We start from the raw sequence: 57671 nt of genomic DNA on the forward strand, positions 1-57671 counted from the left end.
AGTGGGACACAGAACCCGCCCCCATGGCCCGCCCGAAAACGCAATAAACGAAAGGATTGTTAGAATGATTGGGATTATCGACTACGGGATGGGGAATTTATACAGCGTCTCCAAAGCGCTTGAACGAATGAACTATCAATATATTGTAACTGACGATAAAAATAAACTGCATGAATGCAAAGGCTTGATTCTACCCGGTGTTGGTGCCTTTCGTGATGCAATGACAATTTTAAATGAAACGGAATTAACTACTTTTATAAAAAATGAAGTTGCAGTGGGTAAACCGCTTTTAGGCATTTGCCTTGGAATGCAGCTCCTATTTGATGAAAGTGAAGAAAATGGACAAACAACAGGCTTACAATTTTTAAAAGGAAAAATTGTGAAGTTCCCAGGCGTAACAGCCTCAGGTGAAAAATATAAAGTGCCGCATATGGGCTGGAATAAGCTGAATTTCCACCAACCCGAATCAGCGTTGCTCCAAAATGTTGAACAAGGCCATGTTTATTTTGTTCATTCTTATTATGCTGTGCCTGAGGAGCAAGATGTGGTACTAGCTAGCAGCAGCTATGATGTTGAGGTCCCGGCGGTTGTTGGTCAAGGCAATGTGTACGGAACCCAGTTTCATCCGGAAAAGAGCAGTGAGATTGGCTTATCAATTCTCATGAATTTTGCGGGAGTTGTGGAAACAAGGTAGTTTTGATTTTAAAAAAATGCACTGACATTCGTTTTTCGTTAGGCATTACAAGAGGGGAGATGGAATAAAAATGACATTTACGATTTATCCTGCAATTGACATGCGCGGCGGAAAATGCGTGCGTCTATTACAAGGTGATTATAATAAAGAAACGGTTTACGGCGATTCTCCATACGAGATGGCAAAGGTTTTTGCTGACGAAGGTGCAGAGTGGATTCATATGGTTGATCTTGACGGAGCAAAAGCGGGACAGCGTGTTAACCACGAGCACGTGCTTGAAGTTGCCAAAAAACTGAATGTAAAAGTGCAAATTGGCGGAGGGATCCGTTCGGAAGACGATGTTGCTTTTTACCTTGAACATGGGGTAAGCCGCGTCATCCTTGGTAGTGCAGCAATTTCTGACCCTGATTTTGTAAAAGCGATGCTTGCTAAATATGGTGAAAAAATTGCGATCGGCATTGATGCAAAGGATGGCTATGTGGCAACTGAGGGTTGGTTAAATACATCGAATGTAAAAGCAACTGAGCTTGGCAAAACACTGGCAGATGCTGGGGCGGAAGTGTTTATTTTTACTGATATTGCAACGGACGGGATGCTTTCAGGTCCTAATATAAAAGCGATCGTTGAAATGGCAGAGGCAACTGGCAAACAGGTAATTGCTTCTGGTGGTGTGAGCCAATTAAAAGATTTGGTAAATCTCAAAGAATATGAAGCTAGTGGTGTTGCTGGTGCAATTGTCGGCAAGGCTTTATATACAAAGCAATTTACTGTAAAAGAAGCATTAAGTGAGGTGAACGGCCGATGATTACTAAACGGATCATTCCTTGCTTGGATGTAAAAGAAGGACGAGTTGTAAAAGGCGTTCAATTTGTCGAGCTTCGAGATGCCGGTGACCCGGTTGAATTAGCCGAATTTTATGACCAGGAAGGTGCCGATGAGCTAGTTTTCCTTGATATCTCTGCCTCCCATGAAGGTCGCGAAACGATGGTTGATGTTGTGGAACGTGTAGCGGCAAAGCTTGCGATTCCGTTTACGGTTGGCGGTGGTATTAACACGTTAGAGGACATGAAGCGCATTTTACGTGCCGGCGCAGATAAGGTTTCCTTAAATACCGCAGCGGTAAAACGTCCAGATTTAATAACTGAAGGTGCTGAATTTTTTGGCTCCCAATGTATCGTTGTGGCAATTGATGCAAAATATGATGAAGAGTTAGGCTCATGGCGTGTCTACACCCATGGTGGCCGCAATGCGACAGACTATGAAGTGATCGCGTGGGCACAAGAGGTTGTCGAACGTGGAGCAGGAGAAATTCTGTTAACAAGTATGGATAAAGATGGAGAAAAGTCAGGCTTTGACCTTGCTTTAACAAAAGCGGTAAGCGAAGCTGTTTCCGTACCGGTGATTGCATCCGGTGGCGCGGGCAATGCGGACCACTTTGTTGACGCTTTTGTGGAAGGAAAAGCAGACGCAGCTTTGGCGGCTTCTATTTTTCATTATAAAGAAACATCAGTGAAAGAAGTTAAAGACTATCTCCGCAAAAAAGGAGTGAATGTTCGATGAACGTTTTACAAGTAAAATTTGATGAAAAAGGGTTAATTCCAGCAATCGTACAAGACGCGATAAGTAAAGAGGTACTAACCCTAGCTTATATGAATGAAGAATCTTTGAAAAAATCATTGGAAACAAAAGAAACATGGTTTTGGAGCCGTTCCCGCGGGGAGCTTTGGCACAAAGGTGAAACATCAGGCAACACACAAAAAATAATCGACATCAAATATGATTGCGATCAGGATGCTTTAGTTGTGCTTGTAGTACCCGCAGGTCCAGCCTGTCACACTGGTTCATATAGCTGCTTTAGCGGCTCCTTATTAGCTGACAGTCAGAGCGGCGAACCAGATGGCGGCCGAAAGTCCGCTGTTTCAAACTTTGACCGCTTTGCGATCATTAACGAGCTTGAAAGTGTGATCGCCCAGCGTGAAGCCGAAATGCCAGAAGGTGCCTATACAACCTATTTATTTGATAAAGGCGTCGATAAAATTCTGAAAAAAGTCGGCGAAGAGGCAACTGAAGTGGTAATTGCTGCAAAAAACCGCGACCCTGAGGAATTAAAATGGGAAGTGGCTGACTTAATTTATCACGTATTAGTATTATTACGTGAGCAAAAGCTTCCATTAGATGAAGTATTAAACGTACTTGTTGAAAGACATAGCCAGAAATCAAAATAATAGCTCAAAGAAATGAAAAAAGTATGGTGCATCCTCGGAAAAACGACGATGCACCATACTTTTTTGCTTTTTACACAGTGACATAAACCGTATTTGGCCCTGCATATTATCTGGATTAGACCATATATTATCCAAAAACTTCAATATATTATCCACTCACCATAATTGTCGTTAATTCCATAAAGCGCCCAAGTGTGAAGTGTGTTATACTATGGTCGGTAAACTTTTTTACTTAATGGAGGTTTTATGGAAACTCGTAAATACAATACGAACCAGCCGATTGGCCAGCTTGTGCAGTTTTCGCAGGATGGGGAGTATTTTTTTAAAAAAGGAATTAAATATTATCGCAGACGTGATTTATATAAAGCAAAAAAATATTTTGAAAGAGCTGTCCAATTTGATCCGAAGGAACCGGTATTTTTGTGTCAGCTTGCTGTTGTCTTATCTGAATTGGGTGAGTTTGAAAAATCAAATGACATCCTTATTGAAATTGTTGAAAAGCTTGAACCAGAAATGTATGAATGTTATTCATTTCTTGCCAATAATTATGCCTATTTAGGTTTTTTTCAAGAAGCAAAAAAGTATGCCAAAAAGTATCTAGAATTCGCTCCAGATGGCGAATTCTATGAGGATACAGAGGATTTGCTGGATTTATTAAGCATTGAAACGAATGAGCTTGATGGCTTCCATGATGAGGAAGAAGAGCTTATTAATAGACAGGAAGCGGCACGGGAACTACTTGAAAATGGGAAACTGGAAGAAGCAAGCATGATGCTTCAAAAGATTGTTAAGGAGTATCCTGAGTTTTGGTCTGCCCATAACAATCTTTCGCTTGCCCAATTTTATCTTGGAAATGTAAGTAAAGCAATTAAAATTGCCCAGGACGTGCTTAAGAAAAGTGAAGGCAATCTGCATGCTCTATGCAATTTAGCCGTTTATTACCATTATCTTGGACGTGAAAAAGAGGTTGCCCATATCGTAAGACAGCTCCGCGTTGTACACCCGATCGATATGGATCATCGCTCTAAGCTTGGCGTTACGTTCGCCTTATTAGGCCAATACGAAATTGCATTCAAATGGCTGCGCTGGCTGCAAAAGTTTGGCTATGAGGGAGACGGGGCTTTTTACTACTGGCTTGCAGTTTCAGCTTACCATACAAACAAAAAGCAATTAGCGGATGAAATGTGGCAAAAGGTTATTAAGCTTAATCCGGAAAAAAAGGGTGCAGAGCCTTGGTTAAAGGTTCAAGCCCCGCAGCCTAAAGGAAAAGCTATCAATCACTCCTTAATCCAACAATTTAAGGAAACAGACAGCGGTGAGAAAAAGCTGTTGATTTTGCTTTTACTAAAAAGATCAGGAAATGTCAGATCGTTAGAGGAAATAAACTCCTATTTATTGACAAATAATGAATCTGACGTTGTTAAAGAATTTACGCATTTAATGTTGAACAAACTAACAAACAAACAACAACTGAAAACTTCTTCACGCCTAGTCGATGGACTGGAGGTCATTGATGCTCTTTCCGATCAATGTACATGGCCTCAAAGCTTGGAGCAGAAATTTTATATGCTATGGTTTAGAATACTGCTGAATGCCTTGCATTCGCCGATCAGCTTTAAAAATAGCCATGCATGGGCAGCTGCGATTGAATATTGCTGCTTACGAGCTGAAGACCAGCAAGTTACACAAAAGCAAATCGCTGAAAAATATTTGATCTCAACATCTACTTTAAGAAAATATATGAATTATGTAACAGATCTAGTGTGAAAAAAGCAAAAAAACTCCGAACCCCCTTGTTGGGTGAGCATATTAATAGACGACAATCAAAAATTTGTATACTATAGATATATAACGATTATAGGGTGTAGGGTATCTGGATAAAGGAGTGTAAGAAAAATGAGTGAAGAAAAAATTTGGGATGTTATCATTGCTGGTGCAGGTCCTGCAGGAATGACAGCAGCAGTATATACATCGAGAGCAAATCTATCAACATTAATGCTTGAGCGCGGCATGCCTGGAGGCCAAATGGCGAACACAGAAGATGTCGAAAATTATCCGGGCTATGAATCAATCCTTGGTCCTGACTTATCTACCAAAATGTTTGAACATGCGAAAAAATTCGGCGCAGAATATGCCTATGGTGAAATTAAACAAGTCATTGTCGAAGATCCATATAAAATCGTAGACTGCGGCAACAAGCAATATAAAGCAAAAACAGTTATTATTACAACAGGTGCCCAACATCGTAACCTTAACATTCCTGGTGAAAAAGAATTAAGCGGACGCGGTGTTTCCTATTGTGCTGTTTGTGACGGTGCCTTTTTCAAAGGAAAAGAATTAGTTGTTATTGGCGGCGGTGACTCCGCTGTTGAGGAAGGTGTTTATTTAACACGCTTTGCTTCAAAGGTTACATTAATCCACCGTCGTGATGAATTGCGTGCCCAAAAGATTCTTCAAAAGCGTGCATTTGATAATGAAAAAATGGAATTCATTTGGAATAGCGTTCCGAAAGAAATCAAAGGTACAGATGGAAAAGTATCTAGCATTCTAATTGAAGATGTGAACACAGGGGAACAGCGTGACTATAAAACAGACGGCGTATTTATTTATGTCGGTCTAGTTCCACTAAGTGAGCCATTCAAGAGCCTTGGAATCACAAACGAAAATGGCTATATTGAAACCAATGATTTGATGGAAACAAAAGTGCCGGGCATCTATGCTGCTGGGGATATTCGAGAAAAAATGCTTCGCCAAATCGTTACGGCAACAGGTGACGGAAGTATCGCTGCCCAAAGTGCACAACATTACATCGAAGAGCTAGAAGAAAAATTAAAAGGCTAATAAAAGGAAAACATTACAAAAATTTAACAACTAATTAACGTTGCTGTAATAGGATTGAAATATTTTTGGGGTATGATGATTGTAAATAAAGCCCCCCTTTATTTAATAATACATTTTTGATTGAAAAGGGACTGTCTTCATAAAGACAGCCTCTCTTTTTTTTGTAAAAACATATTAACACTGGAAAAAAGAAGAAAATTGTTACCTTTACATAATAATAGTATAATGACTTCATGGGAGACCATTAGGGGAATTTTACCTGAAATTTACCTCTAGTGGAGGTTTGAACGGAAAAAGAGGTGATGGTATTGCAGCGGATTACGAATTGTGTATTAAAGAAGGGTGACAAAATTCTTCTTCTTCAGAAACCGAGGCGAGGCTGGTGGGTAGCACCAGGGGGCAAGATGGAATTAGGTGAATCTGTAAAGGAATCGGTCATCCGTGAATATCATGAAGAAACAGGGGTCAAGTTAAAAGATCCAACTGTCAAAGGGATTTTTACAATCAATATTAAAGAAAACGATCAGGTCATTTCAGAGTGGATGATGTTTACATTTTTCGCCGAGGACTATGATGGGGTTAACCTTGATGAATCTAGCGAAGGTATCATTAAGTGGCATTTGGCCGAAGACGTGCTGCAGTTACCAATGGCACCTGGTGATTATCATATTTTGGACCATTGTATGAATGGAAATGGAATGGTGTATGGCACATTCACGTATACACCAGACTTTCAACTTATTTCATATCGCTTGGATCCATCTTAATATATAAGTGTATGCGATAAAAATGATCAAATTAGTGTTGGGGAATTTTGTAAAGGAAGGGAAAGTAAAAAATGGCTACACCAAATCAGGATGTGCAAATGGTTATAATAACCGGGATGAGTGGTGCAGGTAAAACTGTCGCTGTTCAAAGTTTTGAGGACCTTGGTTTTTTCTGCGTTGACAATTTACCTCCAACACTACTTCCGAAATTAATGGAGTTAGTAAAAGAGTCCGGAAACAAGATGAATAAAATTGCTTTAGTCATGGATATGCGCGGACGAGAATTTTTTGATACATTAATAGACGCGATTGATGGTATGAGTGAAGTAAGCTGGATTACTCCACAAATTCTGTTTTTAGATGCAAGTGATCAAGTTTTAGTGAGCCGCTATAAGGAAACGAGACGGTCACATCCATTAGCAAAAAGCGGTCTGCCGTTAGAAGGAATTAGGCTTGAAAGAGAAATACTTGATGAATTAAAAGGCAGAGCCCAACATATTATTGATACTTCCGAGTTGACCCCAAGAATGCTGCGGGAAAAAATCATCAACGGATTTTCGCAGGATAAACAACCTGTTTTTACAGTGAATGTGATTTCGTTTGGCTTTAAATATGGCATTCCAATTGATGCGGATCTCGTTTTCGATGTGCGCTTTTTACCGAATCCACATTATATTGATTCACTGCGTCCGAAAACTGGTCTTGATGAAGAAGTTTCTTCATACGTATTAAAACAGCCGGAAACACAAAAGTTTCTTGAAAAGCTAATTGATCTCCTGACTTTCATGCTCCCGCAATATAAGCGTGAAGGGAAAAGTCAGTTGGTGATTGCAATCGGCTGTACAGGTGGACAGCATCGTTCGGTGACGCTTGCAGAATATATCGGGAAGCATTTCGAAAATGGCTATTTTGTAGGTCGAGGGCATCGCGATATTGAAAAAAGGAAGGGAAAAAGGTAACGATACATGGAATGGAGAAAACTGCCTAGAATTGTAGTGATTGGCGGGGGAACCGGATTGCCGGTGCTTCTTCGCGGCTTAAAGCAGTATCCAATTGATATCACTGCGATTGTGACGGTAGCGGATGATGGAGGGAGTTCCGGAAGACTGCGGAGTGAACTCCAGATCCCGCCCCCTGGAGATATTCGCAATTGTTTAGCAGCCTTATCAGAGGTTGAACCTCTAATCGAAAGCTTATTTCAGCACCGCTTTCGAAATGGCAATGAACTGTCAGGTCATGCATTAGGCAATTTATTGCTTGCTGCGATGACGAGCATTACCGGAGATTTTGTGAGTGGCATTCGTGAAATGAGCAAGGTTCTTAATGTAAAAGGCAAGGTATTGCCTGCAGCCAATCGGGCTATTATTCTTCATGCCGAATTGGAAGATGGGACCGTGGTGACAGGCGAATCGAAAATACCAAATGCGAATAAGAAAATAAAGCGTGTTTTCCTTACGCCATCTGATGTGGAACCACTCCCTGAAACATTGGAAGAAATTAATAACGCTGATTTAGTTGTTATTGGCCCAGGAAGTTTATATACTAGTATTTTACCGAATTTGCTTGTATCGAAAATCGGGCAGCAGCTTTGTCACTCAAAAGCAAAAAAAGTGTATGTATGCAATGTCATGACGCAAGCAGGAGAAACAATGGGCTACACAGCAAGTGACCATGTCAAAGCATTGTACGATCATTTAAAATGTGCCTTTTTAAATAGTATCATTGTAAATGATGCCGAACTGCCGAAAGCGGTTTTACAACGATATAAACTTGAAAATGCCCAGCCGGTGAAATATGACAAGGAAAAACTCGAAAACTATGGGCTCGAAATTATCAATAAAGATTTGGTGCAGATCAAAAATGGTGTCATCCGCCATGATACTGAGAAAATCGCAAAGGTGATCTATTCTTTATTGTAAAAGTGAGGGGGTGGAGACTTGTCTTTTGCTTCTGAGACAAAAAAAGAATTAACAAATACTGAAATGAAAAATTGTTGTGCAAAAGCAGAGCTTTCCGCTCTTATTCGTATGAATGGTTCGATGTCTTTTATGAATCGGAAAATCATGGTTGATGTCCAAACCGAAAATGCAGCGATTGCAAGAAGAATATACACTTTGTTAAAAAGAGAGTATAATATCTCTGTTGAACTGCTAGTAAGAAAAAAAATGAGATTGAAAAAAAATAATGTATATATAGTTAGGATGGTTCAGCAAGCAAAAGAGATTCTCGAGGATCTTGGGATTATGGGAGAAGGGTTCACCTTTATTCGAACAATCTCTGATGTATTTTTAAAGAAAAAGTGTTGCAAACGTTCTTATTTAAGAGGCGCTTTTCTTGCTGGAGGGTCGGTTAATAACCCGGAAACATCATCCTACCATTTGGAGATTTTTTCATTATACGAGGAACATAATAATTCCTTATGCGAGTTAATGAATTCATTTGGATTAAATGCCAAAACGCTGGAACGTAAGAAAGGCTATATTACGTATTTAAAAGAAGGAGAAAAAATAAGCGAACTCCTTAATATTATCGGCGCCCATCAAGCGTTGCTTCACTTCGAGGATGTCCGAATTGTTCGCGATATGCGGAACTCGGTTAATCGCCTTGTAAATTGTGAAACAGCGAACTTAAACAAAACGATTGGAGCTGCCATCCGCCAAGTGGAAAATATTCGTTATATTCAAGATACCGTTGGCCTTGAGACACTTCCGGATAAGCTTAGGGAAATCGCTGAGCTAAGAATTACATACCAGGATGTTACTCTTAAGGAGCTGGGGGAAATGGTATCTGGCGGACAAATAAGTAAATCAGGGATTAATCACCGTTTACGTAAGATTGATGAAATTGCAGAAAAATTACGATTGGGTGAAACCATTTCCAATTCTTAAACGTATGATTATAGGTAAACTTTTGTCAGATGGGGCTAGGCTGGCGTTTTACTGATGTTTAAATTTTGGAAAAGATATAGATAATAATTTGTAACAATGATGAAACATTTTTACTGGCTCACTCTGTTACAATAGGATAAAATGGGGTTGTGTATGACAAGGAGGAGAACACTTTGATAGAAAAGACGGTTACTGTTAAGCTGAAAACTGGCCTTCAAGCCCGTCCGGCAGCATTATTTGTTCAAGAAGCCAATCGCTTTTCTTCTGACATTTTTTTAGAAAAAGAAGGAAAAAAAGTGAATGCAAAAAGTATAATGGGCCTTATGAGCTTAGCAGTGGAATCTGGTGCAGATGTTAAGCTGTTAGCAGAAGGACATGATGAGCAAGACGCTGTAGCTAAGCTTACCGAATTTATAGAAAACGAACAACATCATTAATGTTGTAGTAAAAAAACACGACATCACCTTCGAAAGGCTAATGTCGTGTTTTTTACTTCTTTATTTTTTCTCGTCAGTGCTCTTTGTAATAACCTTATCGATTAAACCATACTCACGAGCTTGTTCAGCATCCATGAAGTTATCTCTTTCCGTATCACGGTTGATCACTTCAATTGGCTGGCCGGATCTTTCAGCCATGATTGCATTTAATTTTTCACGCATTCTAATAATACGTCTTGCATGAATTTCGATATCGGTTGCTTGACCTTGCGTTCCGCCTAGTGGCTGGTGAATCATAATCTCACTATTAGGCAATGCAAAACGTTTGCCAGGAGCACCTGCAGTCAATAGGAAAGCGCCCATGGAAGCAGCCATACCAATACAAATTGTTGAAACATCAGGCTTAATAAATTGCATAGTATCATAAATAGCCATACCCGCTGTGATAGAACCACCAGGACTATTTATGTATAGTGAAATATCTTTATCAGGATCTTCAGCGGCTAAGAATAAAAGCTGTGCCACGATTGAGTTCGCAACTGTATCATCAATCGCTGTTCCTAACATAATAATTCTGTCTTTTAAAAGTCTTGAATAAATATCATAAGCTCTTTCACCACGATTTGTTTGCTCAATAACTGTTGGGATTAAATGCATATCCATCGAAATTCCTCCTCATCTGTAATTAACATTAACTTCTAATTTAAATATACATGCATGGTCAATGAAGGTCAAACGTGACGTTATGTAATCTTGCGCTTTTTTCATGATTGCCCATTTTCCTTGTACTTAAACCATATGCGGAAAATGTTTAATTTATTCATAGTGTGGACCATGGACCATGGGGTCGGGAACTATGTCCCGGTCCCACTGCGTTGTGCCACAGTTCCCGACCCTGCGTCCCACCCCGAGGTCACCAAAACTGAGCCAGAGAACCCAACCCTCTGACCCAAGGTCCAAAATAACCACTTGCAAAAAATCGAAATCTTTCTTATAATAAACTTCGTTGTGTGTATCAACTTAAGTGCTTGCCCTCGTGGTGTAATGGATAACACAGAAGATTCCGGTTCTTCCGCTGGGGGTTCGATTCCCTCCGAGGGCGTTAATTTAAATGAGGAAGATCTGTACCCGCAGATTTTCCTCATTTTTTTATACTATAAGCAAGTATGATCTTTTATGGAATATAGTATAAGAAAAGACATCGATATTTGCCATTGTGGGCAAATATCGTGTTTTTCTAATAAGTTTTTATCAAAAAAGTAAGCGTTTCCATATAATAATAACTGTAGTACAATGTTTGTAAGGGGGATTTGAAATGAAACAAGGTCTTGTACAACAACAAACTACAAAACTAGTGATGACAAACGAACTTAGGCAAGCTATTTCGTTGCTTCAATATTCATCTGCAGAGCTTGATCAATTTCTTCAGGAGCAGGCAACTGAAAATCCGCTATTAAGTGTTGAATCATTTCGCGTAGAATCAACCCGGAAAAAGAAAAAGAACTCCCCTTCAAGCGGACAGCCTTCTGCAAAAATGGAGCAACAAGAGTCCCGTATGACCATCCATGACCATTTGCAAAAGCAAATTGGTTTATTAAAAATAGGATCAGAAGAAAAACAAATCATAAATTATTTGATTTTATCGATAGATAAATCAGGCTATTTTACAGGCAACATCGAAGAGATCAGCAATCGCTTTACTGTTCCCGCCTCAGTGATCGAAAGTCTTTTAGGTAAAATTCAGGAGTGTGAGCCGATCGGTGTTGGTGCTCGTAATCTCCAAGAATGCTTATTAATTCAACTAAAAAACCTGCCTGAACGGAATTTGCTCGCAGAAGAGGTCGTTGCCAATCATTTGCAAATGTTAGCGGACCGTAAATGGAAAGATATCGGAGCCAAACTCAATGTAGCGATTGAGCAGATTCAAGATGTGTTTGATTTTATCCAAATGTTGGATCCGCGACCGGCCAGTGCCTTTAATGAAGGCGTTTCCAACTATATTGTGCCGGACATGATTATAAAAAAAGAACAGGAAGATTTAGCGGTCAGCTTTAATGAGCGGCTTATGCCTTCGATAAAGGTGGATAGTTCGTACGAGCCAATTATTGGACAAAAGGATAATGAGGCCTACAAGTATTTGCGTGAAAAAATGGACCAGGTCCACTTTCTAAAACGAGCCTTCGAGCAGCGCTTAGAAACGATGCAAAAGGTAATGAAAGCGATTATTGATCGGCAACGGGATTTTTTCCTAAAAGATGATGCAAAATTAAAACCGCTGACGATGAGGGATATTGCACAGATGATCGATGTCCATGAATCAACAGTCAGCCGAGCCGTTAATGGAAAATATGTTCAAACATCAAAGGGTGTCTTTGAATTAAAATACTTTTTCACATCAACGATCCAAACAGAAGATTTTGAGGATGCGTCTTCGAAGGAAGTAAAGGAAGCGATGAAGACGATAGTAGACGGAGAAAATAAAAAGAAACCATTGTCAGATCAGCAAATTGCAGCCATACTTAAGGAAAAACACGGCTATAATATTTCAAGAAGAACAGTTGCGAAATATCGGGACCAGCTTGGTATTTTAGCCTCATCCAAACGAAAGAGATATTAACAATTATTCGCAAGGGGTCATACACTAATATGAAGCAGCCAATACAGGTAAATTTTTATACGAGACCGGTTTGTCCGCTCTGTGATAAGGCAAAAACAAAATTGCTGGAGCTGGCCAATGAATTTCCTCTCGTAATCCATGAAATTGACATCTATCAGGATGATAAATTACTAGAAAAATATCAACTTATGATTCCAGTAGTTGAAGTTGATGGTGAAGAAGTGGATTATGGAATGGTTAGTGAAGACGCCGTTCGATATTTTCTTCAGTCAAAATATGAAATATAAGCATATTTGTTGAACGTCGAAATTATTCCTGCTACAATAAACAATATAGCAGGAGTGATTTTTTTTACCGCACGCGGGACATAATTTGTCTAAATGGGACATAATAGGTCCGGATTATTGGTAAAAAAATCTTGTAAGGGGAAGTAAAGATGAATACTGTTTTAAAAATTCAACAAAAATTATTACCGGATTTGCTCGAGGTTATGCAGCATCGCTATCAAATTTTGAAATACATTCGTTTGATGGAACCGATTGGTAGACGGATATTAGCTACTCATTTGGGTATGACAGAGCGGGTGCTCCGGGCCGAAATTCTTTTTTTAAAAGAGCAGGGTTTGGTTAATGTCTCTTCCGCTGGAATGAGCTTAACATCAGAGGGCAGACAGTTAATTAGGTCGCTTGAGTCCGTAATGAAAGAAGTTTCCGGATTAGAAGAATTAGAGTTGCAATTAAGAGCAATATTAAACATTGAGGAAGTCATCATTGTTGCCGGTGACAGTGACGAAAATGAACTTGTCAAAAAGGAAATGGGAAGAGCTTGTGCCAGTCGGATGAAAAAAGCATTTTCCACGGATAATATTATTGCCATTACAGGAGGCAGCACTGTTGCTGCTGTTGCGGAGATGCTGACACCGACTGTAGATGAGCGTAATATTATGTTTTTTCCTGCCAGGGGTGGTTTAGGTGAAAATGTTCAAAGCCAGGCAAACACGATCGTCGCTAAAATGGCTGAAAAAACAATGGGACAATATAAATTGCTCCATGTACCTGACCAAGTAAGTGATGATGTGTATTCGTCTTTGGTTGAAGAGCCTGCTATAAAAGAAACGCTAGAAATGATTCAACAATGCAGCATGGTTGTTCACGGTATTGGGGATGCTATAACAATGGCAAAACGACGAAAAACTGATGCCGAGACCATTCAAAAAATTTCTGACGGACAGGCGGTCGGGGAAGCGTTCGGCTACTACTTTGATGCCGATGGGAATGTGGTCCATAAAGTAAGGACAATCGGCCTGCAGCTAGAAAATTTGGAGAATGTGCCATGTATTATTGCTGTGGCCGGAGGTGCTTCCAAGGCAAAGGCAATAGCCGCTGTCGTGAAGCAGCGTCAAGGTCGAAAAACGATTCTCGTAACAGATGAAGGGGCCGCAAATGAGTTAGTTCGTCTGAAATAAAAACAAGAAATAGGGAGAAATCCCTTAAACTTATAAATTAAAAACGAAGAATAGAGAATATAAGGAGGAAAAACAATGGCAGTGAAAGTTGGTATTAATGGATTTGGTAGAATTGGACGAAATGTGTTACGGGCAGCGATTAATAACCCGAATGTAGAAATTGTAGCAATTAATGATTTAACTGATGCAAAAATGCTTGCCCATCTGCTTCAATATGATTCAGTTCATGGAACGTTTGAAAAGAAGGTTGAAGTAAACGGCAACAACATTATCGTAGATGGACACGAAATCGTTGTAAAAGCAGAGCGCGACCCTGCAAACCTTGGTTGGGGCGACCTTGGTGTCGAGGTAGTTGTTGAATCTACAGGCCGCTTTACGAAGCGTGTTGATGCAGCCAAACATTTAGAGGCTGGCGCAAAGAAGGTTATTATTTCAGCACCGGCAACTGATGAGGATATTACGATTGTAATGGGTGTTAATGATGACAAATATGATCCAGCTAATCATCATGTTATTTCAAATGCATCTTGTACAACAAACTGCTTAGCACCATTTGCAAAAGTTTTAAATGATAAATTCGGTGTAAAACGCGGAATGATGACGACAGTACACTCTTATACAAATGATCAGCAAATTTTAGATTTGCCGCACAAGGATTATCGTCGTGCTCGTGCAGCGGCGGAATCCATCATTCCAACAACAACAGGTGCCGCAAAAGCAGTAGCATTAGTTCTTCCAGAGCTAAAAGGAAAGCTAAACGGTATGGCCATGCGCGTGCCTACCCCAAACGTATCATTAGTGGACCTTGTATGTGAATTAGAAAAAGATACAACAAAAGAAGAAATCAATGCAGCATTACAAGAAGCAGCAGAAGGACCATTAAAAGGCATTCTATATTATAGTGAGTTGCCATTAGTATCTAGAGACTACAACGGCTCACCAGCATCATCTACAATCGATGCCTTATCAACAATGGTGATCGATGGAAACATGGCCAAAGTTGTTTCATGGTATGACAACGAAACAGGCTATTCCCACCGCGTAGTGGACCTAATCGATTTCATCGCAAAAAAAGGACTGTAAAGAGACAGGGGGTCGGGTTCTGTGTCCCACTCTGAGACAGAGGACCCGACCCTAGTCCCCATTTTTCTAAAAAATTGTTAAGAACAATAGTGAACTGTTCTCAAGGAAAGTTTATAATATCAAATGTAGGAATAGAGGGAGAAAAAAGGTAACAAACCCAAATGTTGGTCCAGGGTGTTAACTTTTCTACGGATGAATTTTTTCAAAAATTGGTCTGTGGTCCCTCTTTTTCGGTATTTCTAACAATTTTATAAATGGCTATAAGACAAAATAGTTGGTCATTTTGTCTCGGATAGCCCTTTAAGGAAAAGGAGGCCGCAAAACGATATGAACAAAAAATCGATACGGGATATCGATGTAAAAGGGAAAAAGGTATTTTGCCGCGTTGACTTTAACGTTCCAATGAGTGATGGGCAGGTTACAGACGATACTCGGATACGGGCTGCTATACCGACCATCCAACATTTAAGTGAGCAAGGGGCGAAGGTCATTCTCGCAAGCCACTTAGGTCGTCCGAAAGGGAAAGTGGTGGAAGAAATGCGCTTAAGTGCGGTCGCCACAAGATTAAGTGAATTAATCGGAAAGGCTGTAAAAAAGACCGATGAAGCGTTCGGGCCAGCTGTGGAGCAGGAAATTGGCCAAATGCAAGATGGCGATCTTCTTCTACTAGAGAATGTTCGCTTTTATCCTGGCGAGGAGAAAAACGACCCGGAACTAGCGCGAGTCTTTGCAGCATTAGCCGACATTTATGTGAATGATGCCTTCGGTGCTGCCCACCGTGCTCATGCCTCAACAGAGGGAATTGCTCACCATCTACCAGCAGTTGCCGGCTTTTTAATGGAAAAGGAGCTTGAGGTTCTTGGCAAAGCCTTATCCAATCCTGAACGTCCATTTACGGCCATTATTGGTGGTGCAAAAGTAAAGGATAAGATCGGCGTTATCGATAATCTTCTAGAAAAAGTAGATAACCTCATTATCGGTGGTGGACTAGCCTATACATTTGTAAAAGCACAAGGCTATGAAATCGGAAAGTCCCTTTTAGAAGAAGAAAGAATCGAACTTGCAAAATCATTTATTGAAAAAGCAAAAGAAAAAGGCGTTAAGTTCTTAATGCCAATTGATTCTGTCGTAGCCAATGAATTTTCACCAGATGCGGAAGCAAAGGTAGTCGACATTGATCAAATTCCGGCTGATTGGCAAGGTCTAGATATTGGTCCGAAAACCATTGAACAATATCGTGATGTTATTCAAAGCTCAAAGCTTGTTATTTGGAACGGTCCTATGGGTGTGTTCGAATACGAAAAGTTTGCTGATGGCACAAAAGGTGTGGCGGATGCTTTAGCTGAAGCTGAAAATACATACACAGTCATCGGTGGTGGAGACTCTGCAGCAGCTGTTGAAAAATTCAATGTGGCTGACAAGATGGATCACATCTCCACGGGTGGCGGTGCATCATTAGAGTTCATGGAAGGTAAAGAATTACCAGGCGTAGCAGCGCTAAATGATAAATAAGTATTGTAAATTAAATAGGTCAGTAGAATCTGACATTTTTAATGGGAATTCGCGACCTTTTGCGTTACAATAAGGTATGGAAATATTTCCCGGCGCAACCGTCCGTAAGACCAAAAGAGTTAACGGTCGCTAGCACCCCGATTAGTTTCACTTTATACTATCAGAATTTATGTTCTGTGGTAGATAGTATTAAGAAAGGACATCAACTTCCGCTATTATTGGCGACAAGTCGTGTCTTTCTAATGGAGGAGGCTCACAACATGAGAAAACCTATCATTGCAGGCAACTGGAAAATGCATAAGATTCTAACAGAAGCAACAAGCTTTGTAGAGCAAGTTAAAGGTTCCATTCCTTCACCACAAAAGATAGATTCGGTTGTTTGTGCACCATTTCTGTTTTTAGAGCGTTTAGTAAGTGAAGTAAAAGAAAGTGACTTAAAAATCGGTGCGCAAAATATGCATTTCGAAGAAAAGGGCGCTTTTACAGGAGAAGTAAGTCCTGTTGCCCTTAAAGACATCGGTGTCGATTATGTCATTATCGGACATTCCGAGCGCCGTGAAATGTTTGCAGAAACCGATGAAACGGTTAATAAAAAAGTACATGCAGCTTTTAAGAATGAGCTTGCACCAATTGTTTGTGTTGGCGAAACCTTGGACCAGCGTGAAGCCGGCACAACGAATAATGTGGTCGGCTCCCAGGTTGAAAAAGGGTTAGCAGGTCTATCATCAGATCAAGCTAAAAAACTTGTGATCGCCTATGAACCAATTTGGGCGATTGGAACAGGAAAATCTTCATCCGCTCAAGATGCTGGTGAGGTTTGCGGTTTTATTCGTCAAGTAGTAGAAAATATGTATTCAAAAGATGTAGCTGATTCTGTACGAATCCAGTATGGTGGAAGTGTGAAACCAGAAAATATTGCTGAATATATGGCCCAGCCTAACATCGATGGGGCCCTTGTCGGCGGAGCTAGTTTAGAGCCTGACTCGTTCTTAAAGCTTTTGGAGGCAGTGAAAAACAATGGGTAAAAAACCACATGCATTAATTATTTTAGATGGATTTGGATGTCGTGAAGAGACAAAAGGCAATGCCGTCGCACATGCGAAAAAGCCTAATTTCGATCGACTTTGGAAAGAGTTCCCGCATGCCCAACTTACCGCTTGTGGTGAAGCAGTCGGTTTACCGGAAGGTCAAATGGGGAACTCTGAGGTTGGCCACTTAAACATTGGTGCCGGCCGTATTGTGTATCAAAGCTTAACACGTGTGAATATTTCCATTCGTGATGGCGAGTTTTTCAAAAATGAAACATTCAACGAAGCGATTAAACATGCGAAAAAAAATGATAAAAGCCTTCATATTTTTGGCCTTCTATCAGATGGTGGTGTCCATAGCCACATTAACCATATGTATGCCCTTTTGAAAATGGCAAAAGAAGAGGGCTTAGAAAAGGTTTATGTTCATGGATTCCTTGATGGGCGTGATGTTGGTCCGCAAACAGCAAAAGGCTTTATTGAAGAAGCTGAAGAAAAAATGAAGGAAATTGGCGTTGGCCAGTTTGCAACTATTTCCGGCCGCTATTACTCAATGGACCGTGATAAGCGCTGGGATCGTGTGAAAAAGTCGTATGATGCGATGGTCTATGGTGAAGGACCATCATACAATACGGCAATGGAATGTGTGGACGACTCTTATAAAAACGGTATCTATGATGAGTTCGTTTTACCATCTGTTATTTTAAAAGACAATGGCGAACCGGTTGCAAAAATTTCAGACAATGATTCTGTTATTTTTTATAATTTTAGACCGGACAGAGCGATTCAAATTTCACGTGCTTTTACAAATGAAGATTTCCGTGAATTTGACCGTGGCGATGGTGCACCAAAGGATTTATATTTCGTGTGCCTAACCCATTTTAGTGAAACAGTTGATGGCTATGTCGCTTTCAAAACAGTAAATTTAGATAATACTTTCGGTGAAGTTGTTTCACAAAACGGCTTAACACAACTGCGTATTGCAGAAACAGAGAAATATCCGCACGTAACCTTCTTCTTTAGCGGCGGTCGTGAGGAGAAATTCCCTGGTGAAGAGCGAATTTTAATTAATTCGCCTAAGGTTGCTACCTATGATTTGAAACCGGAAATGAGTGCATATGAAGTAACGGATGCGCTTTTAGCAGAGCTTGAGGCTGAGAAGTTTGATGTCATTATTCTGAACTTCGCGAACCCGGATATGGTTGGTCATTCTGGTATGCTAGAGCCTACTGTCAAAGCAATTGAAACGGTTGATGAATGTTTAGGCAAAATTATCGATAAGATTTTAGAAAAAGATGGTATGGCGATTATTACAGCTGACCATGGTAACGCTGATGAAGTGATTACCCTTGAAGGAAACCCAATGACGGCTCACACAACAAATCCAGTGCCAGTGATCGTAACGAAGAAAGACGTCGAGCTTCGTAAAGATGGCATTTTGGGAGATTTGTCACCAACATTGCTTGATTTGTTAAATGTTGAACAGCCAAAGGAAATGACAGGTAAGTCGTTGATTAAGAAGTAGGAACATGGGGACGGTTCTCTTGTTCCCAAGTATGAGGATCCTTTGTTTTTTTGAAAAATAAATGTTTGAAGGAGAGAATATAAATGCCAATTATCGTTGACGTTTATGCTCGCGAAGTCCTAGACTCACGCGGCAATCCAACAGTTGAAGTTGAAGTTTATACAGAATCAGGAGCAATGGGACGAGCTTTAGTTCCAAGTGGAGCTTCTACCGGTGAATATGAAGCTGTTGAATTACGCGATGGCGACAAAGACCGTTACTTAGGAAAAGGTGTATTAAAAGCAGTTGAAAATGTAAATGAAAAAATTGCTTCCGAAATCATTGGCTTTGATGTTACGGACCAAGTGGCAATCGACAACTATTTAATCGAATTAGATGGCACTGAAAACAAAGGCAACCTTGGTGCAAACGCGATTCTAGGTGTATCCATGGCTGTAGCTCGTGCAGCTGCTGATTTCTTAGAAATCCCATTATACGCATACCTTGGAGGCTTTAATGCAAAAACATTGCCAGTACCAATGATGAACATCATCAACGGTGGTGCTCATGCTGACAACAATGTGGACATCCAAGAATTTATGATCATGCCTGTTGGTGCTGAAAACTTCCGTGAAGCATTACGCATGGGTGCAGAAATTTTCCATAGCCTAAAAGCAGTCCTTAAAGCGAAAGGCTTAAACACAGCTGTAGGGGATGAAGGTGGCTTTGCACCAAACCTTGGTTCAAACGAAGAAGCGCTTCAAACCATCATTGAAGCAATCGAAAAAGCAGGCTACAAGCCAGGCGAGCAAGTTCGACTTGCAATGGATGCTGCATCATCTGAGTTTTACAGCAAAGAAGACGGCAAATATCATTTAAGCGGCGAAGGTGTTGTCAAAACATCTGCTGAAATGGTTGATTTCTACGAAAACCTTGTTAATAAATATCCAATCATCTCAATTGAAGATGGCTTAGATGAAAACGACTGGGAAGGCCACAAGATGTTAACAGAACGTCTTGGCGACCGTGTCCAATTGGTGGGAGACGACCTATTCGTTACAAACACGAAGAAGCTTTCTCAAGGTATTGAAAAAGGCGTAGGCAACTCCATCCTAGTTAAAGTGAACCAAATCGGTACATTAACTGAAACATTTGATGCAATCGAAATGGCAAAACGCGCAGGCTACACAGCTGTAATCTCTCACCGTTCAGGTGAAACAGAAGACAGTACAATTGCTGACATCGCCGTTGCAACAAACGCAGGTCAAATCAAAACAGGCGCACCATCACGCACAGACCGCGTTGCAAAATACAATCAATTACTACGCATCGAAGACCAACTTGGCGACATGAGCAAGTACGGTGGCTTATCAGCATTCTATAATTTGAAAAAATAAGAATAACGAGTTTTATGAATTAGATCGTATGGCAAAGAGGGACTAAGCGGATTGGGGCTTAGTCCTTTCTTTAGGTGCCTGTCCCCATATGCCAGTTTTAACTTGTTATTCGAATCCATATATGATAAAGTAGGATTATTGCAAAGAGCGTATGTTGTAGGATTTAGGAGGAATTACAATGCATGCAGTGGCGGTTACCCTTTTAATTATCGTATCCATAGGATTAGTTTTAGTAGTATTATTACAGTCAGGTAAGAGCGCAGGCTTGTCCGGTGCAATTTCTGGTGGTGCTGAACAGCTTTTCGGGAAGCAAAAAGCCCGCGGTATGGATGCTGTTTTACAAAAAATAACAATCGTTTTAGCAGTTCTATTCTTTGTTTTGGCAATTGCGGTAACATACTTCGAAGTTTAAGAAGATAAATCCTTTAACCAAGCAGCAGGTGATCGACGCCTGCTGCTTTTTGCGTATACATGTCTAGCTCCAGCACCCAGCGACTAGTAAACTTCGCCCACCTCCCTACGATAAGTCGATGGGCTCCAGTTTATTCGTCGCTGAACGGGCACTTCCGCTTTTCTTATATTATACTTAATTTTTGCACAGAATAAGAAAAAAGGAGATTTTTTATATATGAAGATTGTTCCAGCAAGACCCTTCACATTTGAAGGAGACAACAAAGAAATGGCTGTGCTCTTGCTTCATGGATTTACAGGGCATACAGCGGATGTCCGAATGCTTGGCCGTTTCCTGCAAAAAAGAGGCTACACAAGCCACGCCCCTTTATACAAAGGTCATGGAGTGCCGCCCGAACAATTGGTTCACACCGGCCCGGATGATTGGTGGCAGGATGTCATGGAAGGCTATCATTTTCTGAAAAATAAAGGCTTTGAAAAAATCGTAGCCTGTGGACTATCCCTAGGAGGGGTTTTTTCCTTGAAATTGGGCTACACTGAGCCTATAGCTGCAGTCATTCCAATGTGCGCCCCCATGTATATTAAAAGTGAAGAGGTTATGTATAAAGGGATTTTGGCCTATGCAAGAGAATATAAAAAGAGAGAAGAAAAAACAGAAGAGCAAATAGAAGCAGAAATGCTAGAGTTTGAAAAAACACCGATGACAACTCTAAAAGCATTACAGCAACTAATTGCCGATGTGAGGGCCAATGTTGATCAAATATATGCGCCAACTTTCGTAGTTCAAGCACGTCATGATGATATGATTAATACGGATAGTGCCAATATTATTTTTAACGAAGTTCAAACAGATGATAAAAAATTAAAATGGTATGAAGAATCGGGACATGTGATAACTCTTGATAAAGAAAGATTTCAAGTTGAAGAAGATATTTTTCAGTTTATACATAACCTCAATTGGTAAGGAGTGAAAAAAATGAGCGAAGAACGTGTCGAACGTTTACTTTCGTTTATGCGCGAGGAATCCTACAAGCCCTTAACGATCAAAGAGCTAGAAGAAGTTTTTGGGATTGAAGATTCCTCTGATTTTAAAGAATTTGTAAAAATGCTCGTCCAGATGGAGGAGCAAGGTCTTGTTGTACGTACAAGAAGCAACCGCTATGGTGTGCCGGAAAGAATGAATATGGTTAAAGGACGAGTGATTGCCCATTCAAAGGGGTTCGCGTTTGTTGAGCAAGAGGATAAATCACTAGATGATATTTTTATCCCGCCTTCAGAAATGAGAAGTGCGATGCATGGTGATATTGTTCTAGCCCGGATTGACAAGCACCCGGCAGACGGTCGACCTGAGGGGGCGATTGTGCGCGTCATCGAGCGTGGCGTCACCCAAATCGTCGGAACTTATGTCGATAATAAATATTTTGGCTTCGTTATTCCGGACGATAAGCGGATCGGCAGTGATATTTTTATTGCAAAAGAAGCAAAAAATGGGGCAGTGGAAGGCCATAAGGTTGTTGTGAAATTAATCAAATACCCAGAAGGCCGGATGAATGCGGAAGGGGAAATCACCGAAATTCTAGGTCATAAAAATGATCCCGGGGTTGATATTCTTTCGATTATTCATAAGCACCAACTTCCTGGAGACTTCCCACCAGATGTCATGGAGCAGGCCCATAATACGCCGGATGAAATTAATCCGGATGAGCTCACAAATCGCCGTGACCTTCGTGATCAGACGATCGTAACGATTGACGGAGCTGATGCAAAGGATTTAGATGATGCCGTTACCGTTACAAAACTTGATAATGGAAACTATAAATTGGGAGTCCATATCGCCGATGTTTCTTATTATGTGACAGAGGGTTCAGCAATTGACAAGGAAGCATTTAACCGTGGAACTAGTATTTATTTAGTAGACCGCGTGATTCCAATGATTCCACATCGCCTTTCAAATGGAATCTGTAGTTTGAATCCGCAAGTGGATCGTCTGACAATGTCATGTGAAATGGAGATCAACTCAAATGGGGAAGTCGTTTCCCATGAGATTTTTCAAAGTGTAATTAAAACGACGGAAAGAATGACGTATTCAGATGTTAATAAAATAATCGATGACAAAGACCCTGAGTTACTTGAAAAATACAAGCCGCTCGTACCAATGTTCCTCTTAATGGATGAGCTTGCAGAAATTCTTCGTAAAAAAAGATTCGAGCGCGGTGCGATTGACTTTGATTTTAAAGAAGCAAAGGTTTTAGTCGACGAAGACGGCAAACCGACCGATGTGATCATCAGAGAACGTTCGTCTGGTGAACGTTTAATTGAAGATTTTATGTTGATTGCCAATGAAACGGTGGCTGAGCATTTCCATTGGATGAATCTTCCGTTCATTTATCGTGTCCATGAAGATCCGAAAGAGGAAAAATTAAGTCGCTTCTTTGAATTCATTACGAACTTCGGATACGTCGTCAAAGGTTCGGCAAATGATGTTCATCCAAGAGCATTGCAGCAAATTTTAGAGGAAGTCCGTGGCACACCGGAGGAAATGGTTATTTCAACCGTGATGCTTCGTTCAATGAAACAGGCCCGGTATGATGCGGAAAGTTTAGGTCACTTTGGTTTATCAGCGGAGTTTTATACCCACTTTACATCGCCAATTCGCCGTTATCCGGATCTAATCGTTCATCGTTTAATAAGAACATATTTAATCGAAGGCAAAATCGATGAACAAACGCAGAGTCTGTGGCGTGCAGAACTTCCGGACATTGCTGAACATACATCTAATATGGAACGCAGAGCAGTTGATGCTGAGCGGGAAACAGATGATTTGAAAAAGGCAGAGTTCATGCTTGATAAGATTGGTGAAGAGTTTGATGGAATTATTAGCTCCGTTACAAACTTCGGCTTCTTCGTTGAACTGCCTAATACCGTCGAAGGTCTCGTCCATGTAAGCTATTTAACAGATGATTATTATCGCTATGATGAAACTAGCTACGCGATGATTGGTGAGCGCACCGGCAATATCTTTAGAATCGGTGACGAAATTACCGTTCGTGTCGTCAATGTCGATAAAGATGAACGAATTGTCGACTTTGAAATTGTCGGCATGAAGGGGACAAGAAGAACCGAAAGAAGACAGACCCCTAAAGTCTTTCAAAGTGGTGGAAGAGGCCGAGGCAGTGGAAGAGACCAAAGCAGTGGTGGAAAAAGCAACTCCAGAAGTCAAGGTAAACAGGGCAGCGGCAGCAACAGGAATGCTAAAAAAGATCACAAAAACAAAGACGGCCAGCCCTATTATCGAAACGTCACGAAAAAGAAGAAGAAAAAAAGAAAATAAAATATAAACGTTTCGAATCAGGTGAAGGCAGAGCACTTCACCTGATTGTGCCCACATGAAACTTAGCAGGTTATCATTTCATAATTGATAGGTATACCTAGTATTTGCTATAGTATTTATATCTTGTTGGATGTAGGAGGGGAGATTTTATGCCAAAAGGTGCAGGCAAGGTGATTGCACAAAATAAAAAGGCTTACCATGATTATTTTATTGAAGATACATATGAAGCGGGAATCGTGCTTCAAGGTACTGAAATTAAATCAATCCGTGCGGGGCGTGTCAATTTAAAGGATTCTTATGCTAAGGTTGAAAAAGGCGAACTTTTTTTACATAACATGCATATAAGTCCATATGAACAAGGGAACCGCTATAATCACGATCCATTACGAACTAGAAAGCTATTGTTACATAAAAAAGAGATTGTAAAGCTCCTTGGTATTACAAAAGAACAAGGCTATTCCCTAGTCCCATTAAAGATATATTTGAAAAATGGATATGCCAAAGTATTAATTGGATTAGCGAAAGGTAAAAAGAATTACGATAAGCGTGAGGATTTAAAACAAAAAGAAGCTAAGCGTGATATTGAGCGGGCTTTCAGAGAACGACAAAAGATGTAGCAATCGTTTTGCGGCGCGCAATGTACATGTGTAAAATATTATGCTATTTAACTGTTATTTACAGTTGATTCGGTTCATGTTTGTGCTATAATAAATAACGTAAGGTAGTTTCACAAACACAACTTAATATGCAGCAAGCATTTAAGCTATACTATCCAGTACACCTTATATATCTTATATTATATATGGGGACGCTACGGATTCGACAGGGGTAGTTCGAGCTTGAGTTGCGAGTCGAGGGGATCGGCCTCGTTAAAACGTCAAAGCCTATAACTGGCAAAACAAACAATAACTTCGCTTTAGCAGCTTAATAACTGTCTAATGCGGTTCCTCCCTCCATCGCCCATGTGGTAGGGTCAGGGACTCACTCTTAGTGGGCTACGCCGGAGTTCGCCGTCTGAGGACGAAGGAAGAGAACAACCAGACTAGCTGCTGAGAAGCCTGTCGATAGGCTGAACAGTTTGCGAAGCGCCAATATATCGACTACACTCGTAGAAGCTTAAGTCACGATGCTTTTGGACGTGGGTTCGATTAGTAATTAGTCGCCTTATGTGGTAACACATAAGTGAAAATTCGGCTTGATCGGGGAAATCTAAGTTGCCAAAAGGCAATAAGGCAATCCCGAGCAGTATGTGGAGCAATCCAACAGCTGTGTATCGACTTATAGGCTGCCAATTTCATTGGTAGTACTAGGATGTGAAACCCTGCCTGAGGACAGTTCAGGTAAATCTAAGTTTCGCATAATACGCCGAGGGGCCTGAGTAAAATTTCAGGTTCAAGATATAGTCAGTGCCATGACGAAAGCATGGAAAAGCACGTCCCACCGTCTCCACCAAATACATACCTTTGGTGGTTAAACATATTACTGTGACATAAAGCATAAAATTTCCGTTTGGAAACTTTATGCTTTATTTTTTTAGGAAATTTTATGCTTGATTTCTAGAAAAATAAAAATAAGCCTAAAGCTGTGTTCAAAAGAACAGCAAAACTATATTTTTTTTGATAGTAAACTAATAAAAATAGGCAAAATAAAAAAGGCTTTATAAACTGATACCACTATCATTTATAATGAACTGGCCAAATGTAATGATTCGAGAATATATTGCCATCATTGTGATGCAACGTAAACGTCATACCGTTGTAGGGGGGCCATTTTAGGAGTTTCTATCCTTTTAACCCTTTTATTAGTTCTATTTAATTAACCAATACAAAAAGCCATTCATCTTTTGTGAATGGCTTTTCCCATATGAGTTAGTTAAGTATAAAGAAGCACCCTCGTTCAAATTTGAATGTCAATCGTTGTTCCATAGCCAACCTCACTATGAATGAGAATTCTTCCATCGTGGACTTTAATAATGTCATTGGCTATGGCCATGCCCAGTCCGGATCCTCTATGTGCTGCTCCAGTGTTGGTTCCACGATAGTAACGGTCAAAAATCCGGTCAAGTTCTTCCTTCTTTATTCCCTTTCCATTATCTTTTATCATAATATTTGTATATTCGTCCTTTTCAACGCTCACGATGATTTTCACATTATGCTCATTATGGACGATGGCATTATAAATTAAATTGTTGATTGCTCTGCGAAAAAGAATTTCATCTATTTCTACCATTATGGTCTCTTGATTTACATGGAACTGGATATCGCGGTCTGCATATTTCGGATCATTCAATAGATCAATCACTATCTTGCGCAAAAAAGCAACAATGTTTACTGCTTTTTTATTTAACGATAGTTCTTTATTCTTTAATCTGGTTGTTAAATTTAAATCTTCCATTACTTCCTTGATATAAAGTGACTTCACTTCGATAATTCCTGCGTATTCCCTCATTTCGTCCAAGGTAAAGTCGTAATCCGGATCCTTGATCATTTCCGCATAGCCCTGAATCGAGGATAGCGGGGTTTTAATATCGTGGGAAATGTTAGCAATCCATTCCTCCCTCATCGCGTCCAGCTTTTTTCTTTCTCTTTCACCGACTTTTAATTGGTCAGATAAATGATTTAAATGATCGAATACATTTTTATATAAACCTCTTGATTCAGTATGATGTTCGAATTCATGATTGGCTAATTTTTTTATGTCTTCAATCAGCTTATTTAATGGCTGTGTGAGCCTTTTACTAAAAAGGTATCCAATCAATAACGCTATTAAGATATCTATTAGTAAAATAGCCATTCCTATTTTAGTTGCGATCAAAATATCTCGATTATTGTAGGAAATAATATATCGATTTAAATCGCGATTTTCAATCCCAATCAAATAGCTCAACTGAAGACCATTTTTTTTCTTTTCTCCAATATAAACAACCGTATTTACACCGACTTCTTTGTACTTATACATTTGAATCATTTCTGATGGCGTGTATTTTTTCTTAATGGTCGCAGGCACTTCAAAGCTGTAAATCTCTTTTCCATTTTCATCTAAAATTTGGATCCAAGCCTTCTTTTTCACTAACTCTTTTTGTCCTTTTTCGGTAATTGTTACACCATGTTTATTTATAATAATTTCTTTTTGGAACCTTCTCGTGAATTGTTCCGGAGATGTTTCCCTTTCCTGAAATAGCGGGCTATCAAAAGTAGATTGTGCTACCAGCAGAGCTATACCAAGAAAAAGATTCATGAAAATAACTAGAATGACAACCAATACAACAGATAGTAAATATCTTCCCGTCAACTTCCATTTCATACTTATAGGTCCTCTATGGCCAGCTTATAACCTAACCCTTTAACTGTCATCAAATATTGAGGATGAGAAGGCTGCTCTTCGATTTTTTCCCGCAGTCTGCGGATATGAACCATGACCGTGTTATCCATCCCGAAGAATTCCTCACCCCAGACTGTATCGTAAAGCTGTTCCTTACTGATCACCTTATTTTTATTTTGGAGGAAAACCTTTATTAATCCCAGTTCTTTTGGCTTTAAGTCAATCACTTGTCCGTTCTTTGACAGTTGTGCCTTTTCTTCATTTAATTCAAAGGGACCTGCCTTTATTTTTGTCTCTTTCTCAGGTTCAGTCTGAAGCATGTAGTCTACTCGGCGCAAATGAGCCTTCACCCGATAGGCGACTTCTTTCGGACTAAATGGCTTCGTAATATAATCATCGCCGCCAATGGCAAAACCTACTATTTTATCGCTTTCCTCCGCTTTCGCAGACAAAAATAAGATCGGTATCCTTGATAGATTTCGTATTTGTTTACAGACATCATAGCCTTCTCCATCCGGCAGCATAATATCTAACAAGACAAGATCCGGATGAGTGTTTTGGAATTGTATAAACCCATCTTCAGCAGTAGCTGCCGTGATGACCTGCTCTATTCCTTCCTTTATTAAAACTGTTTTGAGCAGCCGTAAAATATCTTCTTCATCATCAATGATTAGAACCTTTTTATTTATAGACAAGCTTACTACCTCCTTGTTTTCTATATTATTATAGTAAAAAGGAATCCCTTTTTAAAAGGATTCCCACAACATTAGTTTATTAACTTTTCACTTACCTTTTTAGGAAGCTCATCCTTCTTTACTTCCTGATAGGATGTCACACCTTTATTATCCTTTACAAATAAGAGTAAATAAGCATTTTCCCTAAGCTGTTTTTGAGCCGTAAATGTCATTGTCTTTTGTCGGCCATTCTCATCAAAAGCCGGCAGCTCATATTCATAGCTTATTATTTTTTCGCCGTTGTTAATTTTATCTTCGATTACTTTTCCTTTTCCGTTAATCTGAGTATAATATTCATCGGCTCCTACCCGATTAAAGTTTACCTTTTGAAAAATGACTAGTGCGCCAACAAATATAATGACGATGGTTACGCAAGTGATGAGTAGTTTTTTCATTTTTATTCCCCATTTCTATTCTATTTCATGACAATTTTGTAGTAGGTTCTTACGGTTAAGAAATAATAGGCGATGTACATACAAGCATAAACACCAATACAGATGAATACTGGTATGACCAAGTTTGTTTGCAATAAATTTGATAACGCAGTTAAAGCTACGATAGAGTGAGCAATACCTGCTAGTAATGGCAAGGCAAAGATAAATAAGATTTGCTTCGCAATGGATTTTTTTACTTCATTTTTATTCACACCAATTTTGTGTAAAATCACATAACGCTCTTTATCTAGGCTAGTTTCCGTCAGCTGTTTAAAGTAAATAATGCTTCCTGTTGCAGCTAGGAATACTAGTCCTAAAAAGCCGCCCATAAAAATAAGTAAACCTGATGACTCCATTCCTTGAGAATAATCGGAATAAAAGCTTGAGAAGCCAGCATCCTCTTGTAACATCGATTGAATCTGTTTCGATAATATTTTGGTATCCTCTTCATTCGTCAGTTTGTAAACTTCCATGTTTACAAGGTTTGTTTCACTTGCTAGTTTAGAAAACAACTCATCACTCACAACAACGGTTATTCCCGCTGTGCGAAGATTGAGGACATTAAATTTCTTCCATTTCGTAAAAGTAATATCCTCACTGAGATCATTCACTTTTAACGAGATAGTAGATCCTATATACTTTGGTGATAAACCTTCAAAGTAGCCGGTATCTAAGGCAGCTGCCTCGTTACCTTTTAGTGACAGGGAGTCATCCCTTTTTTGCCATTTCGCTAATTGGTTATAGGTTTTATTGTCGATAATCGTATATTCCACTTCATCCGCCGAATTTTTACTATGAAGATTTGTTATATCAACATTCAACAGCATTGTTGGGACGGCCTCGTGATAGATAATCTCATGATCTTTGTCCTGTGAAATTCGTTCATATATCTGATTGGATCCCTTTTTATCCTTTGCAATATACATCATGCTGTTAGGATTTGCCATTTCTGCATTATGTCTATTGTTATAGTAGAAACTATAGACCGCTCCAACCGCCGTTAAGGTAGTTGCACTTAGAACAGCAATAATCGTTAACGTACGTGCATTTCCCTTTATTCGATAGAGAAGCTGGGATGTACTGATTAAATTGATTCCATTCCAAAAATGACGTTTATTGTTCCGTAAAAGCTTTAAAAGATAAACCGTTAGTGTATTGAATAACAAATACGTACCTAGGATTACAGTGACTAAGATAACAAGTGGAGTTAGCGTGAAGCCTATTTTTCTCCATACATCTGACTCCAATAAATTCTGCAGTGCCAGCCAGTAGCCAATTCCAATTAAGAGAACAGAGATGATCGCGACGATGACAGATGCTTTTGGTTCTTGTTCCCCTTCCTGCTCTGCTTTGAATAACTCAATTAATTTAAAACGGTAAATTAAGCGATATCCGTGAATCGAAGTAATCGCCGTAATCAGAGTGAATACGATAATAGTATTTATGATTGCTTGAGGGGATATAACAAAATTTCCAATCGCATCATAGCCCATGACCTTCATCAACATGGTTACAAAAAACTTTGACAATATTGAACCAAGGATAATCCCAATTAATAAGGCGATAATCCCCATGATAAAATTTTCATAAAATAACATCCGGCCAATTTGCTTTTTGCGAACACCCAGCAAAGAATACAGTCCGACTTCTTTTTTGCGTTTCTTTGTAAAAAACGAATTGGAATACCAGATAAACACAGCTACAAAAATCATTAACACAACTGATGCACCATTAAAGACAGAACTGATTTTTGTGGATGAATCTGTTGTTTCCTGAATTGTTTGCTCGTATTTTAAAGAAACAAAGGTAAAGTAAATGACAATACTAAAAATCATCGAACCAATATATAAGCAATAGTTCGTAAAATTCTTCCAAATATTTTTTCTGGCAATGCTGAATAATGTCATTTAGTGTCCACCCCCAAGTGAAGCAAGGACATCTAATATTTTTTGAAAGAATTCTTGACGGGTTTGCTGCATCTTATGAATTTCGGCGCAGATCCTGCCATCTTTAATAAATAAAATCCGTTTACAGAAGCTTGCCGCAAAAGCATCATGCGTGACCATCATGATGGTTGATTGATTCTGCTCATTTAATGCTGTTAAGCTTTCTAGTAAGTCAGTAGCAGATTTTGAATCCAATGCACCTGTCGGCTCGTCTGCCAAAATTAAGCTTGGATTTGTTACCATCGCACGGGAAGCAGCTGTTCTTTGCTTCTGGCCCCCGGAAATATGATAGGGATATTTATCAAGTATGTCCCGAATTCCAAACGTATCTGCAATTTTCTCGACACGGTTTTCTATTTCCTTCGCAGGCACTTTTGATAATGCCAGCGGCAGCAATATGTTTTCCCTTGCTGTTAAGGTATCAAGCAGGTTATAATCTTGAAAAATAAAGCCGAGTTTATTGCGGCGGAAGTCTGATAATTGCTCTTCTTTCATTGTGACAATATTTTGCTCGGCAATAATAATTTCTCCCGAAGTTGGCGTATCAATGGTAGATAATATATTGAGTAATGTGGATTTACCAGCACCCGAAGGTCCCATGATTCCGATAAATTCACCTTCCTTAATTTCCAAGTCAATATCTTCTAAGGCTTTATATTGATTTCCTTTTGTACCATAAACTTTTTGAATATTTTTCGCATGTAAGATTGTTTTCATTAAAAAGTCCTCCTTGAATGACTACAAATCAGATTATACTGACTGAACCTTACATCGTTTTAATCTAAACCTTACATAAACCTTAAAAAAGGAAGCAAATCCTGTTTTAAGAATTTGCTTCCTTTTTTCTTGGGACAATCTCTGCAACATGGTCAAAGTAGAAGGTGCGCTTTCCTTTTTTTAACATAACGAATACGGCATGAATGGATAAAGTCAGCCACATGATGCTAATAAATGTGAAGATAGCCATCGTTACCCACACATGGATAACGTAAAAGTGAGATTCCATTTCTAATTTCATGTGATCGAGAATGTTAAATAACGTAGATAAAAGCCAAGGTAAATATAAGGCAACGGTTCTTTTTAGCAAGGCCTGCCATGAAGGGGCATTTCCCTTCAAATTCGAAAGTTTAAATCGCATTATACTTGTTCCGATTGTTTTTCCACCCCATAGAAGAGGTATGACAAAGTACACAACCATAAAGCCCGCTGTTATATACATCATTTCGGCGAATCCACTGGATGTTAGTAGTCCGAATGTGAAAGAAAATGTTAATTTAATGAAAATATAATCTAAAAGTACAGCAAGTAATTGTGACAACGGCGATACTAGATGGCTCTTCTGCATTTTTTCCGCTTTCACCAATAGTTTTTCCCTAGAAGGAAATAAAGCCAGTATGACTGGAGCCATAAGGAAACCAAAGAGTGCACCTGTACTATTTAACATTAGATCGTCAACATCAAATAAACGATAGGGGCATTTATAAATTCCGTATATTCCCGTAACCTGCGTTACTTCGTAAAAGAGAGACAGGACAAATCCTAAAGCGAATGCCCTTTTCCAATATCGTTTTTCTTTGAAAAAGTATCTTAAATATACTCCAAAGGGAAGTAATAACAGAAAATTAAATGCCGCCTGCCAAAAGGCACTTTGATTGAATATCTGAATATACGATCTCGGTTGTGACCAAATAATGGGGGTCTCTTTAAAAATATCTCGAATAAAGGTGAATGGCTTTAATGAATAATAAACGGTATTTGGTGATTGAAAAGCGCAAGTATTTCTAGTTGACGGAAGCGGCAAAAGAACTAGAAATAGAGCTGATAACATATAGAAAATAAACGAGTAAGCAACAATGGAAGCCCAAAGGCTAAAAAATCCATACTTTCTATAGCTATATACCAACCAAGGGATGACAAGCAGAAAACCCAATACACCAAACATAATGAATGCGACCTTTATTGGTAGGATATATACAGACATACATACACCTCTTTTTGCTCTCTCATAATTTGAATCAATTTAAAAAGCAGACGAAATGCGCTAAATTACGCATCTTGTCTGCCTTATTATTGTTTAATTGTATACAAGACATTCAATCGTAATTACTTCCTAATGGATGCTCCATTCCTGCCATATGTCATAAATCGCCATACTTTTTCTAATGGCCCCATCTTAAAGAATTTAAACCAGATGACGCTATAAATGATTTGAATTGCAAAAATGATGATTGAAATGATGACAATGTTGATCGGCGAAACAACTTCTAAATCCATGATTGAAATGATGGCCAGCCCGATAAAGCTCTGTGCCCAATAATTTGTAAACGCCATTTGCCCAACCTGGGCAATCGGCTGCAGAAGTTTGGCGATGCGTTTGTTTTCTAAGATTACAAATAGACTCGATAAGTACAAATAGGTTGTCGGTATTGTACCTAAAGCAATGATTTCTTGAATATGTTGATTATGACCTTGTGATGCGAACCAGATCCAAATAGAAAAACCGATAAACAATGGAAATGTAACAATTTGGAGCAACCTTATTTGAGTGGACAAATCACTTATTTTTCGAATCCAATTCGCTTTAGCTGCTAAAAATCCAGATAAAAACATGATGAAAATCGTAATGCTATCATTCCCAAGAAAGGTAAAAACCTTTGAGAACATCCCCATATTTGGAGCAAAGATTACCAATAATAGCGATATGATATGGACCGCAATCAATCCGCCAAGCCACTTGCTAATCGTTGACACCTTTGCCCGATAAAAAGGAATCAGAAGGAAGCCAATAACGGCATATACTGCTAGAATGGAACCCCAAAAAAACAAAAAATGAATAATACCGATTAACAACAGAGCTAATAAACGTCTGGCAAAACGCCAGCGTGGCCTATCACCACGGCTTTCAGCACGCGAGGCAAAAATATAAAACCCTGCACCAAATAGAAAAGAAAAAATGGAAAAGAATTTTTTCTCTACAAGAATATCGGTTAATATGGCAACGATTTCGTTTATACCGTTATAATCTGGAATCACCACGTCATCAGTAAGGATTTTAAAGGCCCCTACATTAATTAACAAGATCCCAAACAAGGCAATACCACGGATAATATCTAAGGAAATGATTCTTTCCTTTTGTGTAATGGATGGACTCATACTATAATTACTCCCTTTAATAAGTAGTTTCTATTATAAAATTAGTATAGCGACCCAACCTTACACTATTTTAATGCAAACCTTACATTAACCTTAAAACATTAAGTACGAAAAAATCGCAAGTATCCTTTTACTTGCGACTTCCTGCTATCATTTTTGAAATAAACCATAAAAATTCCTAAAACAAAAAAATAAAGTATAAGCTTACCTATAAATAATTAAATGTAGATGATTTACTCGATTTCATGAAAAGGAGGTTGAAAAGTATCTTGAAGCCATGTGGCTCTTAGTGTGGAAAGTTTATGCTTATTTAATGGAAAGGATATAGTTTACGTCACATTACTATACGGACTTACCGATATAACGGTAGGTCCGTTTTATTAATTCAATTACTAAGGCAAGAAAAATAATTCAACGTCATCATCATTTAGGCGACTGTTTACTTTCGTTCACTGTTACTTGTTGGAGTATTTTTTGTATTTTCTCATCCAGAATTTTTTCTAAATCACCGATTGTTACAGGCTTAGCATGCTGCATTAGCTCATATCCTAGCTGACCGGTAACCTCAAAAGAAGCATCTTTAACATCGCTGATAGAAGTAATTCCGTTTTCACGCAATCTTGCTTCTAACTGATCAACTGTTAGACGTAATTTTTTAAGATTATTGGAAATGATTTTTCCATTTTGAATAACTGGTGTTTCCTTCCCAATAAATATTTTTTTCATAATTGTAAATTTTACTGTTAAAAATTGGATAAGTATGAGAAATGCTACAAAAGTACATAAGACAACGATTGTTTTTATTAAGCCCTTCTCTGAAATAGCATGGCTTATTGTCGATGCAATTGCTAAAAGTGTTATAATTTCTATTCCCGACATTTCGGCTACTGTTTTTTTACCCGCAATGCGGACTAAACAAAAACCTGCTAATAAAATTGCTATTGATTCTAAAATGTAATTCATAACAACCCTCAAATCAAACTTTAAAATAAATCATTGTTTTTAATTTACGCTTTATAGAAAACGAGAAAACCAATATTTAGAGGCTTTCTTTTCCAAAATAAATTGTATCCAATAGAATAGGAATGCCTTAGAGAAAAAGTAAAGAAAAAATTGAAGACCATTTATTCGAACCAAGGAATAGTACCTTACCTTTTTTGCAAATACCGAGAAGGGGAAGGCGAAGAAGGCATTTACAATTGCGTTAAGTAAAGTAAATCGTATGAAATTTCCGTATGTCCATTTTAAAATCCATATTGAGCCAATCAAAAAAAGGACCGATATTCAAAGGAAATTCTCCAAATAAGTATGAGTTTGGCTTATTATAGAATATCCACCATTTTTGTTTTTTTTTTCGATTATTGCATTTGCACCTTCTATAACACCTATTAGAAGTGAGGTAGGTAAAAATCTTTTTATATTTTGTAAACCCAAAAAAGGCGGTGTTGACCATAGCAATATTTGTTAATTTTTGAATTTTAATTGGTATAAAATATACTCCTTTCGCAGAAACCTACTACCTTGATTAGTTAATATATCCAAAGATTAAACTTATATGTATTGGTATTTGCCATGTGATAATTTCGAGTAAAACCAATAGTAAATTATTGAGGATAAAGAGCAGTTTGGCAATCATATTTATACACGAATTAAAGCACATCATAGCCGCAGCTATTCTGTGCTTTTATTATTGGTTCTGTAAATTTGCTCCTACCTTAAAATCTTTGAAATCGTTACTGATTTCTGGGTATCACTTACACTGTATTGACTGCTATATGGTTTTTACTTTATGTCTATTTAAGGGATCATTATTTTGAACTTTGATTGATCCACGACTTCTAGGCTGTAAAAATATAATGGCAATAATTAATGCTTCCTCAGTAGGTATGCCAACAAGTTGGACATCGCGGTGTTGATTGTTTTTTCCGAATAAGGAACAGTTTATTCGTGGAGGTCTATTTGGAATAGACTTTTGCTCATTGTAAAAACGTAATTGAATCACTTGCTTAAAGGACATATTTTGATAATTTAATAAATATCATTTGTATTAAAGATGGTAAGGGAGGGAGAGCTTTAGTATAAAACATGATTAACAATTTTAAATATCCATACCAATGGATATTTAAAGTATCTGCAGAAGGGGTGGGGATATGGCAAAGATAGGAAAAGATGATTTTGTTAATGGCTTAGTTCCGCACCATAATCATGGTTCAGTGGATTATACTTCGGTGGAAGCAGGGCATGTTCATCAGTGTTTAGATGTTACATCTCCTGCAATTCAAACTCAGGATGGTAGCCACATTCATTATACTGAGGGATATGTTGTCTTCGAAAACGGACATACCCACTATTATAAAGCTTATTCAGGACCCGCCATCCCGGTTGGAAATGGAATGCACGTCCATTATTATGATTTTTATACAAGTGAAGACGATGGACATCGACACCATATTAAAGGAGTTGATCAGCCAGCTCCAGGTACTAAATAGAAAATTAAATAAGATAGCGATGCTTCAATAACGAAGTATTGCTTTTCTTTTTTTGTGCTAAATGGAGCAGTTTTTTAAATAAGTAAATAAGGACCATTTATGTAAATGGTCCTCTAACGTAATCAAATCTTACTAAATTCTTTATTATCCACGGGATCTATCAATGACTGTGCATCGTCTTGCGCCTCTGCGGATTAAACGGTTGGCCTCCACTAATGAGATTTTGACAAAAACGGCATGGTCTGTGTCGTCTTCTACATCAAACACGGCAAACGCGTCTCTACCGACAATCAAAACAGAAATAAATTCTACCTCTAGATTATCCATCATTGGAACACGATTTGAAATTTCACAACGTTCTACTCCTGCATCTAACAACGTCATAGCTTCCCCGCGTGAAATACGAATAAACACGTACTCCTCAAATGCAACGTTACCAGCTTCCACTTCAATTTCAACCACAAGAAAAAAGCGATTCCTGATTTGTAGGACACAATTTGCTCCAATTGAAATAACATCCTGCATATTCAAAAGAATTCACCACCTTTTATTTTCAGTAGTTCATTTTATGTAATAACTTTCTAGTTCGATAGGGATAGGTGGTGAATTTTTATCTAGATTTTTTTCATCCGATTTTCCCTCCAAAATTTTTAATCTTTTAATCTTACAACATAAATATTAGTATTAATGTTTAATATTTCAAAATTTTATTTTTATTACTAACGTTGATATATCAACATGTCAGAATATCTGTCATAAAATTTTATTTGAATTACAGAGAACAAAGCACAACACCCTCTATAATGTATCAAAGAATGACACATACCACCTAAAACTCAATATAAAATTTATATCTTTAGTAGGTTATGCATGGGCAGGCTTCGGAGCGGTATTTGGTCCGGTTATTTTATTAACTCTCTTTTGGAAAGGAACCGCAAGAAATGGTGCCCTTGCTGGAATGATTATAGGAGGTCTTACAGTCATCGTATGATCAATCAGCCGCTGTGATTCATTTCTATTTATATGAACTACTTCCTGGGTTTGTATTTTCATTTTACAACAGCCACCCTGACGGAAGTGGGTGCAAGAGAAGTGTTAGCGCACTTCTCTTTTTATTCTATACTTGAAAATTTAGATAAATCCTGTCTATTCCCAATAACCACCAACAAATCACGTTCATGAATTATATGATCTGGCGAAGGTGATACAATGATATCGCCGTCACTAATAATAGCAATGACACTTACATTATATTTTGCTCGAATTTCAAGTTGCCGCAGGCTTTTTTCAGCCATTTTTGAAGGGATCATAATTTCTTCTATATTATATTCTTTTGACAGTTCTATATAATTTAACATATTTGGGGAAAGAAGTTGATTGGCAACACGCTCTCCCATATCTCTTTCAGGAAACACAAGCCAATCAACACCGATTTTATCTAATACATGGCCATGACGCTTTCCTTGAGCCTTAGCAATTATTTTATCAACATTCAAATCTTTTAGTAACATGCAGGTTAATATACTCGACTGTATATCATTCCCTATTGCTACAATTACAACATCAAAATTTCGAATTCCAATAGAAGTAAGTGCTTTTTCTTCTGTAGTGTCTGCGACAACTGCATGTGTAACGTATTTTTCTGCGTCTTCCACTCTTTCTTCACTTACATCAATACCAAGTACCTCATGTCCTGCCTCACGAAGTCTTCGAGCTACACTTGTACCAAACCTCCCTAAACCGATAACAGCATATTGTTTTTTAATCATTTTTAACTCACATCCTTCTTATAATTAATTAACCAATCATGATATTCCCTTTTGGATGATGATAAGCTTCCTGTTTTTGTCTTTTCGTAATCGCATAAGCAAGTGTCAAAGGGCCTAATCTTCCCGTGAACATTGTAAGAATAATGAGCAAACGCCCGATTGGAGATAATTCCGGCGTTAACCCCATCGATAAACCTACTGTACCAAAGGCAGATGCTGCTTCAAATAGATACATAAGAAAAACATGCCCCTTTTCGGTAATGCTCAGCAAAATTGTTACAATCATTACAATTAAGGCCCCACTCGTAGCAACGGTAAAGGCTTTTAAAATTGTTTCCATAACAATTCGGCGTTTAAATAAAACAACGTCTTCTTTTCCTTTAAACTGAGACCACACGGTTGCCATTAAAACAGCAAAGGTAGTAATTTTAATACCACCAGCTGTTGACCCAGACCCGGCACCAATGTACATCAAAATGATTGTCAAAAATAATGTAGAATGGGTTAAATCTGCCATTGGCAATGTATTGGCACCAGCTGTTCTAGGGGTAACAGCATGAAACAACGCTCCAAGACTTTTACCAGCAACAGATAAAGGACCAAGTGTTTTGTTATTTCCATATTCAAAAAGAAAAATTAAGACAGTTGCTCCAATCGTTAAAATAAGAGTAGTCGTTAATACAGCCTTAGTGTGTACAGATAATTGTCGGGTTTGCCGATATTCAAAAAGTTCATTCATGACAACAAATCCCAATCCACCTAAAGTAATGAGAGAACACACCGTTAAAACTACAGTCGGATCATCTACATAATGGGTTAGACTACGAAATTCCCCCATTAAATCAAAACCTGCATTATTGAAGTTGGATATTGCATGAAAAAATCCATAATAAATTGCTTTTGCTGCCGGCATATCAAACGAAAAGCGGATTGCTAAAATGCTGCCCCCTACAAATTCAATGATTGCGGTGAAAATCAGTATTCTTTTGACCAATCTTACCATTCCAGCAAAAGTAATGTTATTGAAAGCCTCCTTCAGCAGCAGCCTTTCTTTGAAAGAGATTTTTTTACCTAAAAGTATAAATAAAAGTGTTGCAAATGTCATAAAGCCTAATCCGCCTACCTGTATGAGTGATAAAATAACCAACTCGCCAAACATTGAAAATGTATCTCCTGTATCAACTACAATAAGACCCGTCACACATGTGGCAGATGTTGCAGTGAATAAAGCATTTAAAAACGAAAGACCTTGCCCGTCTTCAGTGGCAATGGGAAGAGTCAATAAAGTTGCGCCGATTAGAATGATAATTGCAAAGCCTAAAACAAGAATTTTAGGAGGATCTAGATTATCTTTTATTTTTCTCATTGTTTTCTCCTTGTTTAAATAATGAATTTAATTTACCTTCAATATTAATTTCTTCATTTTTTTTTATATAATTACTATGTTGTTATCTCTTGCTGAAAAAGAAATAGACCATTAGCTACTCTTCTCCATACGACAACTGCAGGATCATTTAAGATTCTAATAGCAAATCAATCTAGGATTTCACTATTAAAACCTTGCATAATTCAAACATTACGAAGTGGAGAAAAGAACTTATGGTCTACTTAATGCCCAGCAAGCATCTAGCCCTCTTTGCATTCTGTCTTCCAAATAGCCTTTTCGTTTTTTTGCATAATAAAAAGACCGTACTGCACAGGCTGCTATTTTGCTCTATAAAACAAAAAAGCCCCCTGAATTAAGGCGGTCTTGTGACCTCCTTCGCATTAGCCGACGAAGTTAGCTGACGGGTAGGATGGCGAAAGAGTAATCATCCCTTCTACAAGCAGAATTAACCCCAAAATAATGGTTCCTCCGTTCTCAACGAATGAGATTAGGCTGTTATCAAGTTATTGAATCATGGAGAATATTGTAATCCAAGAATTGCATCTTTGTAAATCACTGTAAGGTTTAAAATATGTTTAAAAATAACCTGTTCCATTCATTTTTAACTAATTTCATTAAATAATATTATTTTTTCTCGATGTTACTCCTTTTTTTTAGATATTTTAAGTTTTCATAAATTTATTTTTATTTTCATTGACATTAACCAAAAAAGGAAATTAGAATAACTCCATATTCCAAACTTGTCATCGGAGGCTTTATGATAAATCCCAAAAAGAAACTAGAGGCTGAAATAAGTGAAGCACTAATTAAGTTCCAGCGTGAGTTAATAGGTAAGGGGCCACAGGAAGCAAAAACTTATATAGTTAATGATATGTTAATTGCACGGTACAAAGGAGTATTGACTATAGAAGAAAAGCATTTAGTGAGTTGCGATACTGGAAAAAAACTCGTGAAAGAAATGCGGGAACTTCTTCGAGAAATGTATAGCAAGGATACTGAACGTATTGTTGAAGAACATGCAGGGTGTAAAGTTCTTTCCTCACATAGCGATATCAGTACCAAAACTGGAGAAAGAATAGAAGTTTTTATTATGGATAGAGATTTAGAGAAGTGGCTAATTGCGAAAAATAATTTTGATTGATATTTCGATATATTAATTTTATGTAATAAATGTAAATCTAAGAGATTATTATATTTGTTCAACCGATAAGTTCAAATTTAAAAAAATTAAAGAGGTGGTAAATGTGGAGAAAACCAATGTAGTTAATGCTGTTGGTAAAGGTGGAGAAACTTACTTAACTACATGTCAGAATAAACAAGAGTTAGAAAAATGGTTAGCAGAACATAAGGATGAAATAATAATTGATGAGTTAAAAGTAATTGATAAAGTAAGAAATCCATTGTTAAAAATTTTTTCACGAAATAAATAATATTATCAAATTCGCCTCACTTTATATAATAATTTAAACAACTAATTAGCTAAAATACAATTAGCTAATTACCAAATAGGGGTAGCGTCAGGAAAGTCGGATTATCTTAATTTACGACGCTAATCCTATTTTCAAGACATTCCCCATTTTTAACAACGTTAAGAAAGTTTCAATGGTCTTAAAGAATCAAATGAGACCATTCTCTCCGAATTAAAATGGTATTCTCCTAGTAAATTAATATGTTCCCAACCCAGAGGTGACATATGGTGCAATAATTCTTCATTATTTTAAGGATATGTCATGGCATAAATCATTTTTTTATGCTTTTTTCCAGTCTGCGACAACAAGAAGCACCGGATTTACTACAATGGATATTACAGAATTTTCAGTGCCTACGCTCTTGGTTATGGGTGTTTTAATGTTTATAGGCGGATCTCCTAATTCTATGGGTGGTGGGATCAGGACGACTACATTAGCTTTAAATCTGTTATTTATTTATAATTTTGCGAAAGGAAAGCGTTATATCAAAATCTTTAATCGTGAACTTCATCAGGATGATATTTTGAAATCACTAGCCATTACGCTATTAGCTATTGTCATGTGCTTAGTATCGGTCATTATTATAAGTATTACTGATAAACAGCAGCCGCTTATTGCTATTTTTTTGAAGTTTGCTCTGCTTTCGGTACAGTAGGCTTACCTATGGGGATTACCCCTGACCTCAGTATTTTTGCCAAGTGCATTCTTATGATTTTAATGTTTATTGGAAGAATTGGTTTAACTTCTTACTTATCATCGGAGGAATGAACATTAAGGAAGAAAAATATCATTATCCAAAAGAGAGAGTTATTATAGGTTAAAATCGAGTTGGACTAGCATCATGACCTACTGTGTGAGGGGGGAGTACCAGCGAAGCAGTTAGGAAGTATAGTGCACTTTAGAGATTTATTGTTCAGCAATCAATGCTTCCATTAGGCATCGATTTTTCCAAAGCTGATTTCAAAAAATTAATATACACTTGAACCTCTTCTGGTAAAAACACATCGTTTCGTTTCACCAAGCCAACTTGAATCACGCTGCCTCCGTCCAATGGAATAGAGATAATATTGGGATTCATGTAATTATTCACGATACACCCTGTTCCTAGATTGTAGCTATCTGTATTTGAAAGGAGGTTATTCATGGCCCCTCTATCCTTGAGATAGACTAAGTTCCCTATATTGTCTACATTCAGTGCTTCTTCCGCAAAATGTAGCAACATATCGTCCTGCTGATAGGTCAGATAAGGGTAGTCCCTTAATTACTCCAAGGTAATATATTCAAGATAAGCCAGAGGGTGCTCTTTTCGAAGAAAGACGTGCTGTTTCAATGAAGCAAGGGGAGTAAATGTTAGTAACTTTGATGTATTCGGTCCATTTAGAGCATGGCCAGCTTATAAATATTCCATTGAACATTCTGTTTATGTAGATAAAGAATACAGAAAAAAAGGGATCGGGACTTCTTTACTAAAAGAAATAATCGCTATTGCCAAAGAAAGAGAGTATATGACCTTAATTGCTGGAATTGATGCAGTAAATGAAAAAAGTATAGCTATGCATAAAAACTTTGGCTTTGTTCATTCAGGTACAATAAAAAAAGCAGGTTTTAAATTCAATAGATGGCTTGACTTAGCTTTTTATCAATTAGAACTTAACGGACCTAAAAATCCTATAGAAGAATAAGAAAACAGGATGGATTACTTATTTTAGTGTTTTTACATCGAAATCATGAAATGTATTTTGGTTCGGATATTTATTTAACGTTATTATTAATGTTTGCAGGTATTCTTACGGTTTTACGACTTCTATGGTTTACAGAAGGTTTAAAAAGAATTTCTTTAACAACAATTGGATTTTTTCAATATATTACGCCAACTATCACTTTTCTCCTCGGGGTATTTGTTTTTGAAAATAAAATAACATTGATGCATTGGATTTCCTCTAGTTTTATTTGGTTATCACTTGTTGTTTTTTCCATTGCATCGTGGAAAGGCAAAAACAAAAAAGTAAGAGTAAAAGCTAACTTTTCATAATGGGATAGTTAGCAGTTGCTCTTCTATTTTGATAAAACTTTTGTACTCTCACTAAATTAAAATGCTAATTCGCAATCATCTCGCCACTAATGGAAGTGGAAGACTTCTGTTGAATAAAGTTAACAAAATCGACTATCGAGCGTAACGGAATATCAAGATTATTTGTAAGTAAAGCAAGTAATTTTTCTTGATTTGGTGCACTAAGAATAGGTTGGGTGATGCGCATAAATTTTTCAGTGATCCACTCCAGATCAACGTTGTCAGATGCCTCACCAGGTGCAGCGTAAAGTTCTGATTGTAGTACTGTACCATTATTTAGCGTGATATCAACCCTTGCCAAACGTTTCTCCGGGAAAAGGCTATCAATTTCAGGGTCAGTTACAAAATTCAGACGCTCCATTAACTGGAGTACCTTCGGGTTATCAAGTGCCTCTTCTCTTACCTGCATAAACCCCAGATCACCGTGAACCAATGCGGCAGCAATCGGATAGGCAATATTGTATTGAGCCTCATCTGTTGTTTGTGGTATTTTTTTACTCAATTTTGCAGCAGAGTCAAAAGTATAAACCGTGATTTCTTTGATATCATCTGCATTAAAATCATATTTTTTCATTAAATCCAGACATGCCTTAATTGGTTGATGTGCCCAGCGGCAGCATGTGTATGGTTTAAAGTACAGATTCATAATTTCATAATTTATACCCAGTGTATCAACCAAGTGACGGAACTCCGGCGTTTCTAAAAGATTGCCATAACCAGTGCTTCCTGCCAATGTTTCCTGTACAGCCATTGCCCCTACTAATGCACCGAAAGGTACCCCATCTTTATTCATCGATGGATATTGCACAGAACGCATGACAGGGGTTAATGGGGCATGGAAGTCAGCAATTGATAAAGTATTGTTCAATTGCTCTCGATTTAAGCTATACAACCGTCCAACCCCGGCTGCTGTGCCAAAAGCGCCATAAGTACCAGAACTATGCAGGTATCCATAATGTTCTTGCTCTGCAAGTGCCCAACGAATTGTAACCTCATAAGCAATAACCAATGTAGTAAGAAATTCTTTATATGAAACATCTTTTTCTAAGCCAGCAGCCATAATTCCAGCAATAAAAGCTGTTCCTGGATGGCCTTTGATCATATTGTGACCGTCATCAATATCGAATGAATTGGAAGCATGCGACATCGCAATCGTCGCTCCAAGAAAATTAAAGGTTCTTTCGCTACCCACAACGGGGATATTGCCATCTTTGCAAAGTAATTCAGCAAGTCGTACGCCCGCATTAAATTGTTTACCTTTGCTCCCAAGTAGTAAGGCCATCATCAAATCGATGCTACAAACTACTGCCCGTTGCCGAATTGTCTCAGGCAGGCTATCCCACTCCGTATTTAGAATATAATCCTCGAGCCTGTAATCGGTTGCAAATTCCATTTCCATTTCTCCTTATTATGACAATAATATTATAAGTGGAGGTGGCTCCAAATTATTTCAATGGCCATCCCCACCTGCAAGTAAAAGTTATAGATTGTTAGCTTAGTAATAAAGCTGGATAGTTCCCGTTATTCAGATAATCAAGCAGTGTTTCTTTGTCCATATCTTTAATACCAAGGTATTCTAGTGAATAACCTTCTTCAAAATAATTCTTTTTCAGCATAGCACCTGCCAACACAATCATGGAATCGATAATAGGAGTACTGATTCCATACTGTACACCTAGCTCATGATATACTTTACAGCCAACCGGTACATCTTCTGTACAATAACGATGATGGATACTGTTAGGACCAGTGTTAGCCTCTGTAGTTGGTTGATCAAGTGGAAGGATCATATTGTCTTTACCATCTTTATCAAGTCCCATATATTCCTGGGCCAATACACTACGGCGTGAGAAGAATGACTCATAGGAGTATCTTGGTAAATCAACACCAATTCCCTCAGCTAGCTTGATTTCTTCATTATAAAATTGATATTGTACCTCGCAGATGGATGGACACAAAGCGTGAGCATACATTGAGTAACCAGATTTATCAAAGTCTCCAAAAATTTTGCCCCAGTTTTCCATTGTAGAAACACCAAGTAATGTTGCCGGTACATGGATAACTGGATTAATATTGCTAAAGCCGATATCAAGTACTGTATCACCTTTTACTGCGCCATCGCCATACGTTACAGCGTCCATGCAAGAAAGGTATTTTGATGCTTCAATGAAATCGTCTGCATCAGTCATAGGTAAAGTTGCTCCGCGTAAAGTAATGGCACGGTATTTAACTCCTACATGTGGTAACATGAAACCGCCTACAGATTCGATTCTTGTGCCATAAGGAGCACTTGACCAGCCACCGACGATTACCTTTGTCGTACAGCCTGTTTCCCTCATCATTTTTCGTAATAACAAGGTTCCAAAATTATCAGTAAAGATATTAATAACCTGGCCGTCTTCCAATACTGGGATTAATGATTTGAACAGCGGCTCATGTCCAAAAGCCGGAATGGCGATAACAATATGCCCTGCACCTTTTACTGCCTCTGCAATATCGGTTGTTATTACATCGATTTTGGCAAGTCCGGAGCGTTTGAAGTTGTACAGATTTCTTTGGATACCATCAAGTTCAATACCTGTTTTTTCTAAGTTAGCCAAACTTTTTTCAGCAAATGGCATTGCATCATACAGGCGTACCTCTTGACCCGCCAATGTCGCATCAGCTGCAATAGTCTTTCCAACGGCACCTGCACCAAGCACTGCCACTGGCATATTTTTCAAATAATCCATTTTCCCCATCACTATCCATCTCCTTTTAACTATATATAATTTTTTGATTTTTACATTTACTAACCTTGCTGTAAATTTATTGTATAATGGCTATGTATCATTCGTAAAATGAATGGATTTAATAGATATCATTAAAATTTTAAATGGATGAGCGGTGAATATTATGGAGTTTAGAAATATAATCACATTCCTAGCAGTGGCTGAACAAGGCTCTTTTACTGGAGCAGCCAATCAACTGGGGTATGTTCAATCTACAGTTACAATTCAGATTAAACAGTTGGAAGAAGAACTAGGTACTATTCTTTTCGATCGTATTGGAAAAAGAGTGGAGCTCACTGCAAACGGAAAGAATTTTATGCATTATGCCAACTTGCTTGTGAACATTTCAGAACAGGCGAAGCTGATTGGCAAACGACCCGAGGAAATGGAGGGCAACCTTCGCATCGGTATTTTAGAATCACTATTGATATGGGTTCTATCAGAAAAACTTCCAGATTATTATAAAGTATTTCCTTTGATCAAGGTATTAACAAGGACTGCTCCAGCAAAGGAATTATTCCAAATGCTAAAGCAGAATGAATTGGATATGGTATATTTCCTTGGCAAAAAAATGCACAGCAACGACTTTGTTTGTGCCTGGTCGGAGCCGGTCAGAATAGTTTTTGTTTCACATCCCGACAATCCTTTTGCCAATAAAAAAGGTGTCATATTGCGAGAACTTGTAGAACAGCCTTTTATTTTAACGGAGAATACTGGTTTTTATAGAAGTGCATTGGAGGAAATTGCAATGGAACAGGGTATTTCTATTCAGCCTTTATTTGTAATAGACAATACAAGCGCCATTATTAAACTGCTTAAAAAGGGGCTTGGTATCTCATTTTTACCAGAATACGCTGTTCAGGAAAGTTTAATCAATAACGAGTTGGTTATTATTGAGGTAGAAGATTGCTCAATACAATTATGGAACCAGCTATTTTATCATAAAGATAAATGGCTAGCCCCCCAGATGGAGAGTTTTATTAAACTCATAAAGGATAATAATTGATCGGCATAGCGCCAAGTTAAGCAAGGAAAATAAACAGCCTTAGTCCGATATAAGACCGAACTAAGGCTGTTTTAATTGGGTATCTCCAAAAGGGAACAAGTGAACTTTTTTTAATTTAAATGGTTTACTAAGATTCGCGTCAATGTTAATATGTTTTTAAATTTATCAAATTTTAAAAAGAAGGTGTCTTCTTTGCATAAAATGATCTATCCACTAATCGTAGCAATAGCCCTATTAGGTTTATTAACCATGTTTCCATTTCACCCTATTATTGGACAAAATTACTCAAAAATATTAATTGCACATATTACTTTAGGAATTGTCGTTGCCCTGTTATTAATAAAGGTGATCTATTCACATGCCCTAATCGAGGTAAGCAATCCTTTCAAACTAGGATTTAAAAAATGGAATGGCTTTAAACTATTGGTATACTTATTTTTAGCCATTATATCAGGGTTGATTATCATTAAGGTCCACTATAGTTGGCTTATCTATTTTCATGGGTTTATTGGTTTATGGTCATTACTAGTTGGTTGGAAACATAAGAGAACCAATACTGCATCAACTTCAAAGAGCTAAACTCATAACAACATATATTATTTAAAACGTTTGTAAAAATATATTACAACGTTTTTTTCTGTTTGCTGTAGTACTTTCAACACCAATTTAACTTTATACAATAATAAGCTATTATATTTATATATAAATAGAACTTCATTAAAAGGCGGTTTAGGTATGAGGGTTGAACAAGAAGGAATGAATATATTAGATAAAATAATTTCCTTAAAAGAAAGTCTACCAAATAAACAAAAAAAATTATGTGATTATGTATTACAACATCACCAAGACATTGGATTATTAACAGTTAAGGAATTAGCTGAAAAGGCCGATGTTGGTACAACAACTGTTTTACGATTTGTCAAATTGCTAGGATTTGATAGTTTCTTTGATTTAAGAAAAGAATTCCACAATATCCAAAAAGATTATTCGGATAAATGGGAAAGTGTACAAAGATCCTTTGGCGGTAATGGTGAGAATAAAGAATTTAAAATACTATCAAGTGTTTGGCATGAGGGCATGCATATATTAGATCAGTCGCTCAATCCTCAACTGGTTGAAGGATTTAATCAGGCTATGGAACTTATTGTAAATGCAGACCGTATTAATTTGTTAGGGCTTCGTCCTTATAAAGCGGTAGCTTTATATTTGGAGGTGTTAATTGAGGAATTCCATTCAAAAACAAGACAGTTAAGTTTTGATGGGGAATCAATGTTTGATAGAATATTGCAATTTGAAAAGAATGAAGTTTTTATTATTTTTAGTTTTTCACCATATGTTCAGAGAACTATTGAAGCTGCCAGTATAGCTTATGAAAAAAGTATTCCTATCATATTGATTACAGATTATTTGTCTTGTCCTATTGCAAGTTTTTCAAATGTTATTCTAAAACTTGAGCCTAGTGAGAAACATTTTTCAATCATTCCAATTATTGCACTTGTAGAGGCCATAGTTATTGAATTAGGAAAGAGAAAGTCAAAAACAGCTATCCCTAAAATAAGAACTTTAGTTGAAACATTGAAAGAAAAGAAAATTATAGTAGATTAAAATTGGATATTAAAAAGACATTTTTATCTGAATTATAATTTAGATAGAAATGTCTTTTTTTATAATAAACAGAATAAATGAACTTTTTTTATAAAAAACGGTTTACATCGAATGTTATTGATGATAACATCCCTTGTCTGTAAAGGGACTTTATAGGAGCAAGAAACATAGAATTGATCTTGAGGAGGATTTTGTCGAGGAGATACCTGCTGAAGAAGAATTCACTGAATCTATGAAGGCGGGTAAGGCCGTTAATCAATAGTCTATTTTAAAAAAGTATATACATTTAATAAAGATCATTTCCATTGGTGTTTTAATAAATGTCACCATGGGAAGATTTTTTTAAAAAAGGAACAAATAAACTTTTTTTAAAAAAAGTAGTTTACAATAAACCGTCTAGGTGTTACTATTTTTTTAAAGTTGAGTAAATTCAAATTATTCTCTGAGGAAGGAATTGATCTTGGATGAGTATTATTTAAGAGATTGAAACTGTAACACAGAGTAAAAGAATTGGTTTTATTTATCTCCCATTTTTAAGCAGTTCAATTGTAAATCGAACTATATGTAAGCGTTATCCCATGGGAGCCATCCACACAAGTCATAGAATTTAACAAGCATTTGAAACGGGGTGTTTACAATGTCAAAAGTACTCAGCAAAGTTTTTATCTCACTCTCACATAACCAAACAGCAAATAAAATGGCAAAAAAATATGGACTCAAATTTGGTGCTGCACGTTTTGTAGCTGGAAACAATATTGAAAACGCTGTGAAATGTGTTCGAGAATTGAATCAAAATGGAATGGTAGCCATGTTGAATTATTTAGGTGAATTTGTTTCATCTGAAGATGAAGCAGAAAAAGCCGCAGACAATTGTGTCAAAACATTAGATGCCATACATCAATCAGGAATTGATAGCAATTTATCGGTTAAGATTTCCTCCCTAGGTTTGGATATTAGTAAAGAGGTATGTCTAAGAAACCTTAGAAGAATATTGGACAAAGCAAGAGAGTATGGTAACTTTGTCAGAATTGAAATGGAAGACTATTCCCATTGTCAGTTAACATTAGATATTTATAAAGAATTACGAAAAGAATATGACAATATTGGAACTGTTTTACAAGCATATTTATATCGAACTGAAAAAGATATTCAGGACCTAAATTCATATAATGCTAATCTACGCTTAGTCAAGGGTGCCTATAATGAGCCTGCAGATGTAGCATTTCCAAAGAAATCCGATGTTGATAAAAACTATGAAAATATTATTAAAACTCATCTGTTGAATGGAAATTATGCTGGTATTGCAACACATGATGGGGAAATGGTTGATAAAATTCTTCGATTTGTAGATGAAAACAAGATTCCTAAGAGTCAATTTGAATTTCAAATGTTATACGGAATTAGGAATGATTTACAAACCCAATTAGCAAAAAAAGGATATAAGGTACGTGTGTATATCCCTTATGGGGTTGATTGGTTTGGGTACTTTATGCGCAGATTGGCTGAAAGACCTGAAAATGTGGCGTTTGTATTGAAAAATGCATTTAAATAAAATACTAGGAGGAAAATGATAAAAAATGAAAACTCTTGAAATACTTAAACTCGATACTTTTAATAATGCGAAGGATACAGATTTCTCAATCGAAAGTGAAGTAAAGGCATTAAAAGAAGCCATTTCATCTTTTAAGGCTAATTTAGGAAAAGAATATCCTGTTATCATCGGTGGCGAAAAGATTTATACAGAGGACAAAATTACTTCTATAAATCCTGGTAAGAAAGATCAAATTGTTGGCTATATGAGTAAAGCAAATCTTGAAATGGTAGATAAAGCGATCAATACTGCTGTTAATGCATTTGCAACATGGAAGTTAGTACCTGCAGCGGAAAGAGCAGAATATTTATTTAAGGCTGCAGAATTATTTGGGAAGAAACGGCATGAATTTTCAGCTGCCTTAATTATCGAATCTGGAAAAAATTATGAAGAAGCTGACGCTGAAGTTTCCGAAGCTATTGACTTCCTGAATTTCTATGGAAGATCAATGAATCAATTAGAAGAGGATAATCACCATTTAAAAAATATTCCTAATGAAAAGAATAGGTTAAAATACATTCCGTTAGGAGTAGGTTTTATTGTACCGCCTTGGAATTTCCCGTTAGCTATCACTGTGGGATTAACTGTTTCAGCAGTTGTTACAGGTAATACGACATTATTAAAGCCTGCTTCCAATACTTCAATCATTGCCTATAAGTTTGTTGAATTAATGGAAGAGGTTGGATTGCCTGCAGGAGTTATTAACTTTATTCCTGGAGACTCATCTGTAATTGGTGATTATATTACAGGTCACCAATTTACTCGCTTTATAAGCTTCACAGGTTCTAAAGATGTGGGTCTTCGTATTAATGAAATTGCTGGGAAAACTGCCGAAGGACAAAAATGGATCAAACGTGTTAATGCCGAAATGGGTGGAAAAGACGGCATAGTAGTTGATGAAACGGCTGACTTAGACTTTGCCGCAAGCGAAATTATTCAATCTGCTTTTACTTTCCAAGGACAAAAATGTTCCGCTGGTTCACGATTAATTATAGTTGAAGATGTATATGATGAATTAATTCAAAAAGTAGTACAGCTTGCCCAAGAAATAAAAGTAGGAAATGGTGAAGAAAACTATTTTGTCGGTCCGGTAATTGATGAGAAGGCCTATAATCGAATTCTAGAATATATTGAAATAGGCAAAAAAGAGTCAAAACTTGTGTTAGGCGGAACGAAAGGCAGTGAAGAAGGTTATTATATTAATCCTACTATTTTCATAGATGCTGACCCAAATAGCACTCTCATGCAAGAGGAAATCTTCGGTCCAGTTTTAACTGTAGCAAAAGCAAAAGATTGGGAAGAAGCTATTGAGATTTACAATAATACAGATTATGGATTAACAGGCTCCTTCTTCTCAAAGGATGAATCTAGAATTGAACAAGCTATTGAGCGTATGTATTGTGGCAATTTATATGTGAACCGTCGTTGTACAGGTGCCCTAGTAGGCGTGCATCCATTTGGTGGTTTTAATTTTTCTGGTACAGACTCTAAAGCAGGTGGATATGATTATTTGAAACTATTTAGCCAAGGGAAAACACACACTGTAAGACAAAACTAGTTATGATGTAACTTTAGAAAATTTAATTTTTACTAGGGGGTTTACCAAGATACACATCGGTAAACTCCTAGTGGATTTGATAAAATTCCTAATACTATTGCAATTAATTTTTTGACCATAGTGAAAGCGCTTAAAATACTTTTTAGAAGGAGATTGATAAAATGGTAATGTCTCTTCCGTATTCAACATTTTTTTGGCTATTTGTTCCGATGGGTTTGTTAATTGTATTATCATTATTAACTTTATTTACGCAAATAAGAAAAGAAAGAATGGAAAAAAACTCCGTATTAATTTCCGAAAATTTTAAACAGGTAGAAAAATCAGCTAATGTGAGGGGGAGTTAATAATGAGTTATATTTCTTTAACTGTTTTTATCGTATATTTCGGAATCCTCTTCACTATTGGTTTTATGGCTTACAGAAGGACAAAGAATTTTGATGATTATATACTTGGTGGAAGAGAACTTGGTCCATTTGTTGGAGGTATAAGTACTGGAGCATCAGATATGAGCGGTTGGTTACTCTTAGGACTACCAGGTGCAATATATGCTACTGGATTATCAGGTAGCTGGCTGGCGATTGGTCTAGCCATTGGAGCATATATTAACTGGCAATTTGTTGGTAGGAGAATAAGGGTGTTCACTCAGGTGGCCAACAACTCGCTTACACTACCTGATTTTCTCGAAAATCGTTTTCGAGATAAATCTAAATCTCTCAGCATAATCGCATCCTTATTTATTTTAATTTTCTTCACATTCTATATTTCTTCTGGTCTTGTAGGGGGAGCCATTCTATTTGAAAAAACGTTTGGAATACCTTATGAAGTATCACTTTGGACAGGCGCTGGTATTATTTTCTTTTATACTGTTCTTGGGGGTTTCTTTGCCGTAGCTTGGACGGATTTCTTACAAGGTTCATTAATGTTTTTAGCTTTAATTACAGTGCCGGTTGTTGCTTTTTTCCACCTTGGTGGATGGAGTGAAACTGTTTCAGTGATTGGAAATATTTCTTTGGATAAAATAGATATTTTTACAGGAACATCTGCACTTGGAATTATTTCACTGTTGGCTTGGGGTCTAGGGTACTTTGGTCAACCCCATGTTATTGTTCGATTCATGTCAATGAAATCCTCTAGAGATATTATTGTAGGACGTTCAATATATAACATTTGGAATGTATTAGCGTTGTTTGGGGCTATCTTTACAGGGTTTGCTGGTATTGCTTATTTTGCAAATGCACCTTTATCAAATCCTGAAATCGTATTCATAGAATTCGCACAAGTATTATTTAATCCATGGGTTGCAGGTATATTACTAACAGCTGTCTTATCGGCCATTATGAGTACAATAAGTTCTCAATTATTAGTATCAGCCTCCGTTTTATCTGAAGACCTATATAAAGGGTTTTTCAGAAAACATGCCAGTCATAGAGAATTAATGTGGCTAACAAGAATCGCAATATTGGTTATTTCTCTTATTGCTCTTTTCTTAGCATACAATCCAGATAGTTCAGTATTATCCTTAGTAGGTTATGCGTGGGCAGGATTTGGAGCCGTATTTGGTCCAGTTATTTTATTAACTCTCTTTTGGAAAGGAACCACAAGAAATGGTGCCCTTGCGGGAATGCTTGTAGGAGGTCTTACAGTTATCATATGGTCTATTTTATCAACTCCGCCAATGGGACCGGATGGTGTAAGATTAGATCAATCAGCTGCTGTTATTCCTTTCTATTTATATGAACTACTTCCTGGATTTGTATTTTCATTAATTGCGACCTTTGTTTTCTCGAAGGTTGGAGCTGCTCCTACTAAGGAAATGATAAAAGAATTTGATTTAGTTAAGGCAAGTAATATTTAGTTGGACAAAGGTTGCCTTATGGTTGGATGCCGACACAAGCAAAATAGGTAGTTCACAAAAAAACAAATAATTTTTGACAACAGCTACCCTGATGGTAGAGGTGCAGGAGAAGTGTTAGCGCACTTCTCTTTTTACTCTGTTCTCATTAGACGTCAAACAATTAAACATTTTTATGCTGGTCTATCACAAAACCATGTCTCCCTTTTCTCCCCTTACCTCATTTTTATTCACCCGAAACAATTCACCAAATGCCGCCCCACCTAAAATCAAGACAGCCCCGGCTATTTGCACAAGACTTAATTTTTCTCCTAAAAGGGCAGCTGAAAAAACCAATGCCGATAGCGGCTCCAAATATCCAAGGATTGACACTGTCTGCACGGGTAGACTACCAATAGAAGAAAAATAAAAATAACAACCGATACCAGTATTTACAACGCCTAATAGCAATATAGGGATTAGATTGCCCTGCGTAATGTCGATTGAAAATCCTTGCTTTAAACTCATAAATGTAGCAACCGTTATAAAGCTCGTGATTAACTGGCACATGGAATTTTCAAGTCCCGTTATGCTTTTTGCCTTTTTATTAAAAATGACCATAAAGGCATACATGGTTGCTCCTAATATTCCGCAAATCAATCCCCAGGAAGATCCTCCCTGTGACAATGCTTGCCCGTTTACACCAAGCATTCCAATTATAACAGCAAGAAATCCAAGTAGTTTAGCGGTGGTCAGCTTTTCCCTGAATAAAAAGGGAGAAACGATCATGACAATCACTGGACCGCAATAATAGGCAAGGGTTGCAATGCTTACACCGATTTGTGCATATGCCTCATATAAAAATATCCAGCTTGCGCCCATTGCCACGCCGGAAATCACTAAATAAAGAAAGTGTGATTTGTTTTTCCAAAACTGGACTTTTTGCTTTGTTAGTGCAAATACTGCAATGAGAAAAAGACTGCCAATCATAGTCCGCAAATAAACAATTTCATAGCTATTCAATATAATGTAACTGGCAACAATTCCGTTTGTACCAAACAGGAGCAATGCGGCTATATATTTGAAATAGGCACTTTTCATTTTAATACCATCCTTCCACATTCCAAACTTGAATTTTGAATAAAAATAGCATATCATGATTCCGAATATTACAAAATTGAATGTTTCTCATGATGATCATGACAAAATCGGATGTGAAAGGAAAAGAGATATGAATATCCATAAATATTTGGCATTTGTCAAAGCAGTAGAGTATGGGAGTTTTACAAAAGCAGCTCAAAGCTTGAACTATACACAGTCTGGCATCAGCCGCATGATCAGCGATTTGGAATCGGAATGGGGAGTTCTTCTTTTTGAAAGGGGACGTGCCGGTATCAGCTTAACCTCAGATGGACTAAAATTATTGCCCCAGTTAAAGCGAATTTGTAATGAGCATGAAATCTTAATAAGGCAAATTGAGGAGTTACACGATATGCAATCCGGGATGATTCGTATTGGAACATTTTCCAGCGTGGCAACCCATTGGCTCCCCAATATGATTAAGATCTTTAGGAAGGACTATCCGGAGATTGATTTTGAACTGCTGTTAGGCGATTATACCGAAATTGAAAACTGGATTATAGAAGGACGTGTTGACTTTGGATTTTTACGGCTGCCGGTAAAAGCAGAACTTGAAACGATCTTTTTGGAGAAAGACCGTTTGCTAGTAGTGATCCCTCAAGATCATCCGCTTGCACATTGTGATAAGTTTCCGATTAACGAGATAATGAACAATCCGTTAATGCTACTGGAAAAGGGCGCGAACGCAGAAGTCTCTGAAATTTTTGAGAAGCATCATATTTCACCGAAAGCCCATTTTACAACATGGGATGACTATGCCATTATGTCTATGGTAGAAAATGGGCTTGGAATCAGTATATTACCGGAATTGATTTTACAGCGTATTCCTTATCAAATTATCGCGAAAGAACTTGAAGTTCCCGCTTATAGAAATATATGTATTGCTATGAGAGAGCAAAAATCGCTTTCCCTTGCGTCGAAGAGATTTTTAGAATATTTATCATATAGAAAGAAAGAGTGAAAGCGTCACTGATCCTGACAAATAAAAAATCCTCCTGAACGGAAGATTTTTTATTTTAAATTCGGATAACCCTGCTGGCGCAAAGCCTCATACACCAATAGCGCAGCTGTATTCGAAAGATTGAGTGAACGGACATGATCACTCATTGGTATTCTTAGAAAGTGGTCTTTATTTCTTTTTAGTAAATCTTTTGGTAAACCCGTTGTTTCTTTTCCGAACATAAAATAATGTTCCATCGATACATCACTGAAATCAAAAGATGAATGTGTTTTTTCACCAAACGTCTCAATATAGTAAAACTCACCTTGATTTTTTGAAAAAAAGTCATCCAATGAGTCATAATACGCTATGTTTACAGAATGCCAGAAATCTAAACCTGCTCGTTTTATCATTTCTTCGTCCGTTGAAAAGCCAAGCGGTCGGATTAAATGCAAGGCTGTGTCTGTTGCGGCACAGGTACGTGCAATATTCATAGTATTAGCCGGAATTTCTGGTTGATATAGTACAACATGTATACCCAAGAATGGTCACCTCTATCTTCATTTTACCCCCTAAATTATAGCATACAGATTGCGAATAGTTGCGGCACAATAGCGATCTGGTCAAAAGTTGAGTAGATTAGTGTTGGAATAGCCAGCCATTTATATGCGCTGTTAGAACCAAACTAAATCGGAAGCTTCATTTTTACTGTTGTACCAACATTAAGCTCACTAGAAATTTCTAATTTCCCTTTGTGAGCTTCAATTATTTTATAGCTTACCATTAAGCCGAGCCCAGTTCCTTTTTCTTTTAACGTATAAAATGGCTCTCCCAGGCGGGGCATAAGTTCTTCGGGAATTCCACAGCCCTCATCGATAATTTCAATAGCTATATAGTTATCCTCAATCGTTAGATTGGTACTAATATTACCACCGGTTGGCATGGCTTCCATTGCATTTTTATATACATTAATAAGAACTTGCTTTAAATGATGTTCATCCCCGTATACATTTACATGGTTTATTACTGTGTCAAATTGGATTTGTACATTTTTTAGTAATGCCTGTGGTGTTAGAAATGCAATAACATCTTCGAGAATCTTTATAAGCTCGATTGTTTGATATTTGGTCGCTTCCGGTTTTGCAACGACCATAAATTCACTCGTAATCATCTCAAGCCGATCAATTTCCTCTAACATAATCGATGTATATTTTTTATTTGTTGGGTCTTCGTTTTTACTCATAAGCTGAAGGAAACCTTTAATTGTCGTTAATGGATTGCGAATTTCATGAGCGAATCCGGCTGCAAGTTCACCAACAATCGATAGTTTTTCCGTCTTTCGTAAAAGCGCCTCAGCTTGTTTTAATTCTGAAATATCGACTATATTGCCAATAAGTTCCGGTGGCTTTCCCAATGGGGTGACTCTAGTTAATGTCATTAATAGGAAAACATCTTCATAAATTTCAAATTCAATTCCAAGATCATCTCCTTTATACCATACACGTTCGAATTCTCTGTGTAATTGGTCAGCGACCTCTTTTCGAAGAAAATGGTGAACAGAATGACCGACAATCTGATCTTGAGTAAGTTTCAAATCACTTAGAAGTTTGCCATCACAAAGAGTATGGATAAACTCATCATCTCTTTTAACAAGTTTAATAATAATACCTTGGTTTTGTAATATTATGTTTTTAAATTCCTCTTTCGTATCTTGCAATTCTTCTTCTGTAATCTTCTTCTCCTCGAATGGAACTCTAATATTCGTCAAATAAAAGGCACGAAGAATAAAATAATACCCAAAAATTTTATAGAAATGACCCAAAATATGAATGATATCATGAACATTAGTATAAATTGTAACCGTTAAGCTACATAGCATTAAAAAATAAAAAGAGAGTAGTAAGTACAAATAAAATTCATTTTTCTTATGATAATATAGAAAAGAAGTATAAATAACCCCCGCCAAATGAAATAGCGAAATCGAATACTCAATATTATTTTTTAAAGAAGTGGTACCACCCATTTCGCTAATAAGGGGAGGGAGTGAGCCTGAAAATAGTATAATAATAGAAGTAATACCTAATGAATATAGAAGAGAGCTGGCTGTTAAGATACATCTCTCTCGATTTGATTTTGAATATAGATTGCTACTAGTCTTAACTAAGAAAAAAACAATCGAAATTCCAACGATTTCAGTAAGGCTGCCGATAATCCAAAACCATGTGGAAGGCTCTGGAGTAGTCGAGAACGGAAATC

Annotated in this window: 52 protein-coding genes, 1 tRNA gene, 1 other RNA gene, 4 pseudogenes and 1 riboswitch (1 of these 59 running past the window's edge); of the genes and pseudogenes, 40 read left to right on the forward strand and 18 right to left on the reverse strand. The window is 37.6% G+C overall.

Annotated features, from left to right (window positions below):
* Nucleotides 1-64: 64 nt before the first annotated feature.
* The 11 genes from hisH (at nt 65) to P9E47_RS01060 (ending at nt 9852) form a co-directional block, all read left to right on the forward strand.
* Nucleotides 65-694: an imidazole glycerol phosphate synthase subunit HisH gene (gene hisH, locus P9E47_RS01010; protein WP_003330770.1), complete on the forward strand. Its 630-nt coding sequence runs from the start codon at nt 65-67 to the stop codon at nt 692-694.
* Between the two features lie 70 nt (nt 695-764).
* The gene (hisA, locus tag P9E47_RS01015) at nt 765-1499 is read left to right on the forward strand and encodes a 1-(5-phosphoribosyl)-5-[(5-phosphoribosylamino)methylideneamino]imidazole-4-carboxamide isomerase (protein WP_035192637.1); all 735 of its coding nucleotides are present in this window, start codon (nt 765-767) and stop codon (nt 1497-1499) included.
* Nucleotides 1496-2254: an imidazole glycerol phosphate synthase subunit HisF gene (hisF, locus tag P9E47_RS01020; RefSeq protein ID WP_003330772.1), complete on the forward strand. Its 759-nt coding sequence runs from the start codon at nt 1496-1498 to the stop codon at nt 2252-2254. The genes hisA and hisF overlap by 4 nt, the downstream gene beginning before the upstream one ends.
* Nucleotides 2251-2919, forward strand: a complete 669-nt coding sequence (gene hisIE / locus P9E47_RS01025) for a bifunctional phosphoribosyl-AMP cyclohydrolase/phosphoribosyl-ATP diphosphatase HisIE (RefSeq protein ID WP_003330773.1) — start codon at nt 2251-2253, stop codon at nt 2917-2919. Before hisF ends, hisIE begins: the two co-directional genes overlap by 4 nt.
* Nucleotides 2920-3165: 246 nt before the next feature.
* Nucleotides 3166-4686: a tetratricopeptide repeat protein gene (locus P9E47_RS01030; RefSeq protein ID WP_003330774.1), complete on the forward strand. Its 1521-nt coding sequence runs from the start codon at nt 3166-3168 to the stop codon at nt 4684-4686.
* A 129-nt stretch (nt 4687-4815) separates the two neighbouring features.
* The gene (gene trxB, locus P9E47_RS01035; protein WP_003330775.1) at nt 4816-5760 is read left to right on the forward strand and encodes a thioredoxin-disulfide reductase; all 945 of its coding nucleotides are present in this window, start codon (nt 4816-4818) and stop codon (nt 5758-5760) included.
* Between the two features lie 308 nt (nt 5761-6068).
* A complete protein-coding gene (locus P9E47_RS01040; RefSeq protein WP_003330776.1) occupies nt 6069-6527 on the forward strand; it encodes an NUDIX hydrolase in 459 nt (152 codons plus the stop codon).
* Nucleotides 6528-6598: 71 nt separating this feature from the next.
* A complete protein-coding gene (gene rapZ / locus P9E47_RS01045) occupies nt 6599-7486 on the forward strand; it encodes an RNase adapter RapZ (RefSeq protein ID WP_003330777.1) in 888 nt (295 codons plus the stop codon).
* A gap of 6 nt (nt 7487-7492) precedes the next feature.
* A complete protein-coding gene (locus P9E47_RS01050) occupies nt 7493-8446 on the forward strand; it encodes a gluconeogenesis factor YvcK family protein (protein ID WP_003330778.1) in 954 nt (317 codons plus the stop codon).
* 18 nt (nt 8447-8464) lie between these two features.
* Nucleotides 8465-9415, forward strand: coding sequence for a DNA-binding protein WhiA (whiA, locus tag P9E47_RS01055; RefSeq protein WP_003330779.1), 951 nt, complete (start codon nt 8465-8467; stop codon nt 9413-9415).
* 173 nt (nt 9416-9588) lie between these two features.
* A complete protein-coding gene (locus P9E47_RS01060) occupies nt 9589-9852 on the forward strand; it encodes an HPr family phosphocarrier protein (RefSeq protein ID WP_003330781.1) in 264 nt (87 codons plus the stop codon).
* A gap of 60 nt (nt 9853-9912) precedes the next feature.
* Here the strand turns inward: P9E47_RS01060 and clpP are convergent, their stop codons facing one another.
* Nucleotides 9913-10509 carry an ATP-dependent Clp endopeptidase proteolytic subunit ClpP gene (clpP, locus tag P9E47_RS01065; protein WP_326162355.1) on the reverse strand — a complete coding sequence of 199 codons (597 nt, stop codon included), beginning with the start codon at nt 10507-10509 and terminating at the stop codon, nt 9913-9915.
* 373 nt (nt 10510-10882) lie between these two features.
* On the opposite strand from clpP, the gene P9E47_RS01070 reads away from it, so the two are divergent.
* From P9E47_RS01070 to P9E47_RS01140, 15 genes and pseudogenes are all read left to right on the forward strand, one after another.
* Nucleotides 10883-10954, forward strand: a tRNA-Arg gene (locus P9E47_RS01070).
* A 213-nt stretch (nt 10955-11167) separates the two neighbouring features.
* Entirely contained in the window at nt 11168-12469 is a 1302-nt protein-coding gene (gene rpoN, locus P9E47_RS01075; RefSeq protein WP_326162298.1) for an RNA polymerase factor sigma-54, read from the forward strand.
* A gap of 29 nt (nt 12470-12498) precedes the next feature.
* Nucleotides 12499-12756 (forward strand): glutaredoxin family protein, encoded by a 258-nt coding sequence (locus P9E47_RS01080; RefSeq protein WP_326162299.1) that lies wholly within the window; start codon nt 12499-12501, stop codon nt 12754-12756.
* A 149-nt stretch (nt 12757-12905) separates the two neighbouring features.
* On the forward strand, nt 12906-13934 hold the full coding sequence (locus tag P9E47_RS01085; RefSeq protein ID WP_003330785.1) for a sugar-binding transcriptional regulator: 1029 nt from the start codon (nt 12906-12908) through the stop codon (nt 13932-13934).
* A 75-nt stretch (nt 13935-14009) separates the two neighbouring features.
* Nucleotides 14010-15017: a type I glyceraldehyde-3-phosphate dehydrogenase gene (gap, locus tag P9E47_RS01090; protein ID WP_326162301.1), complete on the forward strand. Its 1008-nt coding sequence runs from the start codon at nt 14010-14012 to the stop codon at nt 15015-15017.
* Nucleotides 15018-15344: 327 nt separating this feature from the next.
* Nucleotides 15345-16529, forward strand: a complete 1185-nt coding sequence (locus tag P9E47_RS01095; RefSeq protein ID WP_326162303.1) for a phosphoglycerate kinase — start codon at nt 15345-15347, stop codon at nt 16527-16529.
* A 260-nt stretch (nt 16530-16789) separates the two neighbouring features.
* Nucleotides 16790-17554, forward strand: a complete 765-nt coding sequence (gene tpiA, locus P9E47_RS01100) for a triose-phosphate isomerase (RefSeq protein ID WP_326162304.1) — start codon at nt 16790-16792, stop codon at nt 17552-17554.
* Complete coding sequence (gpmI, locus tag P9E47_RS01105) at nt 17547-19082, forward strand: 2,3-bisphosphoglycerate-independent phosphoglycerate mutase (protein ID WP_326162306.1); 1536 nt, start codon at nt 17547-17549, stop codon at nt 19080-19082. Before tpiA ends, gpmI begins: the two co-directional genes overlap by 8 nt.
* An 83-nt stretch (nt 19083-19165) precedes the next feature.
* Nucleotides 19166-20458: a phosphopyruvate hydratase gene (gene eno, locus P9E47_RS01110; protein WP_003330790.1), complete on the forward strand. Its 1293-nt coding sequence runs from the start codon at nt 19166-19168 to the stop codon at nt 20456-20458.
* 178 nt (nt 20459-20636) lie between these two features.
* Nucleotides 20637-20870 carry a preprotein translocase subunit SecG gene (secG, locus tag P9E47_RS01115; RefSeq protein ID WP_003330791.1) on the forward strand — a complete coding sequence of 78 codons (234 nt, stop codon included), beginning with the start codon at nt 20637-20639 and terminating at the stop codon, nt 20868-20870.
* 216 nt (nt 20871-21086) lie between these two features.
* Complete coding sequence (locus P9E47_RS01120; protein WP_003330793.1) at nt 21087-21833, forward strand: alpha/beta hydrolase; 747 nt, start codon at nt 21087-21089, stop codon at nt 21831-21833.
* Nucleotides 21834-21845: 12 nt separating this feature from the next.
* Nucleotides 21846-24200, forward strand: coding sequence for a ribonuclease R (gene rnr, locus P9E47_RS01125; RefSeq protein ID WP_326162308.1), 2355 nt, complete (start codon nt 21846-21848; stop codon nt 24198-24200).
* A gap of 149 nt (nt 24201-24349) precedes the next feature.
* Nucleotides 24350-24817, forward strand: a complete 468-nt coding sequence (gene smpB / locus P9E47_RS01130; protein ID WP_003330795.1) for an SsrA-binding protein SmpB — start codon at nt 24350-24352, stop codon at nt 24815-24817.
* A 195-nt stretch (nt 24818-25012) separates the two neighbouring features.
* Nucleotides 25013-25351, forward strand: a transfer-messenger RNA (tmRNA) gene (gene ssrA / locus P9E47_RS01135).
* 540 nt (nt 25352-25891) lie between these two features.
* Nucleotides 25892-26019, forward strand: a pseudogene (locus P9E47_RS01140) (YdcF family protein); the annotation flags it as partial.
* Between the two features lie 77 nt (nt 26020-26096).
* On the opposite strand, the gene P9E47_RS01145 reads toward P9E47_RS01140, so the two are convergent.
* The 8 genes from P9E47_RS01145 to P9E47_RS01180 all read right to left on the reverse strand — a co-directional run bounded on the left by P9E47_RS01145 (nt 26097) and on the right by P9E47_RS01180 (nt 34751).
* Complete coding sequence (locus P9E47_RS01145) at nt 26097-27503, reverse strand: sensor histidine kinase (RefSeq protein ID WP_003330796.1); 1407 nt, start codon at nt 27501-27503, stop codon at nt 26097-26099.
* Between the two features lie 2 nt (nt 27504-27505).
* Nucleotides 27506-28216: a response regulator transcription factor gene (locus tag P9E47_RS01150; protein WP_003330797.1), complete on the reverse strand. Its 711-nt coding sequence runs from the start codon at nt 28214-28216 to the stop codon at nt 27506-27508.
* A 71-nt stretch (nt 28217-28287) separates the two neighbouring features.
* Entirely contained in the window at nt 28288-28650 is a 363-nt protein-coding gene (locus P9E47_RS01155) for a YxeA family protein (protein WP_003330798.1), read from the reverse strand.
* 20 nt (nt 28651-28670) lie between these two features.
* Nucleotides 28671-30596 (reverse strand): ABC transporter permease, encoded by a 1926-nt coding sequence (locus P9E47_RS01160; RefSeq protein ID WP_003330799.1) that lies wholly within the window; start codon nt 30594-30596, stop codon nt 28671-28673.
* On the reverse strand, nt 30597-31352 hold the full coding sequence (locus P9E47_RS01165; protein ID WP_003330800.1) for an ABC transporter ATP-binding protein: 756 nt from the start codon (nt 31350-31352) through the stop codon (nt 30597-30599).
* Nucleotides 31353-31458: 106 nt separating this feature from the next.
* Nucleotides 31459-32616 carry a VanZ family protein gene (locus P9E47_RS01170; protein ID WP_003330801.1) on the reverse strand — a complete coding sequence of 386 codons (1158 nt, stop codon included), beginning with the start codon at nt 32614-32616 and terminating at the stop codon, nt 31459-31461.
* Nucleotides 32617-32738: 122 nt separating this feature from the next.
* Nucleotides 32739-33788 (reverse strand): DUF418 domain-containing protein, encoded by a 1050-nt coding sequence (locus P9E47_RS01175; protein WP_326162309.1) that lies wholly within the window; start codon nt 33786-33788, stop codon nt 32739-32741.
* Nucleotides 33789-34211: 423 nt separating this feature from the next.
* Nucleotides 34212-34751 carry a DUF421 domain-containing protein gene (locus P9E47_RS01180; RefSeq protein ID WP_003330804.1) on the reverse strand — a complete coding sequence of 180 codons (540 nt, stop codon included), beginning with the start codon at nt 34749-34751 and terminating at the stop codon, nt 34212-34214.
* 1187 nt (nt 34752-35938) lie between these two features.
* Here P9E47_RS01180 and P9E47_RS01185 point away from each other — a divergent pair.
* Nucleotides 35939-36277 (forward strand): YmaF family protein, encoded by a 339-nt coding sequence (locus P9E47_RS01185; protein ID WP_003330805.1) that lies wholly within the window; start codon nt 35939-35941, stop codon nt 36275-36277.
* 144 nt (nt 36278-36421) lie between these two features.
* Here the strand turns inward: P9E47_RS01185 and P9E47_RS01190 are convergent, their stop codons facing one another.
* Entirely contained in the window at nt 36422-36802 is a 381-nt protein-coding gene (locus P9E47_RS01190; RefSeq protein WP_407697157.1) for a hypothetical protein, read from the reverse strand.
* A gap of 325 nt (nt 36803-37127) precedes the next feature.
* Here P9E47_RS01190 and P9E47_RS22890 point away from each other — a divergent pair.
* Nucleotides 37128-37265, forward strand: a pseudogene (locus P9E47_RS22890) (sodium:solute symporter family transporter); the annotation flags it as partial.
* 124 nt (nt 37266-37389) lie between these two features.
* Here the strand turns inward: P9E47_RS22890 and P9E47_RS01200 are convergent.
* Nucleotides 37390-38046: a potassium channel family protein gene (locus tag P9E47_RS01200; protein WP_003330808.1), complete on the reverse strand. Its 657-nt coding sequence runs from the start codon at nt 38044-38046 to the stop codon at nt 37390-37392.
* 28 nt (nt 38047-38074) lie between these two features.
* On the reverse strand, nt 38075-39412 hold the full coding sequence (locus tag P9E47_RS01205) for a TrkH family potassium uptake protein (RefSeq protein ID WP_003330809.1): 1338 nt from the start codon (nt 39410-39412) through the stop codon (nt 38075-38077).
* Between the two features lie 388 nt (nt 39413-39800).
* Nucleotides 39801-39937, reverse strand: a riboswitch (cyclic di-AMP (ydaO/yuaA leader).
* 253 nt (nt 39938-40190) lie between these two features.
* Here P9E47_RS01205 and P9E47_RS01210 point away from each other — a divergent pair.
* The 3 genes and pseudogenes from P9E47_RS01210 to P9E47_RS01220 all read left to right on the forward strand — a co-directional run.
* Nucleotides 40191-40574, forward strand: coding sequence for a DUF2294 domain-containing protein (locus tag P9E47_RS01210; protein ID WP_003330810.1), 384 nt, complete (start codon nt 40191-40193; stop codon nt 40572-40574).
* Between the two features lie 103 nt (nt 40575-40677).
* Entirely contained in the window at nt 40678-40863 is a 186-nt protein-coding gene (locus tag P9E47_RS01215) for a hypothetical protein (protein ID WP_035192593.1), read from the forward strand.
* Between the two features lie 286 nt (nt 40864-41149).
* Nucleotides 41150-41723 (forward strand): annotated as a pseudogene (locus P9E47_RS01220) (potassium transporter TrkG); the annotation flags it as partial.
* A gap of 92 nt (nt 41724-41815) precedes the next feature.
* Here P9E47_RS01220 and P9E47_RS01225 read toward each other — a convergent pair.
* The gene (locus P9E47_RS01225) at nt 41816-42124 is read right to left on the reverse strand and encodes a hypothetical protein (RefSeq protein ID WP_326162312.1); all 309 of its coding nucleotides are present in this window, start codon (nt 42122-42124) and stop codon (nt 41816-41818) included.
* 127 nt (nt 42125-42251) lie between these two features.
* On the opposite strand from P9E47_RS01225, the pseudogene P9E47_RS01230 reads away from it, so the two are divergent.
* Nucleotides 42252-42584: pseudogene (locus P9E47_RS01230) on the forward strand (N-acetyltransferase family protein); the annotation flags it as partial.
* 26 nt (nt 42585-42610) lie between these two features.
* On the forward strand, nt 42611-42934 hold the full coding sequence (locus tag P9E47_RS01235; RefSeq protein WP_326162313.1) for an EamA family transporter: 324 nt from the start codon (nt 42611-42613) through the stop codon (nt 42932-42934).
* A 64-nt stretch (nt 42935-42998) separates the two neighbouring features.
* On the opposite strand, the gene P9E47_RS01240 is transcribed toward P9E47_RS01235, so the two are convergent.
* Nucleotides 42999-44366, reverse strand: coding sequence for an MmgE/PrpD family protein (locus tag P9E47_RS01240; RefSeq protein WP_326162315.1), 1368 nt, complete (start codon nt 44364-44366; stop codon nt 42999-43001).
* 97 nt (nt 44367-44463) lie between these two features.
* Complete coding sequence (locus tag P9E47_RS01245; RefSeq protein WP_326162317.1) at nt 44464-45714, reverse strand: NAD/NADP-dependent octopine/nopaline dehydrogenase family protein; 1251 nt, start codon at nt 45712-45714, stop codon at nt 44464-44466.
* A 154-nt stretch (nt 45715-45868) separates the two neighbouring features.
* Between P9E47_RS01245 and P9E47_RS01250 the strand changes: the two genes are divergently transcribed.
* The 6 genes from P9E47_RS01250 (at nt 45869) to putP (ending at nt 53359) form a co-directional block, all read left to right on the forward strand.
* Nucleotides 45869-46750 (forward strand): LysR family transcriptional regulator, encoded by an 882-nt coding sequence (locus tag P9E47_RS01250; RefSeq protein ID WP_326162318.1) that lies wholly within the window; start codon nt 45869-45871, stop codon nt 46748-46750.
* A gap of 192 nt (nt 46751-46942) precedes the next feature.
* Complete coding sequence (locus tag P9E47_RS01255) at nt 46943-47329, forward strand: hypothetical protein (RefSeq protein WP_326162320.1); 387 nt, start codon at nt 46943-46945, stop codon at nt 47327-47329.
* A 156-nt stretch (nt 47330-47485) separates the two neighbouring features.
* Nucleotides 47486-48355, forward strand: coding sequence for a MurR/RpiR family transcriptional regulator (locus P9E47_RS01260; RefSeq protein ID WP_326162321.1), 870 nt, complete (start codon nt 47486-47488; stop codon nt 48353-48355).
* Nucleotides 48356-48992: 637 nt separating this feature from the next.
* A complete protein-coding gene (locus P9E47_RS01265; protein ID WP_326162322.1) occupies nt 48993-49907 on the forward strand; it encodes a proline dehydrogenase in 915 nt (304 codons plus the stop codon).
* 25 nt (nt 49908-49932) lie between these two features.
* Nucleotides 49933-51504, forward strand: coding sequence for an L-glutamate gamma-semialdehyde dehydrogenase (gene pruA, locus P9E47_RS01270; RefSeq protein ID WP_326162323.1), 1572 nt, complete (start codon nt 49933-49935; stop codon nt 51502-51504).
* Nucleotides 51505-51850: 346 nt separating this feature from the next.
* A complete protein-coding gene (putP, locus tag P9E47_RS01275; RefSeq protein ID WP_326162324.1) occupies nt 51851-53359 on the forward strand; it encodes a sodium/proline symporter PutP in 1509 nt (502 codons plus the stop codon).
* 183 nt (nt 53360-53542) lie between these two features.
* Here putP and P9E47_RS01280 read toward each other — a convergent pair whose 3' ends face one another.
* Nucleotides 53543-54436 (reverse strand): DMT family transporter, encoded by an 894-nt coding sequence (locus tag P9E47_RS01280; RefSeq protein ID WP_326162326.1) that lies wholly within the window; start codon nt 54434-54436, stop codon nt 53543-53545.
* A 130-nt stretch (nt 54437-54566) separates the two neighbouring features.
* Here P9E47_RS01280 and P9E47_RS01285 point away from each other — a divergent pair, with 130 nt between their 5' ends.
* A complete protein-coding gene (locus tag P9E47_RS01285) occupies nt 54567-55436 on the forward strand; it encodes a LysR family transcriptional regulator (RefSeq protein ID WP_326162327.1) in 870 nt (289 codons plus the stop codon).
* A 50-nt stretch (nt 55437-55486) separates the two neighbouring features.
* Here P9E47_RS01285 and trmL read toward each other — a convergent pair whose 3' ends face one another.
* The gene (trmL, locus tag P9E47_RS01290) at nt 55487-55957 is read right to left on the reverse strand and encodes a tRNA (uridine(34)/cytosine(34)/5-carboxymethylaminomethyluridine(34)-2'-O)-methyltransferase TrmL (protein WP_326162329.1); all 471 of its coding nucleotides are present in this window, start codon (nt 55955-55957) and stop codon (nt 55487-55489) included.
* Nucleotides 55958-56100: 143 nt separating this feature from the next.
* A protein-coding gene (locus tag P9E47_RS01295) for an MASE3 domain-containing protein (RefSeq protein ID WP_326162357.1) crosses the window boundary here: on the reverse strand, nt 56101-57671 show its 3' portion. 163 nt of this gene lie beyond the right edge of the window; the window shows 1571 of its 1734 coding nt (coding positions 164-1734); the start codon falls outside the window, past its right edge — the gene reads right to left on this strand; its stop codon occupies nt 56101-56103.

The sequence above is a fragment of the Schinkia azotoformans genome (assembly GCF_035811335.1).
GTDB classification, from domain to species: Bacteria; Bacillota; Bacilli; order Bacillales; family Bacillaceae_J; genus Schinkia; species Schinkia azotoformans.

Bases quoted from the DNA above. Each gene is read 5' to 3' on its own strand.
- clpP (WP_326162355.1), bottom strand. From the start codon at position 10,509: ATGCATTTAATCCCAACAGTTATTGAGCAAACAAATCGTGGTGAAAGA.
- hisH (WP_003330770.1), top strand. From the start codon at position 65: ATGATTGGGATTATCGACTACGGGATGGGGAATTTATACAGCGTCTCC.
- trxB (WP_003330775.1), top strand. From the start codon at position 4,816: ATGAGTGAAGAAAAAATTTGGGATGTTATCATTGCTGGTGCAGGTCCT.
- gap (WP_326162301.1), top strand. From the start codon at position 14,010: ATGGCAGTGAAAGTTGGTATTAATGGATTTGGTAGAATTGGACGAAAT.
- P9E47_RS01280 (WP_326162326.1), bottom strand. From the start codon at position 54,436: ATGAAAAGTGCCTATTTCAAATATATAGCCGCATTGCTCCTGTTTGGT.
- P9E47_RS01245 (WP_326162317.1), bottom strand. From the start codon at position 45,714: ATGGGGAAAATGGATTATTTGAAAAATATGCCAGTGGCAGTGCTTGGT.
- pruA (WP_326162323.1), top strand. From the start codon at position 49,933: ATGAAAACTCTTGAAATACTTAAACTCGATACTTTTAATAATGCGAAG.
- P9E47_RS01210 (WP_003330810.1), top strand. From the start codon at position 40,191: ATGATAAATCCCAAAAAGAAACTAGAGGCTGAAATAAGTGAAGCACTA.
- secG (WP_003330791.1), top strand. From the start codon at position 20,637: ATGCATGCAGTGGCGGTTACCCTTTTAATTATCGTATCCATAGGATTA.
- P9E47_RS01120 (WP_003330793.1), top strand. From the start codon at position 21,087: ATGAAGATTGTTCCAGCAAGACCCTTCACATTTGAAGGAGACAACAAA.
- P9E47_RS01050 (WP_003330778.1), top strand. From the start codon at position 7,493: ATGGAATGGAGAAAACTGCCTAGAATTGTAGTGATTGGCGGGGGAACC.
- P9E47_RS01085 (WP_003330785.1), top strand. From the start codon at position 12,906: ATGAATACTGTTTTAAAAATTCAACAAAAATTATTACCGGATTTGCTC.
- P9E47_RS01190 (WP_407697157.1), bottom strand. From the start codon at position 36,802: ATGCAGGATGTTATTTCAATTGGAGCAAATTGTGTCCTACAAATCAGG.
- rnr (WP_326162308.1), top strand. From the start codon at position 21,846: ATGAGCGAAGAACGTGTCGAACGTTTACTTTCGTTTATGCGCGAGGAA.
- P9E47_RS01175 (WP_326162309.1), bottom strand. From the start codon at position 33,788: ATGAGTCCATCCATTACACAAAAGGAAAGAATCATTTCCTTAGATATT.
- P9E47_RS01160 (WP_003330799.1), bottom strand. From the start codon at position 30,596: ATGACATTATTCAGCATTGCCAGAAAAAATATTTGGAAGAATTTTACG.
- smpB (WP_003330795.1), top strand. From the start codon at position 24,350: ATGCCAAAAGGTGCAGGCAAGGTGATTGCACAAAATAAAAAGGCTTAC.
- P9E47_RS01200 (WP_003330808.1), bottom strand. From the start codon at position 38,046: ATGATTAAAAAACAATATGCTGTTATCGGTTTAGGGAGGTTTGGTACA.
- P9E47_RS01030 (WP_003330774.1), top strand. From the start codon at position 3,166: ATGGAAACTCGTAAATACAATACGAACCAGCCGATTGGCCAGCTTGTG.
- P9E47_RS01250 (WP_326162318.1), top strand. From the start codon at position 45,869: ATGGAGTTTAGAAATATAATCACATTCCTAGCAGTGGCTGAACAAGGC.
- P9E47_RS01240 (WP_326162315.1), bottom strand. From the start codon at position 44,366: ATGGAATTTGCAACCGATTACAGGCTCGAGGATTATATTCTAAATACG.
- P9E47_RS01285 (WP_326162327.1), top strand. From the start codon at position 54,567: ATGAATATCCATAAATATTTGGCATTTGTCAAAGCAGTAGAGTATGGG.
- putP (WP_326162324.1), top strand. From the start codon at position 51,851: ATGAGTTATATTTCTTTAACTGTTTTTATCGTATATTTCGGAATCCTC.
- P9E47_RS01145 (WP_003330796.1), bottom strand. From the start codon at position 27,503: ATGAAATGGAAGTTGACGGGAAGATATTTACTATCTGTTGTATTGGTT.
- P9E47_RS01080 (WP_326162299.1), top strand. From the start codon at position 12,499: ATGAAGCAGCCAATACAGGTAAATTTTTATACGAGACCGGTTTGTCCG.
- P9E47_RS01180 (WP_003330804.1), bottom strand. From the start codon at position 34,751: ATGAATTACATTTTAGAATCAATAGCAATTTTATTAGCAGGTTTTTGT.
- P9E47_RS01225 (WP_326162312.1), bottom strand. From the start codon at position 42,124: ATGTTGCTACATTTTGCGGAAGAAGCACTGAATGTAGACAATATAGGG.
- P9E47_RS01205 (WP_003330809.1), bottom strand. From the start codon at position 39,412: ATGAGAAAAATAAAAGATAATCTAGATCCTCCTAAAATTCTTGTTTTA.
- hisA (WP_035192637.1), top strand. From the start codon at position 765: ATGACATTTACGATTTATCCTGCAATTGACATGCGCGGCGGAAAATGC.
- hisF (WP_003330772.1), top strand. From the start codon at position 1,496: ATGATTACTAAACGGATCATTCCTTGCTTGGATGTAAAAGAAGGACGA.
- hisIE (WP_003330773.1), top strand. From the start codon at position 2,251: ATGAACGTTTTACAAGTAAAATTTGATGAAAAAGGGTTAATTCCAGCA.
- P9E47_RS01260 (WP_326162321.1), top strand. From the start codon at position 47,486: ATGAGGGTTGAACAAGAAGGAATGAATATATTAGATAAAATAATTTCC.
- P9E47_RS01265 (WP_326162322.1), top strand. From the start codon at position 48,993: ATGTCAAAAGTACTCAGCAAAGTTTTTATCTCACTCTCACATAACCAA.
- P9E47_RS01170 (WP_003330801.1), bottom strand. From the start codon at position 32,616: ATGTCTGTATATATCCTACCAATAAAGGTCGCATTCATTATGTTTGGT.
- rpoN (WP_326162298.1), top strand. From the start codon at position 11,168: ATGAAACAAGGTCTTGTACAACAACAAACTACAAAACTAGTGATGACA.
- P9E47_RS01165 (WP_003330800.1), bottom strand. From the start codon at position 31,352: ATGAAAACAATCTTACATGCGAAAAATATTCAAAAAGTTTATGGTACA.
- eno (WP_003330790.1), top strand. From the start codon at position 19,166: ATGCCAATTATCGTTGACGTTTATGCTCGCGAAGTCCTAGACTCACGC.
- tpiA (WP_326162304.1), top strand. From the start codon at position 16,790: ATGAGAAAACCTATCATTGCAGGCAACTGGAAAATGCATAAGATTCTA.
- P9E47_RS01155 (WP_003330798.1), bottom strand. From the start codon at position 28,650: ATGAAAAAACTACTCATCACTTGCGTAACCATCGTCATTATATTTGTT.
- rapZ (WP_003330777.1), top strand. From the start codon at position 6,599: ATGGCTACACCAAATCAGGATGTGCAAATGGTTATAATAACCGGGATG.
- gpmI (WP_326162306.1), top strand. From the start codon at position 17,547: ATGGGTAAAAAACCACATGCATTAATTATTTTAGATGGATTTGGATGT.
- P9E47_RS01185 (WP_003330805.1), top strand. From the start codon at position 35,939: ATGGCAAAGATAGGAAAAGATGATTTTGTTAATGGCTTAGTTCCGCAC.
- P9E47_RS01095 (WP_326162303.1), top strand. From the start codon at position 15,345: ATGAACAAAAAATCGATACGGGATATCGATGTAAAAGGGAAAAAGGTA.